Origin of the sequence: Kribbella sp. NPDC056951, from assembly GCF_042674205.1 — a bacterium.
Classification (GTDB): domain Bacteria; phylum Actinomycetota; class Actinomycetes; order Propionibacteriales; family Kribbellaceae; genus Kribbella; species Kribbella yunnanensis.
On sequence record NZ_JBHUQZ010000001.1, the window covers coordinates 1,397,926 to 1,452,735 of the forward strand.

57 protein-coding genes (2 of these 57 cut by a window edge) are annotated in these 54,810 nt (G+C 66.4%); 33 read left to right on the plus strand and 24 right to left on the minus strand.

The genetic code is table 11. The features are described 5' to 3' along the window. Positions 1 to 676, minus strand: partial view of a helix-turn-helix domain-containing protein gene (locus ACFTSF_RS06530; protein ID WP_380152822.1) — the 5' portion only. Its footprint begins 623 nt before the window's first position; 676 of the gene's 1,299 nt are visible here — the first part of the coding sequence; it begins with the start codon at positions 674 to 676; the stop codon falls past the left edge of the window. 799 nt (positions 677 to 1,475) lie between these two features. Here ACFTSF_RS06530 and ACFTSF_RS06535 point away from each other — a divergent pair. Genes ACFTSF_RS06535 through ACFTSF_RS06550 form a run of 4 tightly spaced genes read left to right on the plus strand, consistent with a single transcriptional unit; the run spans position 1,476 to position 2,948 of the window. Continuing rightward, entirely contained in the window at positions 1,476 to 1,736 is a 261-nt protein-coding gene (locus ACFTSF_RS06535; RefSeq protein ID WP_380152823.1) for a hypothetical protein, read from the plus strand. Positions 1,737 to 1,753: 17 nt separating this feature from the next. Further along, the gene (locus ACFTSF_RS06540; protein ID WP_380152824.1) at positions 1,754 to 2,356 is read left to right on the plus strand and encodes a DddA-like double-stranded DNA deaminase toxin; all 603 of its coding nucleotides are present in this window, start codon (positions 1,754 to 1,756) and stop codon (positions 2,354 to 2,356) included. Then, entirely contained in the window at positions 2,347 to 2,508 is a 162-nt protein-coding gene (locus tag ACFTSF_RS06545) for a DddA-like double-stranded DNA deaminase toxin (protein ID WP_380152825.1), read from the plus strand. Before ACFTSF_RS06540 ends, ACFTSF_RS06545 begins: the two co-directional genes overlap by 10 nt. Then, the gene (locus tag ACFTSF_RS06550) at positions 2,505 to 2,948 is read left to right on the plus strand and encodes an Imm1 family immunity protein (RefSeq protein ID WP_380152826.1); all 444 of its coding nucleotides are present in this window, start codon (positions 2,505 to 2,507) and stop codon (positions 2,946 to 2,948) included. The genes ACFTSF_RS06545 and ACFTSF_RS06550 overlap by 4 nt, the downstream gene beginning before the upstream one ends. 152 nt (positions 2,949 to 3,100) lie before the next feature. Here the strand turns inward: ACFTSF_RS06550 and ACFTSF_RS06555 are convergent, their stop codons facing one another. Then, positions 3,101 to 4,186, minus strand: a complete 1,086-nt coding sequence (locus tag ACFTSF_RS06555) for an NAD-dependent epimerase/dehydratase family protein (RefSeq protein ID WP_380152827.1) — start codon at positions 4,184 to 4,186, stop codon at positions 3,101 to 3,103. A gap of 62 nt (positions 4,187 to 4,248) precedes the next feature. Between ACFTSF_RS06555 and fxlM the strand changes: the two genes are divergently transcribed. The 3 genes from fxlM (at position 4,249) to ACFTSF_RS06570 (ending at position 6,640) form a co-directional block, all read left to right on the plus strand. Then, positions 4,249 to 5,652 carry a methyltransferase, FxLD system gene (gene fxlM, locus ACFTSF_RS06560; protein WP_380152828.1) on the plus strand — a complete coding sequence of 468 codons (1,404 nt, stop codon included), beginning with the start codon at positions 4,249 to 4,251 and terminating at the stop codon, positions 5,650 to 5,652. A 185-nt stretch (positions 5,653 to 5,837) separates the two neighbouring features. Next, positions 5,838 to 6,380 (plus strand): hypothetical protein, encoded by a 543-nt coding sequence (locus ACFTSF_RS06565; RefSeq protein WP_380152829.1) that lies wholly within the window; start codon positions 5,838 to 5,840, stop codon positions 6,378 to 6,380. Further along, positions 6,377 to 6,640 carry a helix-turn-helix domain-containing protein gene (locus ACFTSF_RS06570; RefSeq protein WP_380152830.1) on the plus strand — a complete coding sequence of 88 codons (264 nt, stop codon included), beginning with the start codon at positions 6,377 to 6,379 and terminating at the stop codon, positions 6,638 to 6,640. Before ACFTSF_RS06565 ends, ACFTSF_RS06570 begins: the two co-directional genes overlap by 4 nt. Before the next feature lie 186 nt (positions 6,641 to 6,826). Here the strand turns inward: ACFTSF_RS06570 and ACFTSF_RS06575 are convergent, their stop codons facing one another. After that, a complete protein-coding gene (locus tag ACFTSF_RS06575; RefSeq protein WP_380152831.1) occupies positions 6,827 to 7,804 on the minus strand; it encodes a GlxA family transcriptional regulator in 978 nt (325 codons plus the stop codon). A 52-nt stretch (positions 7,805 to 7,856) separates the two neighbouring features. On the opposite strand from ACFTSF_RS06575, the gene ACFTSF_RS06580 reads away from it, so the two are divergent. From ACFTSF_RS06580 to ACFTSF_RS06595, 4 genes are read left to right on the plus strand one after another with little or no spacing between them, the layout of a single operon-like run. Further along, positions 7,857 to 8,252 carry a cupin domain-containing protein gene (locus ACFTSF_RS06580; protein ID WP_380152832.1) on the plus strand — a complete coding sequence of 132 codons (396 nt, stop codon included), beginning with the start codon at positions 7,857 to 7,859 and terminating at the stop codon, positions 8,250 to 8,252. Between the two features lie 42 nt (positions 8,253 to 8,294). Further along, complete coding sequence (locus ACFTSF_RS06585) at positions 8,295 to 9,692, plus strand: purine-cytosine permease family protein (protein WP_380152833.1); 1,398 nt, start codon at positions 8,295 to 8,297, stop codon at positions 9,690 to 9,692. Beyond that, positions 9,689 to 10,135: a nucleoside deaminase gene (locus tag ACFTSF_RS06590; RefSeq protein WP_344156116.1), complete on the plus strand. Its 447-nt coding sequence runs from the start codon at positions 9,689 to 9,691 to the stop codon at positions 10,133 to 10,135. The genes ACFTSF_RS06585 and ACFTSF_RS06590 overlap by 4 nt, the downstream gene beginning before the upstream one ends. Further along, positions 10,132 to 11,091 (plus strand): isopenicillin N synthase family dioxygenase, encoded by a 960-nt coding sequence (locus ACFTSF_RS06595; RefSeq protein WP_380152834.1) that lies wholly within the window; start codon positions 10,132 to 10,134, stop codon positions 11,089 to 11,091. Before ACFTSF_RS06590 ends, ACFTSF_RS06595 begins: the two co-directional genes overlap by 4 nt. Here the strand turns inward: ACFTSF_RS06595 and ACFTSF_RS06600 are convergent. The 4 genes from ACFTSF_RS06600 to ACFTSF_RS06615 form a co-directional block, all read right to left on the minus strand. Then, a complete protein-coding gene (locus ACFTSF_RS06600; RefSeq protein WP_380152835.1) occupies positions 11,088 to 11,498 on the minus strand; it encodes an ester cyclase in 411 nt (136 codons plus the stop codon). The genes ACFTSF_RS06595 and ACFTSF_RS06600 overlap by 4 nt on opposite strands. 17 nt (positions 11,499 to 11,515) lie before the next feature. Further along, entirely contained in the window at positions 11,516 to 11,893 is a 378-nt protein-coding gene (locus tag ACFTSF_RS06605; protein ID WP_380152836.1) for a nuclear transport factor 2 family protein, read from the minus strand. A gap of 201 nt (positions 11,894 to 12,094) precedes the next feature. Further along, positions 12,095 to 13,129 (minus strand): hypothetical protein, encoded by a 1,035-nt coding sequence (locus ACFTSF_RS06610; RefSeq protein ID WP_380152837.1) that lies wholly within the window; start codon positions 13,127 to 13,129, stop codon positions 12,095 to 12,097. A 90-nt stretch (positions 13,130 to 13,219) separates the two neighbouring features. Beyond that, positions 13,220 to 13,603 (minus strand): nuclear transport factor 2 family protein, encoded by a 384-nt coding sequence (locus ACFTSF_RS06615; protein ID WP_380152838.1) that lies wholly within the window; start codon positions 13,601 to 13,603, stop codon positions 13,220 to 13,222. Between the two features lie 208 nt (positions 13,604 to 13,811). On the opposite strand from ACFTSF_RS06615, the gene ACFTSF_RS06620 reads away from it, so the two are divergent. Genes ACFTSF_RS06620 through ACFTSF_RS06635 form a run of 4 tightly spaced genes read left to right on the plus strand, consistent with a single transcriptional unit; the run spans position 13,812 to position 19,014 of the window. Further along, the gene (locus ACFTSF_RS06620) at positions 13,812 to 15,710 is read left to right on the plus strand and encodes a pre-peptidase C-terminal domain-containing protein (protein ID WP_380152839.1); all 1,899 of its coding nucleotides are present in this window, start codon (positions 13,812 to 13,814) and stop codon (positions 15,708 to 15,710) included. 18 nt (positions 15,711 to 15,728) lie between these two features. Further along, the gene (locus tag ACFTSF_RS06625) at positions 15,729 to 16,946 is read left to right on the plus strand and encodes an MFS transporter (RefSeq protein WP_380152840.1); all 1,218 of its coding nucleotides are present in this window, start codon (positions 15,729 to 15,731) and stop codon (positions 16,944 to 16,946) included. Continuing rightward, positions 16,943 to 17,875: a TolB family protein gene (locus ACFTSF_RS06630; RefSeq protein WP_380152841.1), complete on the plus strand. Its 933-nt coding sequence runs from the start codon at positions 16,943 to 16,945 to the stop codon at positions 17,873 to 17,875. Before ACFTSF_RS06625 ends, ACFTSF_RS06630 begins: the two co-directional genes overlap by 4 nt. A 14-nt stretch (positions 17,876 to 17,889) precedes the next feature. Further along, positions 17,890 to 19,014, plus strand: coding sequence for a YibE/F family protein (locus ACFTSF_RS06635; RefSeq protein WP_380152842.1), 1,125 nt, complete (start codon positions 17,890 to 17,892; stop codon positions 19,012 to 19,014). Here ACFTSF_RS06635 and ACFTSF_RS06640 read toward each other — a convergent pair. Beyond that, positions 18,987 to 19,931, minus strand: a complete 945-nt coding sequence (locus tag ACFTSF_RS06640; RefSeq protein ID WP_380152843.1) for a hypothetical protein — start codon at positions 19,929 to 19,931, stop codon at positions 18,987 to 18,989. The genes ACFTSF_RS06635 and ACFTSF_RS06640 overlap by 28 nt on opposite strands. A gap of 116 nt (positions 19,932 to 20,047) precedes the next feature. Here ACFTSF_RS06640 and ACFTSF_RS06645 point away from each other — a divergent pair, with 116 nt between their 5' ends. The 3 genes from ACFTSF_RS06645 to ACFTSF_RS06655 all read left to right on the plus strand — a co-directional run bounded on the left by ACFTSF_RS06645 (position 20,048) and on the right by ACFTSF_RS06655 (position 22,323). Next, positions 20,048 to 20,755, plus strand: coding sequence for a GAF and ANTAR domain-containing protein (locus tag ACFTSF_RS06645; RefSeq protein WP_380152844.1), 708 nt, complete (start codon positions 20,048 to 20,050; stop codon positions 20,753 to 20,755). Between the two features lie 141 nt (positions 20,756 to 20,896). Further along, on the plus strand, positions 20,897 to 21,586 hold the full coding sequence (locus ACFTSF_RS06650) for an ANTAR domain-containing protein (protein ID WP_380152846.1): 690 nt from the start codon (positions 20,897 to 20,899) through the stop codon (positions 21,584 to 21,586). Further along, positions 21,583 to 22,323, plus strand: a complete 741-nt coding sequence (locus ACFTSF_RS06655) for an ANTAR domain-containing protein (RefSeq protein ID WP_380152847.1) — start codon at positions 21,583 to 21,585, stop codon at positions 22,321 to 22,323. The genes ACFTSF_RS06650 and ACFTSF_RS06655 overlap by 4 nt, the downstream gene beginning before the upstream one ends. 3 nt (positions 22,324 to 22,326) lie before the next feature. Here ACFTSF_RS06655 and ACFTSF_RS06660 read toward each other — a convergent pair whose 3' ends face one another. Continuing rightward, positions 22,327 to 23,019, minus strand: coding sequence for a GAF and ANTAR domain-containing protein (locus ACFTSF_RS06660; protein ID WP_380152848.1), 693 nt, complete (start codon positions 23,017 to 23,019; stop codon positions 22,327 to 22,329). Between the two features lie 60 nt (positions 23,020 to 23,079). Beyond that, positions 23,080 to 23,826, minus strand: a complete 747-nt coding sequence (locus ACFTSF_RS06665) for an SDR family oxidoreductase (RefSeq protein ID WP_380152849.1) — start codon at positions 23,824 to 23,826, stop codon at positions 23,080 to 23,082. Positions 23,827 to 23,955: 129 nt separating this feature from the next. On the opposite strand from ACFTSF_RS06665, the gene ACFTSF_RS06670 reads away from it, so the two are divergent. From ACFTSF_RS06670 to ACFTSF_RS06685, 4 genes are all read left to right on the plus strand, one after another. After that, on the plus strand, positions 23,956 to 26,727 hold the full coding sequence (locus tag ACFTSF_RS06670) for a BTAD domain-containing putative transcriptional regulator (RefSeq protein WP_380152850.1): 2,772 nt from the start codon (positions 23,956 to 23,958) through the stop codon (positions 26,725 to 26,727). A 72-nt stretch (positions 26,728 to 26,799) separates the two neighbouring features. After that, a complete protein-coding gene (locus ACFTSF_RS06675; protein ID WP_380152851.1) occupies positions 26,800 to 27,150 on the plus strand; it encodes a hypothetical protein in 351 nt (116 codons plus the stop codon). A 60-nt stretch (positions 27,151 to 27,210) separates the two neighbouring features. Further along, the gene (locus ACFTSF_RS06680; protein WP_380152852.1) at positions 27,211 to 29,913 is read left to right on the plus strand and encodes a BTAD domain-containing putative transcriptional regulator; all 2,703 of its coding nucleotides are present in this window, start codon (positions 27,211 to 27,213) and stop codon (positions 29,911 to 29,913) included. Between the two features lie 87 nt (positions 29,914 to 30,000). Beyond that, a complete protein-coding gene (locus ACFTSF_RS06685; protein WP_380152853.1) occupies positions 30,001 to 30,333 on the plus strand; it encodes a hypothetical protein in 333 nt (110 codons plus the stop codon). Between the two features lie 231 nt (positions 30,334 to 30,564). Here the strand turns inward: ACFTSF_RS06685 and ACFTSF_RS06690 are convergent, their stop codons facing one another. After that, the gene (locus tag ACFTSF_RS06690) at positions 30,565 to 32,544 is read right to left on the minus strand and encodes an amino acid transporter (protein ID WP_380152854.1); all 1,980 of its coding nucleotides are present in this window, start codon (positions 32,542 to 32,544) and stop codon (positions 30,565 to 30,567) included. 126 nt (positions 32,545 to 32,670) lie between these two features. On the opposite strand from ACFTSF_RS06690, the gene ACFTSF_RS06695 reads away from it, so the two are divergent. Next, positions 32,671 to 33,228, plus strand: a complete 558-nt coding sequence (locus ACFTSF_RS06695) for a hypothetical protein (protein ID WP_380152855.1) — start codon at positions 32,671 to 32,673, stop codon at positions 33,226 to 33,228. Here the strand turns inward: ACFTSF_RS06695 and ACFTSF_RS06700 are convergent. Next, positions 33,197 to 33,832 (minus strand): response regulator, encoded by a 636-nt coding sequence (locus tag ACFTSF_RS06700; RefSeq protein WP_380152856.1) that lies wholly within the window; start codon positions 33,830 to 33,832, stop codon positions 33,197 to 33,199. The two genes, ACFTSF_RS06695 and ACFTSF_RS06700, sit on opposite strands and share 32 nt — an antisense overlap. Continuing rightward, positions 33,829 to 34,917 (minus strand): sensor histidine kinase, encoded by a 1,089-nt coding sequence (locus ACFTSF_RS06705; RefSeq protein WP_380152857.1) that lies wholly within the window; start codon positions 34,915 to 34,917, stop codon positions 33,829 to 33,831. The genes ACFTSF_RS06700 and ACFTSF_RS06705 overlap by 4 nt, the downstream gene beginning before the upstream one ends. A gap of 110 nt (positions 34,918 to 35,027) precedes the next feature. On the opposite strand from ACFTSF_RS06705, the gene ACFTSF_RS06710 reads away from it, so the two are divergent. From ACFTSF_RS06710 to ACFTSF_RS06725, 4 genes are all read left to right on the plus strand, one after another. Next, entirely contained in the window at positions 35,028 to 36,017 is a 990-nt protein-coding gene (locus tag ACFTSF_RS06710; RefSeq protein WP_380152858.1) for a DUF418 domain-containing protein, read from the plus strand. Beyond that, a complete protein-coding gene (locus ACFTSF_RS06715; protein ID WP_380152859.1) occupies positions 35,993 to 37,120 on the plus strand; it encodes an FAD-dependent monooxygenase in 1,128 nt (375 codons plus the stop codon). Before ACFTSF_RS06710 ends, ACFTSF_RS06715 begins: the two co-directional genes overlap by 25 nt. 178 nt (positions 37,121 to 37,298) lie before the next feature. Continuing rightward, positions 37,299 to 38,150 carry a DMT family transporter gene (locus ACFTSF_RS06720; protein ID WP_380152860.1) on the plus strand — a complete coding sequence of 284 codons (852 nt, stop codon included), beginning with the start codon at positions 37,299 to 37,301 and terminating at the stop codon, positions 38,148 to 38,150. 85 nt (positions 38,151 to 38,235) lie between these two features. Next, positions 38,236 to 39,141, plus strand: a complete 906-nt coding sequence (locus tag ACFTSF_RS06725) for a hypothetical protein (RefSeq protein WP_380152861.1) — start codon at positions 38,236 to 38,238, stop codon at positions 39,139 to 39,141. Here ACFTSF_RS06725 and ACFTSF_RS06730 read toward each other — a convergent pair. Next, entirely contained in the window at positions 39,107 to 39,550 is a 444-nt protein-coding gene (locus tag ACFTSF_RS06730; protein WP_380152862.1) for a hypothetical protein, read from the minus strand. The two genes, ACFTSF_RS06725 and ACFTSF_RS06730, sit on opposite strands and share 35 nt — an antisense overlap. Before the next feature lie 73 nt (positions 39,551 to 39,623). Then, complete coding sequence (locus ACFTSF_RS06735) at positions 39,624 to 39,998, minus strand: VOC family protein (protein ID WP_380152863.1); 375 nt, start codon at positions 39,996 to 39,998, stop codon at positions 39,624 to 39,626. A 54-nt stretch (positions 39,999 to 40,052) separates the two neighbouring features. Between ACFTSF_RS06735 and ACFTSF_RS06740 the strand changes: the two genes are divergently transcribed. Further along, complete coding sequence (locus ACFTSF_RS06740; RefSeq protein WP_380152864.1) at positions 40,053 to 40,988, plus strand: helix-turn-helix transcriptional regulator; 936 nt, start codon at positions 40,053 to 40,055, stop codon at positions 40,986 to 40,988. Here ACFTSF_RS06740 and ACFTSF_RS06745 read toward each other — a convergent pair. Together ACFTSF_RS06745 and ACFTSF_RS06750 are read right to left on the minus strand one after the other, a co-directional pair. Continuing rightward, entirely contained in the window at positions 40,982 to 42,271 is a 1,290-nt protein-coding gene (locus tag ACFTSF_RS06745; protein WP_380152865.1) for a family 43 glycosylhydrolase, read from the minus strand. The genes ACFTSF_RS06740 and ACFTSF_RS06745 overlap by 7 nt on opposite strands. Positions 42,272 to 42,343: 72 nt before the next feature. Next, positions 42,344 to 43,720, minus strand: coding sequence for a condensation domain-containing protein (locus tag ACFTSF_RS06750; protein WP_380152866.1), 1,377 nt, complete (start codon positions 43,718 to 43,720; stop codon positions 42,344 to 42,346). A 612-nt stretch (positions 43,721 to 44,332) separates the two neighbouring features. On the opposite strand from ACFTSF_RS06750, the gene ACFTSF_RS06755 reads away from it, so the two are divergent. Together ACFTSF_RS06755 and ACFTSF_RS06760 are read left to right on the plus strand one after the other, a co-directional pair. Beyond that, positions 44,333 to 47,161 (plus strand): BTAD domain-containing putative transcriptional regulator, encoded by a 2,829-nt coding sequence (locus ACFTSF_RS06755; protein WP_380152867.1) that lies wholly within the window; start codon positions 44,333 to 44,335, stop codon positions 47,159 to 47,161. Between the two features lie 19 nt (positions 47,162 to 47,180). After that, positions 47,181 to 47,582, plus strand: a complete 402-nt coding sequence (locus ACFTSF_RS06760) for a hypothetical protein (protein ID WP_380152868.1) — start codon at positions 47,181 to 47,183, stop codon at positions 47,580 to 47,582. A gap of 64 nt (positions 47,583 to 47,646) precedes the next feature. Here the strand turns inward: ACFTSF_RS06760 and ACFTSF_RS06765 are convergent, their stop codons facing one another. From ACFTSF_RS06765 to ACFTSF_RS06790, 6 genes are all read right to left on the minus strand, one after another. Continuing rightward, a complete protein-coding gene (locus tag ACFTSF_RS06765; protein WP_380152869.1) occupies positions 47,647 to 47,877 on the minus strand; it encodes a hypothetical protein in 231 nt (76 codons plus the stop codon). 294 nt (positions 47,878 to 48,171) lie between these two features. After that, complete coding sequence (locus ACFTSF_RS06770) at positions 48,172 to 49,089, minus strand: hypothetical protein (protein WP_380152870.1); 918 nt, start codon at positions 49,087 to 49,089, stop codon at positions 48,172 to 48,174. Between the two features lie 159 nt (positions 49,090 to 49,248). After that, positions 49,249 to 49,665, minus strand: coding sequence for a hypothetical protein (locus ACFTSF_RS06775; RefSeq protein WP_380152872.1), 417 nt, complete (start codon positions 49,663 to 49,665; stop codon positions 49,249 to 49,251). Positions 49,666 to 49,708: 43 nt separating this feature from the next. Continuing rightward, positions 49,709 to 50,644 carry an SDR family oxidoreductase gene (locus tag ACFTSF_RS06780; protein ID WP_380152873.1) on the minus strand — a complete coding sequence of 312 codons (936 nt, stop codon included), beginning with the start codon at positions 50,642 to 50,644 and terminating at the stop codon, positions 49,709 to 49,711. 27 nt (positions 50,645 to 50,671) lie between these two features. After that, entirely contained in the window at positions 50,672 to 51,295 is a 624-nt protein-coding gene (locus ACFTSF_RS06785; RefSeq protein ID WP_380152874.1) for an NADPH-dependent F420 reductase, read from the minus strand. A gap of 17 nt (positions 51,296 to 51,312) precedes the next feature. Further along, positions 51,313 to 52,047 carry an SDR family NAD(P)-dependent oxidoreductase gene (locus ACFTSF_RS06790; RefSeq protein WP_380152875.1) on the minus strand — a complete coding sequence of 245 codons (735 nt, stop codon included), beginning with the start codon at positions 52,045 to 52,047 and terminating at the stop codon, positions 51,313 to 51,315. A gap of 131 nt (positions 52,048 to 52,178) precedes the next feature. Here ACFTSF_RS06790 and ACFTSF_RS06795 point away from each other — a divergent pair, with 131 nt between their 5' ends. Beyond that, entirely contained in the window at positions 52,179 to 53,063 is an 885-nt protein-coding gene (locus ACFTSF_RS06795) for a LysR family transcriptional regulator (protein ID WP_380152876.1), read from the plus strand. A gap of 43 nt (positions 53,064 to 53,106) precedes the next feature. Here ACFTSF_RS06795 and ACFTSF_RS06800 read toward each other — a convergent pair whose 3' ends face one another. Beyond that, positions 53,107 to 53,598 carry a DoxX family protein gene (locus tag ACFTSF_RS06800; protein ID WP_380152877.1) on the minus strand — a complete coding sequence of 164 codons (492 nt, stop codon included), beginning with the start codon at positions 53,596 to 53,598 and terminating at the stop codon, positions 53,107 to 53,109. Positions 53,599 to 53,815: 217 nt separating this feature from the next. Between ACFTSF_RS06800 and ACFTSF_RS06805 the strand changes: the two genes are divergently transcribed. Continuing rightward, positions 53,816 to 54,478: a hypothetical protein gene (locus tag ACFTSF_RS06805; protein ID WP_380152878.1), complete on the plus strand. Its 663-nt coding sequence runs from the start codon at positions 53,816 to 53,818 to the stop codon at positions 54,476 to 54,478. After that, on the plus strand, positions 54,475 to 54,810 hold the 5' end (the start) of the coding sequence (locus ACFTSF_RS06810; RefSeq protein ID WP_380152879.1) for a hypothetical protein. Its footprint extends 483 nt past the window's final position; 336 of the gene's 819 nt are visible here — the first part of the coding sequence; it begins with the start codon at positions 54,475 to 54,477; its stop codon lies beyond the right edge, outside the window. Before ACFTSF_RS06805 ends, ACFTSF_RS06810 begins: the two co-directional genes overlap by 4 nt.

Below are 54,810 nucleotides of genomic sequence, written 5' to 3' on the forward strand. Positions count from 1 at the left end.
GGTCGTTTGCCAGTTGCGCCTGGTAGTGGGCGTGCTGCCAGTGAAGGCGAGCCGCACCCTGATCCCCGCCATCGAGGTGGAGCCATCCGGCCATCATCGAGAATTGCGCGGCTAGCGACTGGGCTCGCTGGGTGATCTCGTACGACGCGAGTTGCGACTGCACGAGATGATCGGCTCGTCCTGCCAGTCTGGCGGCTAGGTGACGGAGGGCGTCGGTACCGCCGTACTGATCGCTCAACTGTTGGAGGCGTGGCACCGACTCTCGAAGCGCCTCGAGTTCTCGTTCGGCATCCGCTGGTCGCGGTCTGTCTGGCTGGTTGCCGAGTACGCCCCAAACACTGGCCGCAGCGGAGGCGCCGAAGCCGCCGAGAAACTGCCGTCTATCCGTGGCGTCCTCCTTGCCCATTGCCCGCGCCGGAGAAGGTTTGGCTGCTAGGCCGGCTAGATCACGGGGGATACCCAGACCATCGCAGAGCGATCGGATGGTCTGGATGGTCGGTGTTGGGATCTTGCCGTTCATCAAACGGGAGATCGTCGATTGAGTCAGACCGGTGGCCGTACTCATCTTCATTTGAGTGACGCCTGTAGCGGCGCTGATCGCCCGTAGGGCGGTAGACCAGTCCCAATCGTTCAAGGCCGCTACCACGTCTTCGCGAACCAGCACATCGGCCGGCACTTTGAATCCGGCACTCGCTGGAAGCGTGCGCCGTGCGACATCACATGCGCCGCAGACTGAGCCGGGGTTATGCCGGCTCAGTGGCGCCTCGCAGCGTTCGCATCGTCGCACGAAAGACATTCTCCCCGGCTCCATCCGCTCACGCTATGCAAGCGTGCATAACGCGATCCACATGCTCATGCATGCACGCATCGTCACCAAAGCGATCATTCATGCACTCTCTGTAGCGTGATCGATTCTTCCAGGCAATTCCTTGCCCCCCAGCAGTCAGGAGGCCGAGGACGTGAATGCGCCCATGTGGATGCTGGCAGTCGCCGCCGTTGCGCTGGCTATCGGAATGCTGTGCGATCTCTGGTACGACCTCGGCAAGGGGCGCCAGTGACGGCGGCGGTGGACCGGTGATCCGCAGATTCGAGCTGGTCTGCAAGCGCGACCCATCTGGTGGCGTCGGAACCGGGGTCGTTGCCTTAGGCGTTGAGTTCCCGTTCGATCATCGTGGCTGCGCTTGGGTCGCTCTCAAATGGCTCGGCGAGTACTCCGGTCTGTCGCTGTGGCCGAGCGTCGATGACCTTCTGGAAGTACACGGCCATCTCGATGCGGCTGACGTTCTCTGGTTGGACCCGGAGCCGTCCGATGTGTTTGCCCAGTCGAGCTTCCGGCACCCTGCGATCGATGAGGCCGGTAGTCGACACCCCTGATCGGGTACGGCCGGCGTGCTGGAGATCCCTGAGCCCGCGCCGGTCGTGCCTCACCACTTGTTGCCATTCGCACATGACAGCCGAGAGCAAGTGAGGCAGATATGTCCCAGATCGAGCAGTTGAAGCTTCAGCTCCATGGCCTGGCTGACCAGGCCCGTCAGGGGACCAGCAGCCTGGCAGGGTTCAAGCAGCGATTCGAACAAGCAAGCCAACAGGTTCAGACCCTGATAGCCGGCTCGGCTACGGGCGCCGACCGCGACATCTCGACGGTGTTGGAAGCGGCGGGGAAGTCCGTAGAGCAGGCTGTTCAGGCGCTCCACATTGCTGAGGCTGGTTGTCGCAGCTACGCCGACCAGATCTAAGACATCGCGATACGCCTATGGCCTCCGAGCTGCAACGGGTTGCCCAGTCGTTGCTGGCCGCCCTCGACGAAATCCCTCGAAACGTGCCGTACCTGCAGGACCAAGCGAGAAGGTACCGAGAAGCAGCCGGCTGGGTTGCCGCGCTCGGTAGCAATCTGCTGGCTCAAGCTGCGGCTGTTCAGCTCGACGGGGCGGCCAATCGGTGTGAGGAGGCGGCGCACTTCCTTGCTTTGGCACCGCCGAAGTCCCGCGCATGGGTCGAGCAGATGGTCGCTGGTGAGCGGAGGATCGGACCGACGGGCGACGAGGTCAGCCCTGTGACGGTCTCACCTGACCAGTCAGGAGATCGTGCGTCGCATCGTCCCACCGCGGACGACGTACAGGAGATCCTTCGGCGTCTTCCGGTGCGAGACGAGAGCAAGTCGACGCCGGATAAGACACGAGGTCGGTGGATCGGCGCTGCCGGGGACGAGGAGGAACTTGTCAGCGGGTATGACCGATACTCGGCGGTTGCTGATGAATATATCGCCAGAGAGAAGGTTGGACCTCCGCCGCATAGCCTTCGTATCGCTGCCCACGTTGAGGTCAAGTTCGCGATGATGATGCGTGAGTGGGGCTGACCGACGAGACGATCGTGATCAACAATGTGCCGTGCCGGCGGCCGTGGGGCTGCAACATCCTGCTGCCGTATCTCCTCCCCAAGGGGGCGAGCCTGACGGTGTACGACCAGGATGGGTTCGGCAAGACATACCGCGGAAGAGGGAAGGCATGAGCTACAGCGCAGAGGCGTACTTCCAGAACGAGGAACCCACGATCGTCACGTCCGCGGACGGTGTCGACGAACTGATCGATGCTCTTCTCGACGCCGGCCCGCAGCGCTCGGTTGCCGTCCTCGCGGTTCGAGGACGGCCGACATCAGAGCTTGGTCTGCCTGACCACGAGTTCGAAATCGCCGTTGACTCTAGGCGGCAAGTGGGCGGCTTGCGCTATGCAGGTAGCCACTCTGATGAGTCTGGCGTCTGGTACGCGGTAGGCGCCCAAAGTGGCCCAGATCGTTTGATCTATGCACACGTAGGCGATGAAAGCCCTTTCCCAGCCGACTCGGAGCTACCGATCGACGTAGTACGAGCCGCGGTCAAGGAGTTTCTGAGTGGCGGGGGCGAGCGTCCATCGTCGGTTGACTGGCAGCAGTGGCCGAGTGATCTTCGCTAGGCGAGATCAGCGTAACGCTGATATGAAGCCGAGCTCCTTGATCCACTTGGTTCCACGTAGCGACGACCACCCTGATGTCCAACGTCAGTCCGGGACCTGTACGCCGAACAGTTGGGAACCTACGGTCCGCGGGAGTTCGACTCCTCGCCTGATTACCGAGTGCTCGACTGAGCGGCTTCCCAAGTTTCTAAGAGCTCGGCTTCGTGGTCGGGTGACATGCCGTGGTCGGCTTGGCGGGGGTGGTCGATGAGGCCATCGCGGTCGAGGGCGGACTTGAAGTCGCGCAGTGTTTCTTGGAGCGGCCGGCATCTAAGGCCGGCCTCCTCTGCGCGGCAGCCGTCTACGTGCCAGGTACCGGCCGGAGTTCGCCAGAGCGGCATCTCCGTCCACTGATTAACGCGCCGCTCGCCAAGCCACTGGGGGTCGGCCCATACCGGTTGGGTACGGCGCCCGGTCAACTCCAAGCAGATGTCGATGAGGTCGCCGTAAGTGGCGTGACCGATGGGAGCAACCAAGTTGAAGACACCGTCCCGCCTTGCCTCGATCGAGTCCAGGAGGAACGCCGAGACGTCGCGGACGTCGATTGGTTGGATGGGCTGTTCCGGCGGGGCGGGGAGCAGCCAGCGTCCGCCGCGGGCCGCCCGCTCCAGCAATTTGAGTCCGCGGCCGACGTACTCGCCAGGTCCTAGGATGACGCCGGGTCGCACGATGAGGCAGTGCCTCGAACCTTCCGTCGCGGCGGCCTCGCAGCCTGCCTTCAGGGTGCCGTATTGACCGCCGACGGTTAGGTGCCCGAGTTCGGGAGAGTGGTCGGTGTAGGTGGGAGAGGACGGCCAGAGCGGTGAGGACTCATCGACTGGGCTGGTTGGCCAATCTGAGTATGCGCTGACAGTTGAGACCAGCACGTACTGCTCGACTCGATCAGCCAGTGCATGTGTTACTTGGGCGACGTCGACGGGTTCGTAGGCGCTGGTGTCGATCAGGGCGTCCCACGTGCCGAGCTCGGCCAAGCGGTGGAGGTCCGCGTCGTTTCGGCGGTCACCGATGACGTGAGTGGATCCGGCCGGCGGTTGACCGCTCTTGCCTCGGGAGAAGGCGGTCACTTCCCATCCGCGGGCTAGTGCGTCGGAGACGAGCGTTCGGCCGAGGAACCAACTGCCACCGAGGACGAGGAGTCGCATGGTGATGATCTTGCCGGGTTGGGCCGCGTCCTCGCGACTCCACTCGCCGGGTGCCATGCCTGGCCGCGTTCCGCCACGCCGGACAGCGCCTGGGTGAGCTGACCCGCAATGGACTACTCATGAGCGACCTCGGCCCGCCATCGGCCATCGCCAACCGCGCGAGGCTGTCATTCGAAGACCACAGCACCATGTCAGCACTAGGGAGCACAGTTATGGGAGCAAACGACCGCGTTGTGTCGTTGCCCGGAGCCAAGACCGGGATTACCAGCCTCGATCAGGTGAGCAGCGACCCGGCCGGACAGATCTTCACCGCTGACCGTCTGCGCCATGCACTTGTCGAGGAAGTGGTGAACGAGGGTCGCGTACGCACGCCTTCCATCAAAGAAGCGATGGAGACCGTGCCTCGCCATCTGTTCGTGCCCGGCGCTTCGCTCGAACAGGCCTACGCCAACTCGACGGTCGATATCAAGCGCGCTGAGGACGGAACGTCTATCAGCTGCGCGTCGCAGCCGGGGGTCGTCGGGCTGATGCTCGAGCAGCTCAAGGTGGAGCCCGGTCACAACGTTCTTGAGGTGGGCGCGGGCACTGGCTATAACGCCGGACTTCTGGGCCACCTGGTCGGAATCTCAGGGTGCGTCACCACGATCGACGTCGACGACGACCTCGTCATCAATGCGCGATCTCACCTGACTTCAGCCGGGATCGGTAACGTCACCGTCGTACATGGCGACGGTGCGCTCGGGTATCCCGACGCCGCCCCCTACGATCGAATCATCGCGACAGTCGGAGCCCACGGCGTACCGCATGCTTGGCTCGATCAGCTCGCGCCTGATGGCCGGCTGCTGGTGCCGCAGAGGCTCCGCGGCAGCGTGTCCCGCTCTATAAGCTACGAGCACCACGACGGCCGCTGGGTCTCAGTCAGCAGCGAAATGAACACCTTCATGCCATTGCGCAAAGGCATCGCCGACGACAACCGCCGCATCATCCCGCTCACGGCCAACGGCGCCGTGCGCCTGCAGACCTACAGCGAACAGGCCATCGACACAGCTTCCCTGGCTGATGTCGTCGATCAGCCCCGCATTGTGCTCTGGACCGACGTTTGCTTCCAGTCCATGGAGTCGCCGGATTGGATGGAGCTATGGCTGACATGCACAATGCCAGGCGGCCTCAGCCGAATGCCTTTCAGTGCTGACGCCGTCAGCACGCTTCTCTTGGACGACCCTTACCCCAGTTCCAGCGCAGTGGTCGACAAGAATGCTCTCACCTACCTGGCCCGGCGGCTGTCGGACCGGCGTACTCCTGAAGGCTCGAAGCTGTGGGAGTTCGGAGTCGTCGGGCATGGCCTCGGCAGTGATGACTTGGCCGAGCGCGTGAGGGAATCGATGCAGACTTGGGACCGCGAGTACCGCGGACGTGAGGCCCGTTTCGAACTCAAGGCGCTCGATGCGGCGCCACCCGAGCCAGCCCCCGGCCGCTTCTCATTCGTTACGCCGTTGAACCAACTGATCATCGACTGGCAGTAGAGCTCCGCCCAGTCGTGACCGCACCGCCGGTTTCCGCAGTGCCGCCCACGCACGGTAACGGGAACCGGCGATGCCAGGTGCCCGCGCGGCCCGCATCGTTCCAGTGCGAGGAGATACAGATGGACCCCTCAGCCCGACAGCCCAGCGCTTAGAGCCTGGCGAAGTAGTGCGCGAAGGAGATGATGATGATGTCCTACGGATCGTGGTGGCCACGACCCAAGCCGGACGACGATCGCCAAGTCTGGGATCTTGTTCCCTTGCTGCGGGTTGGGCCTCTGCTCCTGGGCGGAGGGATGGATCAGGGCGACGTCGAGAAGGCTCTCGACGAGCAGCCGAGTAGCTACGGGCAATACAACAGCTACGTGAAAAACGCGCGGTTCTCGAGGATCGGTGTGAAGACGCTTTACGATGCCGAGACTGGGCGGCTCAAAGCCGTTGCGGTTGATGCTCTGATTGGTCCTCGCGTCAGGTTTCTCGACGAGGTCGAGTTGATCGGTCGTCCCCCATCCGAGGTGGCCGGTTGGTTTCTCGACAACCACGAAGGCCTCGGCGTGGAGTTCCGGATCAATCAATGTGGGGACCCGGCTTTCGATGAGCTGGGTCTGGTCCTCTCGACTCAGCGTGCTGGCGATCACCTGTTGAGCCGCGCGATCTTCGTCGCCAGGGACTGGGCTGAGAGCTGCGGTGACACCTCAGAGGGCCCACTGGCCGGTCTCAACATTCTGTGAATGGTCCAAGTGGGCTCACGCCGAACGAGGCGGCTGAGAAGCTCGGTCTGAGTCGTATCCACCTGCACAAGCTGCTCGACGCCGGCGAGATCGCATCGCATCGTGTCGGTCGCGATCGACGTATCCGCATGCGCGACCTTGCTGCCTTCGAGTTGCAGCGTGACGGTGGTCGCCGCGAACTTGCCGAGCGGTTCGCGCACCAACGCGAGACGACCGCTGGTGCGATCGACGAGGTCGTCGACCCCGCTGCCTGTACCTGACACGGGTTGGAGGACATGGGGCGGCGGCGGGTACCTTGCGAATGGACGCCGACCCCGGTGGTTGGTCGCGGGCGGTAGCCCGCAGGGCCCGGGCGGTAGCCCGGAGGAGAACTAAGGGTGGGTGGGTGCGCGCGTAGCGGGCGCGACGAAGGAGTGACTGCGTAGCACGCGGGGGAAGGTCTCTTCTTACTTCATCCCGTGGGCGGCGAGGCTGAAGCGGCGGCGGTAGGTGGTGGGGGTTAAGCCGGTGGCGCGTTTTAGTTGGAGGCGCAGGTTGGTGGCTGTGCCTAGGCCGGATTGGCGGGCTATGCGGTCGAGGCCGGGGGTGCCGCGTTCTAGGAGGCGGCAGGCTAGGGCTACTCGTTCGGTGGTTAGCCAGGCTAGTGGGGTGGTGCCTAGTTCGGACTGGAAGCGGCGGTGGAGGGTGGCTGGGCTTACGGCTGCTCGGTCGGCTAGGTCGGTGACGGTTAGTGGGTGGGCTAGTTGGGAGCGGGCCCAGGCGAGTAGGGGTGCGAGTGAGGTGTCGGGGATGGTGGGGACGGGCTGGTCGATGAATTGGCGTTGGCCGCCGTCTCGGTGGGCGGTGAAGACTAGGCGGCGGCTTACTGCGTTGGCGATTTCGGCGCCGTGGTCGGTGCGGATGAGGTGGAGGCCTAGGTCTAGGGCGGCGGCGCTGCCGGCTGCGGTGTAGATGTTGTCGTCGGCAACGAAAAGGACGTCGGGTTGGAGATCGACGGACGGGAACATCTGCTCGAACAACTGAGCCCAGCGCCAGTGGGTGGTGGCTTGGCGGCCGTCTAGTACGCCGGCTGCGGCGAGGGTGAAGGCGCCGGTGCAGAAGCTGACCAGGCGCGCCCCGCGCGCGGCAGCCCGCCGTACGGCGTCTAGTACGGCGGGATCGACCGGTGCCTCGGGGTCCGGGCGGTTCGGGACGATGACGGTGTCGGCGGTGTCGGCCTCTGACAGGTCGCCTACGCCGCTCAGGGTGAAGAAGCCGAGGTGCATTTCCACCGAAGGGGTCGGCGTGCAGAGGGCGAGGTCGTACCAGGGGATGTTGAGTTCGGGGCGGCGTAGGCCGAAGAGTTCGGTGGCTACGCCTAGCTCGAAGGGGTTGGAGCCTTCGTCGACGATCACCACGACTCGGTGCGAGGATTCTTTCGGCATGTGCCATTTCTAGCACTCACGACGCGATCGGCGTACCGGTCAGGCTGGAATCATGAACCAGCCAGTGGACCTGCACGCCGTACTGAAGACCTTCGATGATCTGTGGAGCCCGCGGATCGCGGCTCGGATCAACGACTACGACGTGCGGGTGACGAAGGTGGCCGGGTCCTATGTCTGGCACCTGCACGAGACGACTGACGAGTTCTTCCTGGTTCTCGAAGGCGAACTCGGCATCGGGCTACGTGATCCCGAGGAGCGGACGGTCATTCTGCCCGCGGGTTCGGTGTTCGTCGTTCCGAAGGGGGTCGAGCATCGGCCGTTCTCCGAGGATGGTGCCTCGATTGTGGTGATCGAGCCTGCTGGGATTCCGACCACCGGGGATCGGCATGAGGCGATCCCGGATCACATCAAGACCCACACGGGTTTGCCCCTAGGGGAGATGTCTTAGGAATCCGTTGCGGGCGCGATCGGAGCGGGCCACAATCCTTGAATGACTGGGGCTGAGCCGACGACGGATGGCACGTACCGGGATCGCACGTTCGCCGTCGAGCCCGGCGGGAACGAGGTCATCGCCGATGAGGACCGGCACGGCAGGCCCAGCCAGTTGTTCTGGACCTGGACGTCGCCGAACCTCGAGTTCGCGACGATCTTTGTCGGCGTACTGTCCGTAGCCGTTTACGGGATGAGCTTCTGGCAAGCGCTCGGTGGCGTCGTGCTCGGTACGGGCTTGGGCGCGGTCGCCCATTACTTCCTGTCAGCGCGTGGCCCGCGGCACGGGGTTCCGCAGATGGTGTCGGGGCGGCTGGCTTTCGGTTTCAAGGGGAACGCGCTGCCCGCCGTACTGATGTCGATCACGGCCGGCGTGGGCTGGTTCGCGACGAACAGCGTCAGTGGCGCGTATGCGCTGGCCGCGTTGTTCGGCATCGGTCCATTGCTGGGGCTGGTCATTATCGTGCTAACCCAGACGGCGCTCGCGTTCGCCGGCCACAACCTGGTGCAGGCGTTCGAGAGGTACGCGTTTCCGGTGCTGGCGGTGATTTTCGCCGTCGCCTCGATCGCCATCCTGACGAAGTCGCACCTCGGTGCGCCCGCGCTGGAACCCCTTGTGGGTAACGGTTCTCTCGGCGGATTCTTACTGACAGTCGGTACGGCGTTCGGGTACGCCGCGGGTTGGACACCGTACGCCGCCGACTACACCCGCTATTTGCCATCCACGGTGTCGGGTCGCCGTACCGGATTGTTCGCAGCGGCGGGCCTGTTCCTGTCGTGCGTGGTGCTGGAGATGGTCGGCGCCGCGTCGGTCACCATCGGACCGGCCCTGTCGGAGAACCCCACCGAAGCATTCACCGGCGAATTGTCCTCGCCGATTGCCAAGGCCACACTGCTGGCCATCGCGATCGGGGCGATCGCCGCCAACTCGATCAACATCTACTCCGGCGCGATGGCCTTCGTGACGATCGGGGTGAAGCTGCCGGGGCACATCGCCCGCGCGCTGGTCACGGTGTTCTTCGGGATTGCCGGCTTCCTCGTCGCGTGGTGGGCGTTGCCCGACGCGGCCGCTAGCTACGAGACATTTCTGTTGATCATCGCCTACTGGGTCGGGCCCTGGCTCGGCGTGGTGCTTGCCGATCAATACCTCAGAAGGGAACAGGCGATCGCCGGACTCCTGTACGACCGGTCGTACGCGAACTGGGGTGGTCTGGTCTCGTTCCTCGTCGGCCTGGCCGGATCGGTGCTGCTGTTCTCCAACCAGGAGAGGTTCACCGGTCTTGTCTCGAAGGCGATTCCCGGGATCGGGGACATCACCTTCTTCGTCGGATTCCTGCTCGCGGGTGGCGGCTATCTGCTGCTGTGCCGCGCGAGGATCAACCGGGAGGTGCTGGTATGACTCCCGAGGAGATGCTCGACGTCGCCATCGCGGAGGCCCAGAAGGGCTTGGCCGAGGGCGGGATTCCGATCGGTGCGGCGCTGTTCACCTCGGACGGCGTGCTGCTGGGCAGCGGTCACAACCGTCGTGTGCAGAACGACGACCCGTCGGTGCACGGTGAGACGGACGCCTTCCGCAACGCAGGCCGTCAGCGTGACTACCGGTCGACGGTGATGGTGACGACGCTGTCGCCGTGTTGGTACTGCAGCGGTCTGATCCGCCAGTTCGGTATCGGTGCCGTGGTCATCGGTGAGAACCGGACGTTCGACGGCGGTCAGGACTGGCTGGCCGAGTACGGCGTCACGGTGACACTGCTCGACGATCCGCGGTGTGTGACGATGATGACCGAGTTCATTGCCGCGAATCCGGCACTGTGGAACGAAGATATCGGGGTTTCCGAATGAGCGCGATTGCCACCATTGACATCTCCCGCTGGTACGCCGGTGGTGCCGAAGCCGACGCGGTTGCGGCGGAAGTCGACGCGGGTCTGCAACGAGCCGGGTTCATCCTCGTGACCGGGCATGGCGTCGATACCGACCTGGCTGCGCGGGTCCGGGCCGCCAGTCGCGAGTTCTTCGCGCTGCCAGACGACGTCAAGGCGCGGTACGAAGTGCCGGTCGGCGGACACGGCTGGCTCGGCCCCGGTGCGGAAGCCAACGCCCTGGTCGAAGGCACCGAGAGCCCGCCGGATCTCAAGGAGAGCTACAGCCTGGGCGCGGAGACCACGACCGGCGACCCGGAGGTCGACCGCGTCTGGTTCGCACCTAACGTCTGGCCGGCTGAGGTTCCTGCTCTGCAGACGCTGGTCAACGAGTACACCGCTGCGATGCGCGAGCTGTCCGATGATCTGCTGGCGCTGTTCGCGCACGCACTCGGTCTGCCGAACAACCCGTTCGTCACGTTGGCCGATCACCCCACCTGGACGATGAACATCAACCACTACCCACCGGTGAGCGTGGTGGGGGAGCCCGAGCCAGGACAGTTCCGCATCGGCGCGCACACCGACTTCGGCACCGTCACCGTCCTGGACCGAGAGCCCGGTGCCGGTGGCCTACAGGTCTATTCAGAAGAAGGCGGCTGGGCCGACGCGCCGTGGGAGCCAGGTGCGCTGACAGTCAACATCGGCGACCTCCTGGAGCACTGGACCGGCCACCGCTGGCCCTCGGGCCGTCACCGCGTCCTACCCCCGCAACCACACGCCCCCGAAGAAGACCTGGTCTCCCTGATCTACTTCTACGAGGCCAATCACGACGCGGTCGTCACCCCGCTGGAACCTCCGATCGGTAAGGCAACCGACCTGAACCCGGTCACCACAGCCGCCTTCATCAAGGAACGCCTCGACGCGATCACCGTGGGCTAGCTCGGCGGCGGCATGTGGCCGAGCTGGACCATCATCGTGGTGGTGTCGTAGTAGATCGCGCCTTCGACGCACTTGCCGTCGCTCCACCGCAGCAGCTCGCAGAACGGTGTGGCGAGTTCCTTGCCAGTGGGCGGCAGTTCGCCCAGCGGGCCGTCGTTCGTACCACGCGCCGTGAAGCGCGCGATGGTCCAGTCGCCGGCCTCCAGATACGTCGCGTCCGCCACGCGGGCGTCGGAGAATGCGGTCTTCCATTCGGTCAGCCAGCCGGTGGTCTCCGCCTTGTCCTTCATCGTGAGGCCGCGCGCCTCGTCGGTGTAGACGATGTCCGGCGCGAAGTACGCCGACGCCTGCTCCGCACCCTCGTTGCTCATTGCCTCGTGTGCTGCCCGGTGAAGCTCGATCGACATGATGTTCCCCCTGCTCTTCAGTTCTCCGGCAGCGGGACGCTGTGGATCAGCGCCGCCCGCCACTCGCCGTCGACGCGCCGCAGCACGACCGAGGTCGGTGCTGAGACCTTCTGCGGCTCACCATCGAGCGTGTAGGACTGGTCCAGCCAGCAGGTCACCAGGCCGACCTCGCCCCACGTTCGCTCCTCGAGGTCCGACACCGTCGTACTGACGTCGTCGACCGAGCCCGCAAGCTGGTCGAAGTACGCGCCGATCTCGTCGGCGTCGCGCAGCCACCGCCGCGTGATCTCGTCGACCCCTTGTCCGTCCGGCGCCAGCATCGTCCGCAGCGCCGCGAAATCCTGACGGTCGAACGCCGTCATGATCTCCTTGAAAGCCGTCGCCAATTCCCCCATCGCACTACCCCCTCAGGTCTGCGATAGCAGTCCCGGTCATACCGTCGACCGGGTTGATCGGGGCAGGAACCCGCACGGCGATCACCCGGTCACGTCCAGGCGCGCAAGCAGGCGCCGTGACCCCACGATGCCGCGCCCTCGGCGAGCATCTCCACGTCCAACGCTCGCCCCAGCATCCGCCTCAGTCAAGCCCCAACGGCGTCAGGTACCGCGGATGGTGAAGGTGTTGCTCGGGCCGGGAACCTTCTCCGGGCGGCAGAAGGGAGATGCGGGGAGGTAGGCGCGGTAGTAGATGACGCCCTTGTACGACGGCTGTGCGTTCAGCGTGAATCGCTCGCTGTCACGGACCTTCCCGGAGCCGACCACTCGCCACGCCGTGGCGCCGTACAGGCGTTGCAGCTGAACCTGGCAGCCGGCGCCGTCGAAGACGGTCCCGTTCACCGGGACGATGCTGCCGACCGGGGCGCTGGTCTTCGACGGGGCGGCGGAGATGGCGGCGGGGCGTCTGACGAGGGTCTCGAGGTAGGCGATCTTGGTCGGCTTGCCAGGGATCTCCAGGCAGCTGGTCCAGTCGCCGTACTTGTCCGGCGGGAAAGCCCGGACGTAGTTGCCGTTCGTGTCACTCAGGACGGATTCGCTGGGGCTGTTCTCGAGACACCGTTCCTCGTACCCGAACAACAGTTTGAGCCGGGTGCCGTACGGCTTGCCGGTTTGCGAGTCGAGGACGGTGTAGCGCACCGACCAGGGTTTGCCGTACGGGACCACCTTCGGCGTCAGCAGCGACACGACCTTCGGGACGTGTACGCCGTTCACCGTCAGCCGCGGCGGATCCGCAACAGGCGCCGGGCTGCTGGCCGGTTCGCCCTCGACGAACTCGTACCCATCCACTGTGGTCGCCTCAACGGCCCCATTCGCCGTGGACGGCACGTTCACCGTGCCCTTCCACACGCCAGGCGTTCCGTCACCATCGACCAACGCCAGCGGCATCGACGAGAACTCCTTGAGCGGACCGGTCCCGGCGATCCGCTTGAACTGGACGTAGACGTTCTTGTGGTACGGAAGGTCCGCATAGGACCCCTCGACCGTGACGGTGACCGGCACGGTGTTGAGCGACGAGACCGCGACATCGGCCCGGCTCAACTTCACTGTCATCGCCGGCGCCTCAGCAGCCTGCGCGACGCTCACCGGCACACCTAGGGCCGACACGACAAGAAGGGCCGCGAGAGTTCTATGCATACAACCGAGAATGCCGCCCAGCCACCCTGCGGCGCCAACGCCATGCCGCAAGGTTGCACGATCAGGCGCTCCGAGTAGACCAGTACCCGGTCAGCCGGCGACCGTCATCCGAGGACCGGCGTGACCGGCCAGGCAGCGCCACTCGTCCCCGTCCCGAATCCAGGTCTGCGTCATCGGCATCCGGAACTCCTCGGGCCCCTGCCCGGCGTCCACCCGGTCGCTCACGACACAGCGCAGTACGGCGGCATCACCCACGACCGTCACCTCGATGTCGGCCAACGTCTGCGCGGCCCATTTCAACGAACCGCCGGTGTTGCTCGCGAGGTAGCCGTCCCGATCGAAACTGTCGCCGACGTGCGAGGTCCACCTGAACTGCGGATGCAACCAGGCTTCCAGCGCCACCGCGTCCCCGGCCGCCAACGCCGCCGCTCGCGCCTCGGCCGCCGCGACCACCTGCGCTTCGCTCGTCTCCATCATCAAGTCCCCTCAATACACGGAACAATCCGTTTCGGCTGGGTGAATTCGCCGTACCCACCGCTCGATCAGGGTAGTCAGCGGGAGCGTTCATTCACTGAACATCTGATGGCCAACGACGTGGTCTTGATCCTGGTTGGCAGGCCGCTACCTTGCTGTTCCAGAGCGTTACTCCGCCCCCTCCTCCGCCCCGAGGTGTGTGACAACCATGGTTCGATTCCGTACGACGTACAGCCGCGCAACCCTGGCTGCCGTGACTGCAGGTGGTCTCTTGGTCGCTGCGGCGATCAGTACCGCGGTTGCGTCCGCAGCCGAAGGTGATGATCCGCCGGCCGCGGCCCCGCTCATCGGCGAAGCGAACGAGCGTCAGCAGGTCGCCGAGAAGGGTGCCAGCACCGGGAAGGCTCTCACGACCTCTGCTGGTCAGGTCTGTGCGCCAGCGGGCGCGAAGTGGTTGCGGGTCCGCGTCGCCAAGCTGGATCTTCGTGGTACCGACTCGCTCGTGGTGTCCGGCGCGACCGGCGATTCCACCAGGTTGACCGCGACCAACTGGCAGGGCAAAGCCTTTCACACCAAGGCGTTCTCCGGCAGTTGCGTGACGGTGACACCGAAGCTGAAAGACCCCGCCAGCAGCTACTCGATCGATGCGTACCAGTCCGGAACGCAACCGTTGTCCTTGGCAACAGTCACAGTGGCGGGTGCCGGTGACATCTGCGGTTCCGCGTGTAACCAGACTCGCGATCTGCTCGACAGCATCAACCCTGACGCCGTCTACACCGCGGGCGACAACGCCTACGAGAGCGGCACGCTGTCGGAGTACAACAACAACTACCACCCCGAGTGGGGTGCCTATAAGAGCATCACGCACCCGACGCCCGGCAACCACGAGTACGGGACCAGCGGCGCGTCCGGGTACTTCAGCTACTTCGGTTCCGCGGCCGGTCAGTCCGGCAAGGGTTACTACTCCTGGGACATCGGCGACTGGCACTTCGTCGCGCTGAACTCCAATATCTCCAAGTCGGCCGGCAGCGCGCAGGAGGTCTGGCTGCGCAACGACCTCGCCGCCAGCACCAAGCCCTGTACGGCGGCCTACTGGCACCACTCGCGTTTCGCCGCCGGGAACTACAGCGACGATTCGTCCCTGAAGCCGTTCTTCCAGGCGCTGTACGACTACCACGCGGACCTGGTGCTGAGTGGACACGACCACAACTACATCCGCTTCGCGCAGTCCAAACCGGACGGCACGAAGGACACCGCCAACGGCATCCGCCAGCTCCTCGTCGGCACCGGTGGACGGGCGCTCTACGGATCCGGCGGCAGTACCGCCGCGACCATTGAGAAGAGCAACTACAACACCTTCGGCGTCGCGAAGCTGACCCTGAACAGCACCGGCTACACCGCCGACTTCGTCCCGGTCGCGGGTCGGACCTTCACCGACACCGTAACCAGCAACTGCCACGCAAAGACCGGCAGCAGCACACCGTCGTACACGGTGAGCGCAAGCCCGTCCTCGGTCTCGGTCGCCCGCGGTGCGAGCCGCACCTCCACGGTCACGGTCGCCAGTTCCGGCGGGTTCAACGCGGCCACGAACCTCACGGTTTCGGGCCTGCCGGCGGGTGTGACGGGATCGTTCAACCCGTCGTCGGTGACCCCGCCCGCCAACGGCACAGCCACCTCCACGCTGACCCTTACGGCCTCGGCTACCGCCACCACCGGCGCGACCACGGTCACGGTGACGGGGACCTCCGGTACGGCGACCAAGACCGCGGCGATCGCACTCGACGTCACCAGCGGTGGCAACGTCCTCAGCAATGGTGTCCCAGTGACGGGCTTGTCCGGCGCGCAAGGTGCAGTGCTGAAATACACGCTCGCGGTACCGGCCGGCGCGACGAACCTGAAGTTCGTAACGGCGGGTGGATCGGGTGACGCGGACCTGTACGTGAAGTTCGGTTCGGAGCCGACCACGTCGAGCTACGACTGCCGACCGTACAAGGACGGGAACGACGAGACCTGCACGTTCTCGACCGCCCAGGCCGGCACGTACTACGTGATGATCCGCGGCTACGCCGCCTTCTCCGGTCTGAGTCTCACCGGCAGTCACTCGTAGCCGATGTACCTCTCTTCGATGCGAGCCGCGGACACGGCCCGCGCCGGAACCGTCGATGGCGGTCTCCGGCGCGGCCGGGTCCCGGTCACGGTCGTTGCCCTGGGCATCGTCAGCTTCGTGACCGACGCCTCTGCGGAGATGATCACCGCGGTGTTGCCGATGTACCTGATCTACGGGCTCGGCCTGGGCTACCTGCAACTGGGTGCGCTGGACAGTCTCTACACCGGCGCGACCGCGCTGTTGCGGCTCGCAGGCGGTTACGCCGCCGACCGGCTGAACCGGCCGAAGGCGGTCGCCATCGCCGGGTACGGCGTCTCTGCGCTGACCCGACTCGGGTTTCCGCTGGCCGGTGGATCGCTCGCCGGTATCAGCACCTGTGTGGCGATCGACCGGGCAGGCAAAGGCGTCCGAACTGCGCCCCGCGACGCGATGATCACCTTGGCCACGCCGACCGCCGACCTAGGTCGCGCCTTCGGTGTCCATCGTGCGCTCGACACCGCGGGTGCGCTGCTCGGTCCACTGCTCGCGTTCGGCCTGCTCGCGCTGCTGCCGGGCGGGTACGACTCGGTGTTCGCAGTGAGCTTCTGCCTCGGCGCGATCGGCGTACTGGTCCTGGTGTTCTTCGTCCGCCAACCTCGCCGAGCCGCCGCCCAGCGCGCGGCGACCAGCCTGCGCGCGGGCCTGCGGGTCGCGTTGCGGCCGGGTGTTCGCTCGCTGGTGCTCGCTGCGGCATTGCTCGGCCTGCTGACAGTCGGCGACATGTTCTTGTACGTCGCCCTGCAGCGCCAGGCGGGTTTGCCCAACGAGGTGTTGCCGCTGCTGCCACTCGGAACCGCCGGAACCTTCATGCTGGCGGCAATTCCGCTCGGCCGGTTCGCCGACCGGTTCGGTCGGTGGCGGATGTTCCTGGCCGCGCACGTCCTGCTGGCCGGCGCTTATGTGCTGGTCGCGGGCGGTATCGAGGGCTGGGTCGTCGCGGGCGGGGTACTCCTGCTGCACGGCTTGTTCTACGCCGCGAGTGACGGCGTGCTGATGGCCAGCGCGGGTCCGCTGATTCCGGCGGAACTGCGTGCCACCGGGCTGGCCGTCGTACAGACTGCGCAGGCTTTGGCGCGGGCGGTTGGGGCGCTGGCGTTCGGGATCGCGACGGCGGCGGCCGGTGCGCGGTCGGCCTTCGGTGTGTTCGCGGTGTTGTTGGTGGCCGGGGTTCTCTTGGCTAGGCGAGGACGCTCATGAGTCGAATCGTCACCGGCGTTGCGTTGATCGCGTTGTTCGTTGCTGCTGGCATCGGTTATGTGGGCTGGCGGGCGAGCGCGGCCGATGGGCCGACCGCGGCGCCGCTCGACCTTTCGCGCGCCGGCACCCTCCTGTACGTCGACCGAACCAGTACCGTCCGGCAGGTGGCTCGGGACCACCCGGACCAGGTGATCGGTTCGGGCGCGTCGTGCCACCGGGTCTACGCCGGCGCGGGAACGCTCGGTTGCTTGCGGACTACCGGCGTACCGATGTCGGCCGAGCTCGAGGTCTATCGCAACGGCGAGCTGGCCAAGAGTTTGCCGGTCTGGGGTGATCCGAGCCGGGTGCGCGTCTCGCGGGACGGTCTGTTGCTGGGATGGACGGTGTTCCGGGCGGGCGACAGTTACATGCGGCAGGGCGCGTTCTCGACCACGGCAGGGATCTTCGACCTGAGCAGCGGCACGCAGTACGGGTCGTTGGAGGACTTCACGACGTACGTTGACGGCAAGCGGTACAGCTCGCCGGACGTCAACTTCTGGGGCGTGACGTTCCTGAGGGACTCGACGTTCTACGCCACGATGGCGAGCAAGGGGCGGACCTGGTTGATGCGCGGCGACCTCTCCAGTCGGCGTCTGACGAGCGTTCGGGAGAACGTCGAGTGCCCGTCGGTATCGCCCGACCAGACTCGGATCGTCTACAAGTTCCGCACCGGCGACCAGTGGCGGTTGCATGTCCTCGACCTGGCCAGCGGCGCGGACCACCCGCTCGCCGAGACTGCGCACCTCGACGACCAGGCCGCCTGGTTGGACCACAAGACCATTGCCTATGGCAAGAATGACGGAGCGGGACCGGCCATCTTCACAGTGCCGGCCGATGGGACAGGTTCGCCGTACCGGCTGCTGTCCGGCTCATCGCCGGCGCCGCTGTGAGTCACGGTGCCGAGGTGGCTGTTGCGCGGCGGGTGCGGATCGTCCTCGGCGCGATCCTGGTGCCGTTGCTGGTCGCGGCCGGGGTCGGTGTCGCGATGCTCTGGCCGAGCCATGCGGTGCAGGTCGACGCGCTGCAGACCGCGAAAGCGCGCGGCGTCGTACTGTCTATTGCCCGTTGTGCGGAACGGCCCGATGAGTGCGACCGCGCCCTAGTCAAGGTGACCGCTGGCGAGGGCACGGGCACCGAGGTCGACGCGCGTGTGGTCAAGCACCCGCTGGTCCCGCGCGTCCAGCCCGGCAACCGGATCCTCATGCAGGTCAGTCCGGAGGCCGGTGCTGACGAGCGATACAAGTACGTCGACCAGGATCGCGGCCGCCCGTTGTTGCTGCTCGTCGGGATCTTCGCCGCCGCGGTGATCGCCTTGTCGCGCTGGCGTGGTCTGGCCGCGCTTGGCGCGCTGGCCGTCACTGCCGTGGTGCTGACCCAGTTCGTGATGCCGGCGATCCTGACTGGCGGTGATCCGTTGCTGGTCGCCGTCGTCGGATCGTTCGTGATCATGGGCGTCACGTTGCTGCTGACCCACGGTCCGAACGTGCAGACCGCGATCTCGATGGCCGGTACGGCGGGTGCTCTGGTGCTCACCGCCGGTCTCGGCGAACTGTTCGTGCGGGGTAGCCGGATCAGCGGATTGGACGGCAATGGCGCGTCCGAGGTGGCGTCGTACGTTCCCGGCGGGGTCAACCTGCAGTCGCTGGTCGTGGCGGGGCTGGTGATCGGGGCCCTCGGCGTACTGGACGATGTGACCGTTACTCAGACCGCGGCGGTATGGGAACTGTCAGCGGCAAACCCTTCTGCGAGGCGGCGCGAATTGTTCGCGGCCGGGCTGCGGATCGGCCGTTCGCACGTCGCATCCGTGGTCAACACGCTCGTGCTGGCCTATGCCGGTGCGGCCCTGCCGCTGCTGATGCTGTTCGCCATCACGGGCACCCCGGACGCGTACGTCGTGTCGCTGGAGACCGTCGCCACGCAGATCGTCAACGGGTTGGTCGGCAGCCTCGGCATCATCGCCGCCGTACCGTTGACCACTGCTCTTGCGGCCGCTGCGGTCGGTCAGTCCCAAGCCCACGCGACCCGGTAGATCCCAGGCGACGGGTTCACCTCGACCAGCTGAGCCGTGTGCGACGCACCGAGCCACAGCTCGGTCTCCTTCGGCTCGCTGTCCGCGATCGACAGCCGGTGCGTGCGATACACCCGCGCCGGAAGGCACGACGGATCGAAGCGCACCTGAATCGAGAAATCCAGCAGCCCGGGCGCGGCCCGATGCGACTGATACGCGTCGATCTCCGCCGTCACCGACCGCAGCGTGTACCGCAACACCGTCAGCTCGCCCGCCCGCAACGGCCGCTCCAGCAACAGCTCATACGTGCAGAACCCAGTGGCTTCGTCGTCACGCAGCCGACCGAGCCGGCAGCCGACAGTGTCCTCGATCCGCAGCGGCTCGACCATCCCGGCATCGGTCCGGAACGCACCGACGTACCGATCGACGTCTTGCGCCGCGCGAACCACGACCAGATAGCTGGACTCGAGCATTTTGTGGTTCGACCCAACGGTGCTGGTGATGTGCACGCCCACCTTGGTGAGCCGATGCAGCGCATCCAGACTCGTCCCCATCCGCTGCAGCGCCCGCGACAACCCATCAGGCCGAGCCCAGGCCTCATCCAGCCGCAAGGAATTCGGCTGCTGCGCCAACCACCGCCCCCGAGGCCGCGGTGGCCCCAACAACGACGACAACGCCTCCGCCTCAAGCCCCAACACCTGCTCAACAGCCGCCAAAGCCCGCAACGACTCCGGCCGCTCCGGCCGCGTCCGCCCATGCTGCCAATAACTCAACGCCGTCTTACTGACCCGAGTCCCACGCTCTTCCAACTTGTGCTGCAACCGGTCAAGACTCAGCCCACTACCCCGGATCGCCAACTTCAACGCAAGACTGAACGGACCGCTGGCAAGCACCTCATCCAACCGCACGCGGTCACCATCGCGCCCGTCGACCACCACGAGGCCACCGTAACGGATGCGGGCTGGCGCTGTGGGCTTTGTCGTGCAACGCTGTAGCGGAGCCGCTGTTAGGAATCCAGCAGAGGTAGTGGAGACACGTCCTTGCTGGAGTGCAGATGGCAATTGGTGACATCGATACGTCGTATCGAAAAGTGCAGGCGGACCACTTTGCGGCGCTTGCCTTGGAGCTGCACGAGACTCGGGGTTTGACCGAGACGGTGCAGGCGGTGGTTGAGTTCTCGTTGCAGGCGTTGACGTGCTCGCATGCTGGGGTCGCGTTGAGTGTGCGCGGTCGGCCTGAGGTGCCGGCGGTGACTGATCCGGTGGTTAGCCAGATCTACCAGTGGCAGATGGAACTGCGAGCTGGTCCGCTGATCGAGTCGATGCGTGAGCACCGGACGGTTCTCGTGCGCGACACTGCAGTGGATGAGCGCTGGCCCGACTGGTCGGCGAAGGTGCTGTCACTCGGGGTGCGCAGTGTGCTCGACGTACCGCTGACGACGGCGAGCGGGACGGTCGGCGTACTGGGGTTGTACAGCGTGGAGCCGGACGCCTTTGCTGCGGACGACCAGGCGATCGCGGCGATCCTGGCGCGGCACGCGTCGGTGGCTGTTGCGACTGCTCGCAAGGAGCAGGGCCTGAGTGTGGCGATCGATGCGCGCAAGCTGGTCGGGCAGGCGATGGGGATCCTGATGGAGCGGTACGACCTCGACGCCGACCGAGCCTTCGCGATCCTGAAACGCTACTCCCAGGACACGAACACCAAGCTGCGCGATGTCGCCGTACACCTCATCAAGACTCGCCAACTACCGGATTCGCGCTGACCGGGCCCTGTATCGCGGGCCAGGTAACTTTGAGTGCTCGGCTCCGGCGTGGTGGCGACTGGCATAGGGGTGGGCACAGGTAGAACAGAGGCTGTTCGGTGACCGCCCGACAGGTTCGGCCAAATCCTCGACCGTGCGGAGATGATGATGGTTGACCGGTCGGCAGTGCTGACCAGGTTGGCCCAACTCGCGGCAGCCGGCGATCCGCAGGAGCAGTGGGTGACTCGGCTGTGCGAGGCCAGCCGGCAGTTGGTGAGCGGCAGAGGTAGTTCGGTGAGTCTGTACAGCGACGAGAACACCCGACTGTTGCTGACGGCGACGGACGATATCGCCGCCCAGTTCGAGAACCTCCATGACATCCTGGCCGACGGACCAGGGCGCCAGGCGTACCGCGACAATGTGGCCTTCTCGGCCGATCTGCGGCCCGGCTCCGGCAGACGCTGGCCCGAGTTCATCCGGACTGCCCGGGAGACGGCCGACGACGTGACCCTGCATTGTTTCCCGATGCGCCCGATCAGTACGCCGATGGGGGTCTTCAGCGTTTACGCCCGGGCCGGCGAACTGACCGAGTCGCCCGCGGTGCTGCAATTCCTGGCGGATGCGATCGGTGCCGCCGTACTGAATGACTCCGACCTGCTCGACGCGGACGGCGCCTGGGCCGCTCGTGCGGTGGTTCACCAGGCGACCGGCATGTTGATCGCTCAACTGCGGGTCGGGCCTGAGGACGCGATGGCGATCCTGCGGGCCCACGCGTTCGCGGACAATGCGACAGTGGAAATGATCGCGGAACAGATCGTTCAGCGTCGCCTCGATCTTCGGGAGGACACATGACGCAGTACGAGGCGGACGGCGGCGCCGGTAACGTCCTTGACCGGACGTTGCGGGAGTTGGCCGAGGCGACGGCGGTACTGGTCGAGGAACACGACATCGTCGGGACGGTGACGCACCTGCTCGCCGGGGCAGCCCGAGCGGTCGGGGCGGACGCCGCCGGACTGCTGCTGCGCAACGACCGCAGTGGGCGACTGGAATTGCTCGCCTCCACGACCCATCGGGCCGCGGAGCTGGAGCTCTACCAGCTGCACGGCGATCTAGGACCGTGTATCGATGCCAGCCGGACCGGCCACTCGGTCTCGGTCTACGGGGCTGACGACATCGCCTCGGCCTGGCCGGACCTGGCCGACGTCTTCGCGCGGAACCGATTCTCCGGAGTGCACGCCACACCACTGCGCTGGCACGGCCGTGAGCTGGGAGCGGTCGGGCTTTTCTTCGTCACCGCACCGGCCGCCGCGCAGCAGCAGCCGGTCGACGACGCCGCGAGGGCGTTCGCCGCGATCGCCACCCTGGCTGTCCTCCACGCCGGCGACGTGTCCATGGATCGGCTGCTCGTGCAAACCCGGGCGGCCCTGGCGGAACGAACCATCATCGAACAGGCCAAGGGCGTGCTCGCCTACACCGACAACCTCGGTATGGACGCCGCCTTCGACCGGTTGGTCGCGCTGGCCGCTGCGCAGCGGCAACCCATCACCCGGATCGCCGCCCAGGTCGTGACCGCTGCCGCGACCAGGTAACGGTCAGCCGGGCTTCCGTAGTACTCGCGTGTCGATCAGTTCGCGGGCGACGTCGTGGAGTTTGCGGTTGTTGTCCTGGGAGTAGCGCTTGAGGACCGCGAACGCCTGCTCGTGGTCGAGGTCGTAGCGCTCCATGAGGATGCCCATGGCCTGGCCGACGAGGTTCCGCGCATCCGCGGCCAGGGACAGATCGACCTCACGACGAGCACCGGCGATCGCGACCGTCGCGTGGTCGGCCAGGATCTGGGCCACCGCCAGCTCATCGGCGCCGAACCCGTTCGGTACGTCGCTGTACAGGCTCATCACGGCCCGCGCCCGGCCACCGATCGGCAACGGCAGGTGGATTGCCGAATGGATGCCTTCGGCAATCAATGCGTCGGACCAGGCAGTCGACCACCGGCAGTCGGTCGCGATATCCGGGACGAGCACCGCGACGTTCTCCCGGATCACCGTCAGCAGCGGCCCGTCGTCGGCCTCGATCACCGCTTCGTCGAGTTTGGTCAGCCGAGGGTCCGTCATCGCCATCACCTGCGGCTTCCGGTTCGGACCGATCAGCACCACCGACGCGTACTTGCACCAGACTGCAGTCAGAGCGAACTGGACGATCCCGTCGATCGTCAACTCGAGGCCGTCAGCGGCCTGCAGCTCGGTAGCCAGTCTCCCGAACGCTTCCGCGGACGAGTTGTGTTGGGGCATGCCGTGCTCCCGTAACTCCGTTCTTCCGGCAACCCACTTTCTGGAGCGGCCTAGACCATCCTACGACTTCTCGGCGAGGTAGTCCGCCCAAGTACGTGTGCCGGTGGTGGCACCGACCAGGCTCAGATTCTCCGCCGCGCGATAGGCCCGACCCACCTTGCCCGGCATCCGAATCGGCAGGTGCAGCCGGCGCTTGCCATGGCTCTGCAGGTAGCCGTCAACCAGCTCACCCATGTCATAGACGGTCGGCCCCGCCAGATCCGGTACGGCGCCTGCCGGCTCACCCATCGCCAGTTCCGCGATCCGGTCAGCCACGTCCCGCTCATCAACCGGCTGAAACCGCAACCCACCCGGCACCGGCACCACCGGCAGCCCACCCATCTTCTGCGCAACCGCATAGGTCAGGCTGTTGAACTGAGCCGCCCGAAGAATCGTCCACGGCACCCCAGACGCCCGCACCGCCTGCTCAGCCCCCAGCTTCTCCCGGAAGTACCCAATCGGCATCGTGTCCGCCCCAATCACCGAGATATGCACCAGATGCCGAACCCCCGCCGCCGCAGCCGCCCGCGCCAGTTTCCCCGCCGCCAGCGCATCCCCCTTCGCACCACCAGCCAGGTGAACCACAGTGTCGATCCCCGTGAGATCCAGTCCGCCGTCCACCAGCAGATCGCCCCGCACGTGCTCGACCCCGTCCGCGTTCACGCCCCCACGCCGGCTCAGCACACGCACGTCGTACCCGGCCCCCGTCAACTGCGGAACCACCAACCTGCCGAGCGTCCCCGTCCCACCAGTCACCAGAATCGTCATCATCACTCCTCAGCGATCGTCTCTGATCTGCTGACGGATCCCCCACAGACTCTGTGACCAACTGTGTCCCAGCTCACCGGCCGCGGCCCCGGCACGCGGTAAATTGCAGACCCGGCGTTGGAGGCGTCATTGGAGATTCGGCTGCTCGGTCCGGTTGAGGTACAGGTCGGCGACGCGCGGCTGGAGATCGGCTCCGCCAAGCCCCGGCTGGTGCTTGCGGTGCTGGCCGCATCTCCCGGAACCCTGGTGCCGGTCGAGGTGCTGATGGATCGGGTCTGGGGGCAGGAGCTGCCCGGCCGTCCGGCCGCGACGCTGTATCCGTACCTGAGCAAGCTCCGCAAGGTGCTCGAGCCGGCCGGCATCGAGATCGTACGGCGATCTGGCGGCTACCTCTGCGATGTCGCGGCCGCCGACGTAGATGTGGCGAGGTTCCGCGATCGGGTGCGGGCCGCGAAGGAATCCGATCAGTCGGGCGCGATCGAATTGCTCGACGAAGCGCTCGCGTTGTGGCGAGGTCGGCCGCTGGCTGATCTGTCGGGGGACTGGGTGGACAGCTTTCGGGCAACGCTGAGCCAGGAACGACTCGCCGGCTGGCTAGGGCTCGCTCGACACCGGGAACAGGCGGGGAGCCTCGACCTGATCGCGGAGGAATTGCTCGCGCTGACCGAGGACTACCCGTTGTCCGAGCCGCTCGCCGGGTACGTGCTGAGTGCGCTGACGCTCGCCGGGCGACGGGCCGAGGCCCTCGACCACTACGCAGGACTGCGGGAGCGGCTGGCGGATGAGCTCGGTGTGGAGCCCGGCCACGAACTCAGCGAACTGCATACGAACTTGCTCCGCAGCCCACCGGCCCGGTTGGCGGAACCGCGCCGCGATACCACTGCCGCCGTACCGCGCCAACTGCCTGCGGTCGCGCGGCCCTTCGTCGGTCGGGTGGAGCACCTGAAGCGGCTCGACGAGCTGGCCGACACGGTGGGAGTCGGCGCCGAAGGCGCGGCCGTGGTTGCGGCGATCACCGGCCCCGGAGGTATCGGCAAGACGACGCTGGCAGTGCACTGGGCGCATCAGGTGGCCGGGCGTTTTCCCGATGGACAGCTCTACTTGAATCTCCGCGGCTTCGACCCTCTCGGTACGCCGATGCCGCCCAGCGAGGCCGTCCGTGGTGTGCTGGATGCACTCGGACAGCCGCCGCAGGACATTCCGCCCGGCTTGGAGGCGCGGGCCGCCTTGTTCCGCAGCCTGGTGGCCGGCCGGCGCGTGCTGGTGCTGTTGGACAACGCGCGCGATGCCGAGCAGGTCCGCCCGATGTTGCCGGGGGCCGGCGGCTGTCTGGTGCTGGTCACCAGCCGCAACGCGTTGACCGGTCTGGTCGCCGAGCGCGGCGCCGAGCCGATCTGCCTCGACCTGCTCGCTGCAGCCGACGCCCGGGCCCTACTGCAAGCCCGCCTGACCGAGGAACGACTCGCAGCCGAACCGACCGCAGTCGACAACCTCCTCCGCCCTTGTGGCGGCCTGCCACTGGCACTCGCCGTCGTCGCCGGACGCGCAGCCCGATACCCCACGCAACCACTGGCCGAGCTGGCAGATCAGCTGGCGACCATCCAGTGCCGACTGGATGCCTTGGACACCGACGATCCGAGGACGACGATCCGAGCCGTGTTCGATTCGTCGTACGACGCCCTCGAACCGGAAGACCAGCGGACCTTTCGGCTGCTCGGGCTGCATCCGGGCCCGGACATCTCCCTGACCGCGGCCGCAAGCCTCACCGGCAACACCGACGTACACATCGCCCTACGCCGGCTAGAGGCGGCTCATCTGGTGACCGCGCAGAACGGCCGCTACGGCATGCACGACCTCGTCCGCGTCTACGCCGCCGGCCTCGCGGAGTCCGACCCCGACCGCCCAGCCGCCGCCCGCCGCATGCTGGACCACTACCTGTGGGGCTCCTACACCAGCGAGCAGTCGTTGACCCCGCATCGCACTCCGCCGCCGCTGGTACCGCCGCCCGTTCAGCCTGGTGTGTGGCCCGATGAACCGGCCGACATCGAGGCGGCCGTGGCCTGGTTCGCCGCAGAACGCCCGATCCTGCTGAGGCTCGTCCAGTTCGCCGCGACGACGGGCCTCGACGCGGCTGTGGTCCAGCTCAGTGACACGTTCGGGACATCCCTGTGGCAGCGGAAGTTGTTCGACGACTGGATCACGGTCGAGGACCTCGCGCTGTCGGCTGCGGAGCGGCTCGGCGACCGGTCGGCGGCGAGCATGGCCCGTCAAGGGTTCGGCCGGGCTTGCATCGGCCTGGGCCGGTACGCGGAGGCGAGCTGTCATCTCGAAGCCTCCCTCGAGATCGCCCGTGACAGTGGTGATCCGGTCAGCGAGGCGCACTGCCACCAACTGATGGCCGCGCTCCATGAACACCAGCTCGACTACGCAGCGGCCAGGAGGCACGCCCAGGAGGCCTGCGAACTCCACACGCGTGTTGGCAACGCGGCCGGCCGCGGAGGTTCGCTGAACCAGGTTGGCTGGTTCAGCGCACTGCTCGGCGAGTACGACGAGGCCGTGTCCGCCTGTCAGGCGGCGATCGCGATCGCCACTGAGGTCGGCAGCCGCAGAGGCCAAGGGGCAGCCTGGGACAGCCTCGGCTACGCGTACCACCAGACGGGCGATCACCGCGATGCCGTCGACGCCTATCGGCATGCGGTTGCGGCCTGGAGAGAGGCCGGTGACCAGCACTTCGTGGCCGATACCCTCGCACACCTCGGCGACGCACTGGAGTCCGCCGGTGACCACGCCGCCGCTCGCCGTACCTGGCGACAGGCCCTCGACACACTCGCCGGCTTTGCCGGACCAGCCGCCGTACAGGCCCGTAGCGCTCTTGCCGAGCGGATGGGTGCCTCAAGGTAAGTCGAAGCTTTTCCCAAGCGCCTGCTGTTTGAGTCGTCGCACCGAAGCAACGGCACAGAACAGGAGAGCGACATGATCAAACTGGCATCGGCAGGCCGCGTACTCGCGGGGGCTGCTCTGGTGGGCTCGTCACTTGCGGTCGTCAACATGGGCGCGGCCCACGCCATCGACTGCACCCAGTCCCCCTCTGTCAGGGACTCGAACAGCACCCTGGTGACGCGCGGATCCGTGCCCTACCACACCGGACCGGCCGCTCAGTGTGCCTCCGTCAACAGGTCCGGCCACGCGAGCATCTACTGCCAGAAGCTCAACGAGTTCGGCAATCTCTGGTACTACGCGAAGGACACCTCGTCCGGCCACAAGGGCTGGGTGTGGGCCGGTAACGTCCAGAGCACCAGCGGCGGTCCGCACCTGCACTGCTGACTTCTGGCCTCTCCTCTGTCAGCATGTGCAGGCGGTTGTTGACGGGGGAGAGGTTTCGGGGTGGCAGAGATACGTCTGCTGGGGGCGGTCGAGGTGTGGGCCGATGGCGTGGAGCTCGACATCGGGTCTGCGAAGCCGCGGATGGTGCTTGCCGCTCTCGCGGTGGCGGCTGGAGACGTCGTACCGACTGCTGTGATCGCTGACCGGGTGTGGGGCGGGCGCCCACCCAAGCAACCGGCGGCGACGCTTTATCCGTATGTCAGTCTGCTCCGCAACGCGCTGCGTCCGGTTGGCATCGAGATCGTACGCCGCGGTGGTGGTTACGTTCTTGAGGCCGACGACGAGGTTGTCGACTCGGTGCGGTTGCTGCGGGTGCTGGCCGAGGCCAGGGCGGGGCGGGCGAGAATCGACGAGCTCGGCGAGGCACTTGCGTTGTGGCGGGGTGTTCCGCTCGCAGGGATGGACAGTTGCTGGAGTACGGCGTACAGGGCTGAGCTGTCGAGTGCGCGGCTGTCGGCGTGGCTGCTGCTTGCGGAGCAGGCGGACCATGCGGGGCAGCTCAGCGGATTGGCGGATGGACTCGCTGGGCTCGTGGGCGACTTTCCGTTGTCGGAGCCGCTGTCCGGCTACCTGATTCGGTCGTTGACACAAGCGGGGCGCCGCGCCGAGGCTTTGCAGCAGTACGTCGAGTTGCGCGAGCGGCTCGTCGCCGAACTCGGCGAAGAGCCGGGTGACGAATTGCAGGAACTCCACCTGTCCGTCCTCCGCCGCGATCCGATCGGTCGGGCTCAGGAGGTGCCGCGGCAACTGCCGTCGACCACCCGGCATTTCGTCGGCCGGGCTGTCCAGTTGGAGGCTCTTGACAGGTTGCTCGCCGGTGGCGACTGGGTTTGCGCCATCGCTGGCACTGCTGGGATTGGCAAGACCACACTCGCGCTGCACTGGGCTCATCGAGTCGTGGCTCGGTTTCCGGATGGCCAGTTGTTCGTTGACCTGCATGGCTTCGACCCCAGCTGCACACCGACGGATCCGGCCGATGCGGTGCGCGCCTGTCTCGATGCCCTCGGCATCCATCCGACACGGGTGCCCGAGGGGCTGGAGGCTCAGACCGCCTTGTTTCGCAGCATTGTTGCGGGTCGGCGGTTGCTGATCGTTCTCGACAACGCCCGGAACGTCGAACAGGTGCGGCCGCTGATCCCGGCAGCTCCGGGCTGCGTTGTCGTGGTCACCAGTCGCAACCTCCTGACCGGGCTGGTCGCTGAGTTGGGCGCCCACGCGATGACGTTGGACCTGCTCAGTCCTGCGGAGGCCAAAGCGCTGCTGTCAGATCGGATCGGCCTAGGTCGCGTCGACGCCGAGCCGGTCGCCGCGGCCACGCTCGCCGAGCGATGCCACTTTCTTCCACTGGCCTTGTCGGTGTGCGCGGCCGAAGCCGCGCATGCGCCTGACCGACCGTTGGCGAGCCTGGCCGACCATCTGACCGACGACAGCAACCGGCTCGATCGGCTCGACACCGCAGACCCGATGACCTCGGTGCGCACAGTTCTGTCGTGGTCGTACGCCGCACAGGATCCGGCCGAACGGCGTCTGTTTCGGTTGCTCGGCCTGCATCCCGGCCCGGAGATCTCCCTGGCAGCGGCAGTGAGTCTCGCTGGTGCGACTCCGACCGAGACGGCTCAGCAACTGCGTCGACTCTGCCAGGCAACACTGCTCAACAGCCCTGCCCACGACCGCTACGCGCACCACGACCTGCTTCGTGCATACGCGGCCGAGGTGGTCGTCGCCGGGGAATCCCACGCTGCCCGCCGGCGTCTCGTCGACCACTACCTCCACACGGCTTATCGAGCAGTTGGCCAGCTCAATCCAGGTCGGGACGAGTACACACTCGGCGCACCCGGCCCGGACGTGGAACTCGAAGACATCAAGGACGTCGAACAGGCACTCGCCTGGTTCGCCGCGGAACTCGCGGTCCTCGTCAGAGTGATCGACCTGGCGGCGAGCGCCGGTCTATGGGCCCGGTGCTGGCAGCTAGCTGATCTGACCGCCACATATCTCGGGCGCCAGGGCCGCTGGCGTGATGCGCTCGCCATCATTCGCGTCGGTCTGTCGTCGGCCCAGCTGCTCAACGACCCCACCGCGCTCGGGCTCGCTCACCGTGGTGTCGCCTACTGCTCAGCCCGGACGGGCGATTATGTCGAGGGTCGGCACCACCTCCGTCGTGCGCTCGAACAGACGCGAGCGACCGGTTGCCGCCTTCGCCTGGCGTACGTTCTGGGAATCGGGGGATTCGTCGCTGCCCGCGGCGACCGCTACGCGCTCGCGCTTGGCTACGCCGAGAACGCCCTTGCGCTGTTCGTGGCGCAGGGATCCCGGCGCGGTCAGCTCCGTACCCTCGAAACGATCAGCTGGTACCTGGCACGACTCGGCCGGCTGGACGACGCAACCACCTACGCCCGAGCGGCTCTGCGGTTCGCCGATGAACTCGGCGACGGCAAATCCGCGGCCGGCGTCCACGCCACCCTCGGCTATCTGAGTCAGCGAGACCGTCGCCACGACGAGGCGGCCCGCGCGTACCAGCACGCCGTACAGCTGTCTCGCCGTCACGGCGACAGGCCGTACCTCGCGAACGCCCTGCAGTCGCTGGGCGAGGTCCACGCCGACCTCGGCGCAGCCCGCGCCGCCAAGGCCGAAGCACTGCGCATCTTCGAGGAACTCGACCACCCCCAAGCGGAGTCCCTCCGCGCCGAACTCGACTCGTCCTGACCGGCTCAAGGAATTCCGAAGGTTCTCCGAAGGCCGACTCGTCAGGCTCTGTCTCGACGACAATCGTCCAACGGGAGGACCTTTCTGATGGCTCGAATCTCACGCCTGGCAGCAGTCGCTCTGATGACCGGTGCCGGCCTCACCGCCCTGGGTGCACAGCCTGCCTCAGCGTCAACCGCCGCCTGCTCGACCTGGCAGTACACCGTCGAATCTGGTGGCACCAACGTTTACGACAGCTACACCTACAGCAGCCCGATCGTCGGCGGCATGAGCGCCGGCGTCATCATCAATTCCAGGTCTGTCGGTCAAGCCTGGGTCAGGGTCGACAACTGGTACTTCACCCACGGCGGCACACCACACAACAACTTCGCCACCGACTACATCCCGAAGTCGAACCTGAACTATGTCGACTGCTGGTGAGATTTGAATCTGGACCTGCTTGAACTCGCGCACAAGGACGTTTGCGAGGGCGTCCTTGTGCGTTCGTGACCACGGGTTGGGACGGCGCTTTCTGGGGCTTTTCGCGCCTCCTCAAGGCACTGTGAGCGGACCGCCCCCACTCACTAACCTTCGTCGGCTGGGCGGGATCACGCTCAGAGGCTGGTTGCTGGCCGGGGTTTTGGGGACTTGGTGAGTGTTGGCGGTCCGGGCTCAGCCCACGTGGATGCCGGGTCGGCGGTTCGTGTCTGACTCGTGCTGGCGGATGATCTCGCGGACTACGGGGGCGGTGTCGCCGCGGCCGAGGATTAGGTAGCGGAGTAGGTGGCTGAGGGGGTTGCCTTCGGACCATTCGAAGTGGCAGTGCGGTAGTACGTCGGTGGTGTCGCGGAGGGCGAGCAGGATGGCGGCGATGGCGTTGGGGACGGCCGGGCTGTCGGCGCGGAGGATGCGGTGTCCGTCGATTTCCACGCCGGTGACGCGTAGGACGTCGCTGAAGGTGGAGGGGTCGACGACGTCGATCTCCAGGAACAACACGTCGGTACGGCGGGGGACGGGGTCGGCGTCGCGGACGTCGGCCTCCTTCGCGGCGTACTCGGCGGCGTCACCGGCCTGGCGCTGGTTGGCGATGATGTTGAGGATGCCGTCGTTGCGGATCGAGTCGGTGATGAAGGCGCGGGCCGCGTCGTCGAACTCGATCCGGTCGGCGCGGAGTTCGGTGGTGCGGGAGACTCGGGAGATCAGCGAGACGGTGATGATGCCGGCGATGAACAGGCCGGAGATGGCGATGCCGTCGGGCTTCTCGATGATGTTCTCGACCAGCGCGTAGAGCAGGACCAGGGTGAGCACGGTGAACGCGATGGACGCCTTGCGCTGACGACGCCGGACGGCGGAGATGGCCACGGCGACCGCGCCGGAGACCATCATGACCAGGATGCCGGTCGCGTAGGCCCCTGCCTGGGCGTCGACGTCGGCGCCGAAGGCGATGGTGATCGCGATGCTGATCGCGGTGTAGACGAGCACGACGGGTCGGACGGCGCGGCCCCACTCGGGTGCCATCCCGTACGACGGGAGGTAGCGCGGCACGATGTTGATCAGCCCGGCCATGGCCGAGGCACCCGCGAACCACAGGATCAGCACGCTGCTCAGGTCATACGCTGTACCGAAGGCTTCGCCGAGTTTCTCGTGCGCGAGGTAGGCCATCGCGCGACCGCTGGCTTCGCCGCCGGCCTCGAACTCCTTGGCGGGGATGAGCACGGTCGTGATGAAGCTGGTGGCGAGCAGGTAGACGCTCATGATCAGCGCGGCCGCGGTGAGCAGCTTCTTCGTGTTCCGGATCCGGTCGGCCAGCTTCTGCTCGGCGTCTTCGCCCTCGGCGGCGACCAGCGGCATCATGCTGACGCCGGTTTCGAACCCGGACATTCCCAGCACGAGCAGTGGGAAGGCGACGATGGCCGGTCCGACGACTCCACCGATGCCCTCCCGACCGGCGGTCAACGCATCGACCCAGGCGTCGAACGCGCCGGGAACCGTAGCGACGTCGTACAGGCCGACGACCACGATGACGGCGTTGAGGGCCAGGAAGACGCCGACCAGCGGGATCGCCACGCCTACCGCTTCGCTGAAGCCCAGCAGGAAGACGCCGCCGAGGATCAGCAGCAGTACGACGGTGACCGCGACCTCTTGGCCGTGGAGGAAGTCCGGGGTGTACGGGTTCTCGACGAGGTGCACGGTGGCGTCGGCCGACGAGAGAGTGATGGTGATGATCCACGACGTTGCGACGAAGCCGAGCAGTACCAGGACGAACAGCTTGCCGCGCCAGAACGGCAGCAGGTTCTCCAGCATCGCGATCGAGCCCTGCCCGTGCGGACTCTCCTTGGCCACCCGCCGGTACATCGGCAGCATCCCAAGCAGCGTCAAGGCAACGATCAGCAAGGTCGCCAGCGGCGAGAGCGCACCGGCGGCCAGGGCGGCGATTCCGGGCAGATAGGACAGCGTCGAGAAGTAATCGACGCCGGTCAGACACATGACCTTCCACCAGGCCTGCGGCGGCGCGTGGCCTTCGCTCGCTTCCGGCCCGACCGGCTGCACCCGGTGCTGCAGCAGCCAGCTCGTCAGCCCGCGCCCGGCGGCCGCCTGCTCATCCGGCCCCTTCACGACAGCAGGGACGACGTACTCGTCTGGAGTGGTCACGCGGGTCAGGATGCCCGATGCATGGGGCACGTCGAAATCGGTGTTAGAAACTTGTGAGAATCGCTGACAGTGGCTTGCCTCAACGGGCCGTGAGGTGGTTGCCGGGGAAGCTGACAGGATGTGCGCGTGACCAAGGACGAGGACCTCACGGTGGAACAGGCACGTCTCGCGGAGGCAGAAGCCGAGGCCGCGGCGGACGCCGAGGCGGAACGTATCCGTCAGCACATCGAGGATGCCACTGCCGATCCGGCGGTCCAGACCGAGTGGATCCGCCAGGCGAACCTCATGTACGGCGGCCTGGCCGCGGCCGGCCTGGTGATGGTCCAGCCGTTCCTGACCGAGACCTCACTCGACCTGTCGGCGCTGATCTGCGTCATCGCCTTCGCCGTCGCGACTCCGCTGCTGGCCGCCCTCCTGGTCCTGAACCGCCAGGAGGAGTTCCGGCGCCGGGCCACCGTGTCGCGACCGGTCGCGACAGCCAAGGCGATCGCTCAGGGCGCGGCGTTCGTCGGTCTCACGGCTGGTTTCTGGCACATGTCTCTCATTGCGGGGATCGTGTTCCTGGCCACGGCCGTCGTCGCGGTCGGGGTGCATTCCTCGGGATATGTGAATCTGGAATACGACTCGCGATTCCGCTCGAGGTTCCGCCGTTCTACATCAGACCGGACTGCCAAGCCCAAATAGCGACCTCGGTCCGATTGCGTACGCCGAGCTTGTTCTGAATACCGGCCACATGGCCTTTGACGGTGCTCAGCGAAATGAACAACTCGGCCGCGATCTCGTGATTGGTGCGCCCGCGCGCAATCGCCCGAATCACCTCGGCCTCACGATCGGACAACGGCTTCCTGGCTTGGCTTACCGGCGGCGTGAATTGCCGCAGCAGTCGCGCCGTGATCGAGGGCGACACGAGCGCATCCCCAGCATGTGCGGCCCGAACCGCCTCAGCCAGCAAGGCCGGTCCGGCATCCTTCAGGATGAACCCGGCCGCCCCACCGCGCAGCGCGCCGTACACGTATTCATCCAGATCGAAGGTGGTCACAACGACCACCTTCAACGGCTCCGGTACGTCGGGTCCGGCGAGCGCGCGAGTCACCGCGACCCCGTCGAGCCGTGGCATCCGGATGTCGACCAGGCACACGTCCGGTCGCAACTCCCTCGCCAGCGCGATCGCCTCGACGCCGTCCGCGGCTTCAGCGGTCACGTGGATATCGGGCTCGTTCTCCAGGATCAGCCTTAGGCCGTTGCGAACCATCGCCTGGTCGTCCGCCAGCAGCACGCTGATCGTCATCGGGCCGGTCCGAGTGGAAGTGACGCGGAGACGGCCCATCCCTTGGCGGCGCGCGGACCGACGGTCAGCGTGCCGCCGAGCGCCTCGACGCGCTCCCGGATCCCGACCAGTCCGAATCCGGCCCGCTTGTATCGCACGGAGCCGGGCTCGGCGTCATCCAGTACGTCGACGGTGACCGCACGCCCGGTCTGTCGCACGTTCACCGTGACGGCGTCGGCGTGGGGAGCGTGCCGGGCGACATTGGTGAGGGACTCCTGCACGATTCGACAGACGGTGGTCGTGACTTCCTGCGGCCAGTCGGGTTCGTTGTCGGGAAGGTGGAGTTGGGGCGTTGGCCCGTTGAAGCGATCGACCAGCTCTTTCAGTTGGTCCAAACCTGTCGGGCCGGACACCGCGTCGCCGTCTCGCAGCAGTCCGACGACTCGACGCATCGCCGTCAACGCCTCGGCGCCGGCGAACTCGATGCCCGCCAGCGATTCGTCGTACAGGTTTGGTTGCCGACGGCCCGCAATTCGCGCGCCTTGTGCTTGGAGGACGATGCCGGCGATGTGATGGGCGACGACATCGTGCAGTTCTCTGGCGAGGTCCACCCGCTCCTCCTGCCGGATCCGCGTGGCGATCGCACGTCGCCGTACGGCGCGCAGTCTTAGGCAGGTGCCGATGGATACCGCGCCGAGCCAACCGATGACATTCATCGTGGCGATGCCTGAGCCGTAGTTGAGCCCGAGACAGCCCGCCGCGACCAGCAATCCGCCGCCCGCGATCACGCCTGCTTGTATTGCTGACAGCCTCGCGACCGCTTCGCCGACCAGCACGGCCAGTGCCAGCGCCATCGCCGGCCCCGGTTCGGTCGGCAGATCCGCCAGCCACGCAACCCCCATGGTCACCGCCGCTGTGGTGAGCCCTGCGATCGCCGTACGCCATCGGTCGCGCCTGCGCAGCAAGGCGATCACGCTCGTCACCGCGCCCGCCGCCGTGTCGAGGATCCAGTACGTCGGCCCCCAGACGACCGCGAGCTGGTACGCCGTGAATCCGAGTAGTGCGGTGAGCAGGCCGCCCAGCGCGATGTCTCTCGCCCAACGCATCTGCCCAGCGTACTTTCGGGCGGTACCGGCGCAGAACCGGCCGAAAGTACCGTCCGGAACGTACTTCCGGCCGCTACCTCTCGCCGGACGGTCTCAGCAGGGTTGACCTCATGCCCACCTCATCAGGACAGCCGCGGATCCCGGAGCTCGACGTCATCCGCGGCTTCGCGCTGTGCGGGATCCTGCTCGCCAACGTCCAGCCGATCTCCGGCGGCCGCACGACGGCAGCCTCCACCGGCGTCGACGGCTCCACCTGGCTCGGTCTGCTTGTCGAGCAGCGGTTCATGCCGATCTTCGCGCTCCTGTTCGGCATCGGCTTCTCGCTCTTGCTCCGCTCCGCCTCGGCTCGTGTCGAGCGCCCGCGTGTCCTGCTCCTGCGCCGCCTGCTCTGCTTACTGGCGATCGGCGCCGCCCACTTCCTGCTGCTGTGGTGGGGCGACATCCTCTCCACCTACGCCCTGGTCGGCCTGCTGATCCTGCTGCCGTCAACCTGGCTACCACGGTTCGCTGTCGCGACCTTGGGGCCGGTGTTCCTTCTGGTCGCGTTAGCCACTGGCGACGGCCGCTTCACCCTCACCGCCGGCCTGTTCCTCACCGGCTCGGCCTTGGTCCGCTACAACGTCATCGACCGCCTACCCAAGCCCGGCTGGATCACCACCCTCGGGCTCGCTGTGGTCGCCGTACCAGTCCTGCTGTGGCAGACGACCGTCCAGCCTGGGGATCGGGCTTTCGCGCTGGCGTTGGCCACCGGCGGTCTACTCGTCGCAGCCTTCTACATCTGCATTCTGCTCTTGCTCTTGAGGACTCGCCTCCGTGGTGTCTTGCAGACGATCTTCACCCCACTCGGCCGAATGGCCCTCACCAACTACATCTCGGCAACCGCCCTGGTCCGGGCGATCGTGGCGGTCTTCGAGCTTGACGCGATCACGACGACCGACGTCGTACTGATCGCCGCCGCAATCCTCACCACCCAATGCCTGCTCTCCACCCTCTGGCTCCGCCACTTCACCCAGGGCCCCCTCGAATGGCTCTGGCGCTGGGCAACCTGGACCCGCCGCCCGCCTACGATCAAGACTTGGCAGAACGAACTGCGGTCATAGTTGGCGCGGGCATCGGCGGCCTAGCCGCTGCGATCGCCCTACACCGACGCGGCTGGACCATCAAAGTCCTGGAACGCGCCCCAGCCCTCCGCGAGGTAGGCGCCGGCATCTCCCTCTGGCCCAACGCAACCCGAGCCCTAGACCTACTAGGCGTAGGCGATCAGGTCCGCGCCTTCAGCGCCGTAGAAGGCCCAGGCGGCTTCCGCGACCACCAAGGCCGCTGGCTCTTCCGCTCAAACCTCCAAACCCCCTACGGCAACACCCTCATGCTCCGCCGCCCCCACCTCCTGGACATCCTCCGCAAAGCCGTCCCCACCGAAGCAATCGCCCTGAACACCACAGTCACCGCAGTCGAGTCCGTCGGCAACCAGGTGCTCGTCACCCACAACGGCGTACAAACCTCAGCCGATCTCTTAATAGGCGCTGACGGCCTCCACAGCACAGTCCGCGCTTTCCTCTGGCCAAACGCCAAACCACCCGTGTACGCCGGCTACAGCACCTGGCGCCTCATCGCCCCACCCCTGGACCTCGACTCCGACGTCACCGAATCCTGGGGCCGAGGCGAACGAGTAGGCCTCTTCCGCCTAGCCGACGAGTCCATCTACGCCTACCTAACAGCCAAAACCCCACCAGGCGTGGAATACCCCGACAACCAAGCCGAACTCCACCGCCGCTTCGCCCACTGGCACACCCCCATCCCCACCATCCTCAACTCCGTCGAGAACCCCGAAATCCTCCACCACGACATCTACCGCCTCCCCGCCCTACGCACCTACGTCAACGGCCGCGCAGCCCTACTAGGAGACGCCGCCCACGCCATGACCCCCGACCTAGGCCAAGGTGCCGCCACCGCCCTGGAAGACGCAGTAGACCTAGCCGATGCCGTCGCCAACGACATCCCCCAAGGCCTCCACCGCTACAACCACTACCGACGCCCCCGAACCCAAGCCATAGCCCGCCGCGCGTCCACCTTCGCCACCTTCGCCCAAGCCTCCGGCCGCCTAACCGTCCCCCTCCGCAACACAGCCACCCGCCTCCTCCCCGAACGCCTCTTCCAACGCGCCAACCAACCCCTCCTCACCTGGCGCTCGCGCGAGCCCTGAAAACGGTTCGGCAGTCGGGTCGGGCGATTGCTAAGGTCGCCGACATGCATCGCATCATCACTCCGCCCGCCGCCGCTTAGCGGACGGCGTTCCTGAGCGCGCCCGGGTGATGACCCGGGCTTCTTTGGGCTGTTCGCAGACGCCCCAATCTCTTCGTGCGAACACCCTGGAGTGTCTGATGCACCACCGTCTCGCGCCGTCCTCGGCGCGCGGTCTCCTGTACGTCGCTGTGGCCGGAATCGCCTGGGGTACCGGCGGCCCCACCGGCGCCCTGCTCTTCCAGCACAGTGGCCTGAACTCGACAGCAATCTCTTTCTGGCGCCTACTCGGCGGCGCCGTCTGGCTGGCCGCAGCCTGCCGCCTACTCGGGCGCAACCGAATAGGCCACCACTTCACGGCCGCCCCGCTGCGTTACCTCCTCAGCGGCGTCGGCCTCGCCGTTTGCCAACTCGGCTACTTCGCCGCCATCCCACGCGTAGGCATCGCCGTCGCTACCGTCGTCTCGCTCGGCGTAGGCCCACTCTTCATCGCCTTGGGCGCTCGCGAGCGCATCACCGGCGCCTTACTACTCGCAGTACTCGGCCTCGCCCTTCTCGTCTGGGGGAATGGAGGATCCGGCAGCGCGTCGATCCCGGGCATCGCCTTCTCGCTCGTGTCAGGAGCCGGTTACGCGCTCAGCACCCTGCTCAACCGCAACCAGCAAGACCCAGTCACCAGCGCCATGCTCGGTTTCACCGCCGGCGCCCTCATCCTGTTGCCCTTGGCAATAACAGCAGGAATCACTCCGTCATCGTCCAGTTGGCCGTTGATCGCCTATTTCGGCCTCGTCCCAACCGCGCTCGCCTACACGACGTTCTATCTAGGTCTCAAGGCGATCCGTGCGTCGACCGCGGCCGTCGTCGCGCTCGTCGAACCCCTCCTGGCCGCACTGATCGGCGTACTGGCGTTCAACGAGCACCTGACGCCCCTCAGCCTCGTCGGCGCAGCCGTACTCCTCATCGCGGTCGTCCTCCAGGCTCGCCGCGAGTAGGTACGGGCGCGGTACGGGCAGCGGGACGGTGGGGGTGCTTTCTAGGGTCGGCGGTCAAGCTGATTACTAGAGAAGGACTTGTGTCTTGCGTAAAACCATCTTGTCTGTCGCGGTGGCGTTCGTCGTCGCCGCGACTGGGCTTGTTGTTCTGAGTTCGTCGTCTGGGGCCGCTGTGGGTGACGTGCCCGATGACTGTGCGGTTGCTACGGCGGCTTATCGGTCTGATGGGCAGCGGCTTGGGTATCGGTATGAGCGGAACCATGACTCGCCGGCTCAGGTGTTGGCGATCGAGGGGGACAGGTTGCCTTGGGTGCCGACGTCGGTCACGCTGGGGAACCGGTGGGGTGGGGGCGGCGACAGCTTCAATCGGCTGGAGTTTGCCGTACATCCGACTGACGGCTATGTGTATGAGTTGGATCGCGCAGCCGAGCGGGGTGACGACCATGTGTGGCGGATGACCAAGAACACGGCCAAGCGGCTGACTGGTGGGTTCGCCGGCACGCGGATCATCGCCTATGCGTATCCCTACCTCTATCAGGTGAAAGGCACCGCGCTCTATCGGTACACGTTGACCTCGGAGGGGCTGACTAGTCGGGTGAAGGTGCCCGGTACGGCGTGGGACACGGTCAAGACGCTGGTTTACGAGCGCACGGGCGGAACCGACGCCGTACCGGTGCATGTGTTGATCGGCACCAAGACCAACGGGGAACTGAAGGAGTGGCGGATCAAGGCGACTATCGCCCCGCCCACGAGCATCCCCTCGTCGGTATTGCGGTCGACCGGTTGGGGCTCGTTCACCAGCCTCTCCACCGGCGTCTGCGAGACCCACCTCAGCGGGCGGGCGCTGCTCGGGATCACGCAGACCGGGGAGGTCTCCGTGTACTTCGATGCCAGCGCCAAGGACTGGGATGGCAGCGACATCAAGGGCGGCTCCCTCGGGGACCTCAACTGGACTGCTAAGGCGTACGGTCAGACGGGCGCCGGGATGTGACAGACGGTTTCCAGGCCAGGGCCAGCACGGCGAGCGGCCAGATGACGCTCACGTAGGAGTAGCCCTCCAGGACCCTCGACCAGGTGACCGAGTCGCCGTGCAGGTGTTCCAGGTGGAAGAGACTGTGCGGTACGGCGAAGGCCAGGTAGGCGACCAGTGCGACGAGGACCAGCCTGCGCTCCATCCAGATGGTCGCGGCCGCGAGCATGACGCCGAGCCCGAGGGTGGCGCCGCCGAAGTCGCGGAAGAGATGCTCGCTGTACGGCGGCGTCCAGTCGACCGTTGGAACTTCGTTGTAGAAGTTCTCGGGGAAGAAGGTCGTCCACACCCCGAGGGTGAGTTCGAACGCCGCCAGCACGAGCAGGCTCAATCGGACGAGCACCCAGCGCGCGGCAGGAATTGTCGACATGTTGTTCTCCTTTGAGGTCACCAAATCCAGACACCCCGCCCCCGCCGACCTGTGACATCGCCCGCATCCTGACTCAGTTGGCGGGTGGTGTGAACAGGTTGACCAGGTTGCCATCCGGGTCGCGAAGTAGCACCGACCGATTGCCCCACGGCATCGTGGTCGGCGGCTGGACGAACTCCAGGTCGTGCAGCCGGGCGAACTCGGCGTCGACGTCCGGCACCTGGAACTCCAGGAACGCCGAGTGGTTGGCAGCCGGGCGAACGACGTCCGCGCCGTACAGCTGATCTGTCAGTTGGCTGCTCGAGATCGCGAGGGTGCCCGCGGTCGTCCGGAACTCCGCGAACACCGGGGCCGGTCGGCTCGCGGTCAGCCCGGTGACCTGTTCGTAGAAGGCGGTCAGCCGGTCGACGTCCTGCGTGACGATGCGGACCGAAGCAAAAGTTGTCATGCTTGCGACGGTAGCTCGAATACCGGACAGCATCCGCCCGGTATTCTGAAAATCATGACGAGGCCGACATCTCGCGTGCTTGCGCTGCTGGAACTCCTGCAGGGCGGTGGCACCCGTCGCGTCGCGGACCTGGCCGACCGACTGGGCGTCGACGAGCGCACGGTACGGCGGTATGCCGAGCACCTGGCCGACCTGGACATCCCGGTCCGCTCGGTCCGAGGCCGGTACGGCGGCTATCGGCTCGAACCGGGGTTCCGGATGCCGCCGCTGATGCTGACCGACGATGAAGCGGTCGCCGTCGCGATCGGCCTCGTGGTCGGCGGCCGGGCCGGACTGGTACCGGAGTCCACCGCATCGGACAGCGCGCTGTCCAAACTCCGCCGAGTGCTCCCGGTACGCATCGCGGACCGCCTCGGCGCGCTGCTCACCACCGCGTCCTTCACCGCTCCCCAGCGATCAGCCGAGCCCACCGACACCGGTGTGCTGCTCACGATCGCCGAGGCGGCACGGGATCAACGGGCGCTCGAGATCACTTACACCGATCGCCGCGGACAACTCACCAGACGGACCATCGCGCCGTACGGCGTTGTCGGTCACGCCGGCCGCTGGTACGTCGCCACCCCCGACCGCACCTTCCGCCTGGACCGGATCGCCGAGGCATCGTTGCTGGCAGCAACCACTGAGCAGGTTCCGGGCGATCCGGCCCGCGCGGTCCTGGAGTCCTTGGCGAAGACCCCATGGACCTACGCCGTCTCGGTCCGAGTGCAGGGCACCGAGGACCAGGTACGGCGGCGGATCCCGCTCGGCCTGGCCGTCGTGACCCCGCTGGACGCAGACGAGGTGCGAGTCGAGCTCCGGGCAGAACGGCTCGACTGGGTACCCGCACTACTTGCCGGTCTGGACCGGCCGTTCGTGATCGAGCAGCCCGCTGAGCTGCTCGATCACGTGGCTGAGTTGGCGAATCGGTTGACCACCTGGGCTTCTCACTGAACTTCGAGGTAGTCGACTTCGGTGAAGGCGGTGCCTTTGGTCAGACGGATGGTGTTCCAGCCGGCTTTTAGGGTTACGGGTGCTGAGGACTGTTTCCAGTTGTCCCAGCCGGTGACCGGGTAGCTGACTTGGCCCTGGTTGGTGCCGTTGACAACTAGTCCGTGAGTGGCGGTCGTCGCCGAGCCGTTGGCGTAGGCGACGTGCACGGTGTAGCTGCCTGCCACGGGTGCGAAGACCGAGTTCTGTGTCCAGGAGTCGGCGAAGTCGATGTGGGCGACGACCTTGCCACCCGATGCGCCGGCGGCGTTCGACCGTACGTCGCAATGGTTGCGGGTACCGCTTTCCGCCTCGTACCGGACGCGGCTGCCGCGGACGACCGGATAGTCGTTCGCCCAGCCGAGGTCGGCGACGTACACCTGTCGAGCGCCATTTACCCAGCCGTGCAGGAACACCTTGTCCTGCACGAAGTCTGCGCCGCCGGGGCCGCAGACGTGGTCGTCGAACGTTGCCGTGGTCATCAGTGGTCGGGACGCCGTGGTCCACGGGCCAGTCAGACTGGTCGCGGTTGCGTACGACGTCAGGTAGTTGCAGCCCGTGTAGCTGCCGCCGGAGAAGAACAGCACGTACCGGCTACCGCGCTGAACCAGGTCGGGCGCCTCGATGATCCCGGTGGACGTCAGGAGCGCGGTGTTCCCGCCGGAGAGCTTCGTGCCGTTGTTCGTCGTACGGGTCAGCCAGAGTGTCGACGGCTTTGAGACGGCATTGCCGTCGTTCTTCCAGACCAGGTAGCGGGAACCGTTCGTGTCGACGAAGGTGTTCGCGTCGATCGCGCCGCCGAGGTCGAGCGGGCAGATCAGCGGCTGGTCGCCGACCGGCGTGAACGGGCCGAGCGGAGAGGACGCCGTCGCGGCACCGATGCATTCGCGACCGGATGCTTTGTGCCAGGCGGTGTAGGTGAGGGTGTAGCTGCCGTCCGGGTTCGGATGGACGTCCGGGGCCCAGGTCCGGCCCGGCTGGGCCCAGGCGCTGGACGGTCCGCCCGGCATCGCGTTGCCGCGAACGGTCCACGGACCTCGCGCACTCGGTGCCGTGGCCACTGGGACGTGGCCGCGACTGCCGTTCGTCGCGTACGCGTACCAAGTCCCGTTCTGCTGGAAGACGTCCGGATCCGGGAAGTTCTCCCCGATGATCACCGAAGGGAACACGGCAGCCGTTGTCGCGGCCTGCACCGGCAGTGGAAAGAAGACAGCCAAGCTGAGCACGACCGCAAGAACTCGTCGCATCGGGCACTCCTCAGGTTGGGGCGGGAACCTGCAGGAGCTACCTTTCCATCGATTCACCCAGAAGGCGAGAGCTCAGTTCCCTGCGGTGATCATCACGTCGCGGAGCCGTTCGACGTACAGGCGCATGCTCTTGTACGCCGCGTCCGTGTCGGGGTACCGGCAGGCGAACTGCAGGCCCTCGTGGACTCGGCTGATCCACACGCACACCTGATCGCCGTACGAGACCCGGATCAGGCCGTAGGCCTTCAGTTCCTGCCACCGCTCGGACCCCGCGACACCGCGGCCGTCGGCGAACGAGACGATCGAGTAGAGGTCGGGAGACGTGGGGCGGAAGTCGGTGCCGAGGAGCTGGAGGATGCGGGCGACAGGTACTCGCGACATCGGCCGGTTCTTGCGGAGTTCGGTGCGGACCGAGTCGAGCGCGGTGTCGAAATCCGTTGCCTCGGACACCGGAATCTCGAGCGGCGCACCACCGACGTACCAGCCGACCGATTCGGACAACTCCGACTTGACTCGCGTGTGGAACGGGGCGACGGTGCGATAGACCTCTTGGCCGGTCAGCTCGCGGACGATGAGGGCGGTGGCTGCGAGCACGCCGACCAGGCTCCCGCCGTACGGGCGGCAGTGTTTCTCGAATGCGGCCGCATCGGCGTCGTTCACCAGCATCTCGTGCAGGAACTTCTGGGTCGGCAGTGGGCCTTCGGGGTCCAGGCCGAGGTCGAGAGGGAAGTTCGGGAGTTTGCCGTCGCAGTTCGCGACGAACTCGCGCCAGCGATCGACGATCGGGTGGTTCGCGTCGATCTCATCAGCCTTCGTGCGTTCGGCGGCGCTGAAGTCGACGTAGCTGGCGACCGGTACGGCGTTCTCCGTTCGTCCTTCGAGGCCGGCTGCGTAGAGTTCGTGGATCTCGGTGGGGATGCGGTAGATCGAGTACGCGTCGACGTTGCTGTGATCGAAGGCGAGGTAGACGCTCGTGCTGTCGTCTCGGACGACCGCTGTGTAGATGAAGTTCGGCCAGCTCAGCGCGTCCGCCGCTACGTCGAACCTGTCTTGCAGGTACTGCGTCAGTACCTCGGCGTCGGGGAAGTTGCCGGCGTCTTCACGATGCAGTACCAGGGAGTCGGCCTCCAACGTGAACCGCTGCATCTGCCCGTCGACGGCGCGGAAGCCGCTGCGCATCGTCTCGTGCCGCAGCGTCCAAAGACGAAGAGCTTCTTCGAGTACGTCGAGGTTGATCGGGCCCGGGATATCGAAGGCCGTGCCCAGCCAGGTCGGTACGAACAGACCGCCGTCGCGCACCGACCGCGCGGTCTGCACGTGGGACTCCTGGACATAGCTCGGCGGACGCGAGTCCTCCGGCAGCGCCGCCGCGGCCTCGATGGCCATCGGGTGAACAGTCCACTCCACCAGGTGGCCGGGGAGAATCTCGCAACGCTGGATATCGGTCATGCGCATAGGTGTACTCCGGTTCGCAGGGGGCGTCGAAACATGAGTAGGGCAAGGGAAAGTGGCCGCGGACTGCCGGAAGTGCGGAAGCACGTCCCAGCCCGATCGGACGTCAACAACCCTTGGGGGAGACGCGGACGCAGGTCAAGTGAAACTGGAAAAACCTACGGTGATCTCACAAGCTGATTGCCCTGGGCCCCCATAACCGCTGGAGGATGAGGGCTGGGAAGATGGTGCTGACCGCGGTGGTGAGGGGTGTTCAGCTCGCGCGGACGCCGGCGTCGCGCGGCCCGCCGGCGCGGAAATGGTTGCGGTGGTTGTCAAGGCCTCTCACCCATGAGCCGGTACGACGTTGTGCACGGGTCAGCCATTTGCGCGATCGGAAGGTGGTTGAGGGGTGCTCAAGGTGCGCTGGCCGGGGCGACTTTGAGCACGGTTCAACCGCTTCGGTGGGGGTCGGATGGTCGGTGGGTGCTCAAGGTGATGGCAGGCTCGCGGTTGGGCGACGCGGTGGCTGGGGTGGATGGCGAGGCCGGTGACCGCGGCTCGGGCTAACCGGCCTGGAGGGCGTTGGTAGATTTGGGGGTGCGCATGGGGCTCTGGGGGAGGACGCGCATGGGGTCAGCTGTGGACGGCACGTTCGAGGTGCTCATCCTCGGCCCGACCCTGCTTCGCGTGCGCGGCACGCAGGTCCGCGTCGACCGGCCGTTGCAGCGAGCGCTGTTGGTGCGACTTGCGATGGCCCGCGGTCATGGGGTGCCGGATGAGGTACTGGCCGGGGCGGTGTGGGGCGAGGTCGAGAAGCCGCGGGAGCGACTGCGGGTCCTGGCGCATCGGCTGCGGCGCTCGCTCGGCGACTACGCGAGGCTCGTGCACCGCACCGAGAACGGCTACGCCCTCACCGGCAGCGGACCGGCTGATCTGATCAAGGTCGAGCAGTTGCTGCCTTCGGTGGAGGCTGCGCGTCGGGACCAGGATTACGGTGCGGTGAGTACCGCGGCGGCCGATGCGCTCGCGCTGTGGCGTGGTCCGGCTCTGGCCGATCTGCGCGACACGCCCTTCGGCGCCGTCGAGGCGGCGCGCCTGGACGACCTGTTCATCGATCTGCAGACGAACCGGCTCGAAGCCGAGCTGGCCCGTGGCGCCGTCGTGGTCACCGAGGCTGACCAGCTCGCACGGCAGAATCCGCTGAACGAACGCCTGGTCGGGTTGGCCGTGATCGCGCTGTACCGGGCTGGTCGGCAGGCCGAGGCGCTGACTCGGATCGCGACTCTGCGGACTGCTCTGGCCGACCAGCTCGGCATCGACCCGTCCCGCGAAACCATCGACCTCGAGCTGAAACTCCTGCGCCAGGATCCCTCGCTGTTACCACCTGTCCAGCCGCCAGCAGTCGCCGTACGGGCCGGTGCCCATCGCGCCGCAACACCGACGCCCGGGGCACCGACGCCCGCAACGCCGGCGGCCGCACCATTGATGGCTGGCGCTTCGCGGGCTGGTATGTCGATGGTTGGGCGGGACGGCGATCTCGCGGTCCTGCTGGATCGGCTGAGCGGACCTGTCGTGATCACGCTGACCGGTGGTCCCGGGGTGGGGAAGACGCGGCTGGCCAAGGAGGTTTCGGCGGCTGTCAGTGGGTCGGGCAGAGCGGCGTACTGGCTGGATCTCACCGCGATCACCACGCCAGACGCGATATTGCCCAGCCTCGCCTCACTGACAGGGGTCGACGCCGGCGCGGACGGGTTGTTGTCGCGTTGTATCGAGAAGCTCGCCGGCGGTCTGCTGGTCCTCGACAACGCCGAGCACCTGGTCGAGCCTGTCGGGACACTGCTGTCCGGGTTCGGCGATCAAGAGGTCTCGATCCTGGTGACGTCCCAGCAGCCGGTTCGGGTCGTCGGCGAGCAAGTGCACCCCATCGGACCCCTCGACCGCGAGGCCGCCGCTCGCCTGTTCCGGGAGCGCAGTCGGCTGCCACCCGACAGCCAGACACAGCTGATCGACGAGATCTGCACTGCCGTCGACCGGCTGCCGCTGGCTATCGAGCTCGCGGCCGGTCTGACGCGGACGATGACCGTCGAGCAGTTGGCGCTGCGGATCGAGGACCGGCTGCGGTTGCTTGTCGGCGGCATGCGCTCGGCCGGTCGACGCCATACCAGCCTGCGTCGGGCGATCGACTGGAGCAGCTCGCTCCTCGATCCGATCGGTCGCGAAGTCCTGTACCGCGTCGCCGTCTTCGTCGGCGGTTTCACCCTCGACGCCGCCGAACAGGTCGTGTACGGCGATCCGGATCCCGTGGACCTGAAGGCGATTCTGGCCGACCTCTGCGAGCGGAGCCTGGTCACGATCGAGTCCGGTGACCGCTTCGTTCTGTTGCAGAGCATCCGGGATTACGCCCTAGAGCAGTTGCATGCCACCGGCAACGAATCCGCGGTTCGCGGTCGACACGCGACCTGGTGCGCCGAGCTCGCCGCGCGGACCTTCCGCGACGGCGGCCCCGACCACGAGCTGGTGGTCGCCGAGCTGAACAGCGAAGCAGGCAACCTGCGATCGGCCATTGAATGGGCCTTGCGTACTCCGGGCGAGGCTGGTCGCGTCCTTGAGATCGCGGCGCCCACAGGTTGGTACTGGATGGGCCACGGCCTGATCGCCGAAAGCCGCGACTGGCTGCGCCGAGCCCTCGATGCCGAGGACGGGTCGCCGACCGAGACCCGAGCCGCTGCGCTCCGGGCCGCGGCCTCGCTCACCCGCAACAACGGAGACCCGGCCGGCGCCCGCCTGCTCGGCGACGAGGCACTCCGCATCTACCGACACCTCGACGACCTGCCCGGCATCATCTCCGCGCTGATCGGACTCTGCTTCACCAACCTGACCCTGGGCGACCTGGACATCGCAGCCCAGCAAGGGCAGGAGGCCATCACTCTCGCCGAGCCGACCGGAAACGCCAGGCTGCTCGGTACCGCGCTCAATGTCACGGGCGGAGTGCTCCACCGGCTCGGCCGGACCGCCGAGGCGGAGCAGGCATATATCGACGCCTGCGAGCTCTGGCGCAGCGCTGACGAACAGCGCGGCCTGGCCGGCACTCTCAGTAACCTGGGCCAGCTCTACCTGCAGATGGGAGACCTGGCCGCCTCGCGAGAGCGATCCCTGGAGGCCCTGCGGATCTACCGCGAGGTCGACCTGACCGACGTCATGTGGGACTGCTTCGATCACCTCGCCGCCTGCGAGCTTGCGCTGGGCAACCACCAGCAGGCCTTGCGATTGGTGACAGCGGCCGAGGCCCAACGGGTCAGGGCCGGCACTCCACTACTGATCTCCGACGAAATCGAATCCAGAGACGCCGTCGAACAGACCGCCCGTGCCGCACTAGGCCCCGCAGCCGAAGCAATAGCCGCCAAAGCCCACGACGAACCGATCACCGACCTGGTCGCCGAACTGCTCCGCGGGTGACGCTCTATCGTTGGGCGGCATGAGCTACCAGCAACAGCCGCCGCAGCCTCCGATGGGAATGCTGCACCTGACCATCCAGGGCAGCGTCATGACCAGCAGCATGATCCCGCCGACCGTCCACCTGAACGGCCACCCGGTGCGCGTGAAGTACGGCGAGAACGCCATCCCGGTCTTCGCCGGCCCACTGCACATCGACGTTCACTCCCAGTGGATGCGCCGCTTCGGTCAAGCCGCCCTCGACTGCACTGTGCAGCCGAACCAGGCGGTCCCGGTCTTCTACGCGTCGCCGTACCACCAGTTCACCACCGGAAGCATCGGCCACAGCAAGGTGAAGCGAAAAGGCCTCGGCTTCTTCGTAGGCCTGATGGCCGTAGTCCTCGTCGTAGCCGTACTGGTGGTCCTAGGCGCAGCCCTGGGCTAACCACCCACGAGAAAGCGTCGGTCCGGCGACCCCACGGACCGACGCCGTACGGCGGTGTTGCGAGTTATCCCTCGGCGTATTCCGACGCCATCACGTGCACCGAGCCGTCACCGAGACCGGCGATCGCCACGTCCCTTGCCGCGAGCGCCCCGGGCATGAGGGTGAATCCGGTTGCCGACCCATCGGCGTACCGGATCTCGTGGTGCAGCTGGTGACCGGTCCGCGCGGAGGCAACGATCTGAGTGCTTCGGTCCCACCCTTTGGTGATCGAGATTCGGTCGGCCTTGAAGTTCAAGGGCGTCCAGGGGGTCCAGGTTCCGTTGGGGTTCCGCTGACTGTGGTAGACCTCGCCCGAGTTCGGGTCGGTGGCGACGACCTGGGAGCTGCCGTCGGCCAGACCTGCGATCGAAATCTGGCCCGCGGCGAACCACGAGGCCCCGCCGTACCCAGGTAGTCGCGCCCAACCCGTCCATGAGCCGTTCGGGGCGCGGTTGTAGAGGAGGGTGGCCTGGTTCCAGCTGACGTCGCCGATCTTCCCCCACCCACTCCAGGTGCCGTCTCCGTACCGTGCCGAGTGGTAGATCCCGTTTCACCGGGCCGGCTCGGCCAGGATGTCGATCAGTTGCGCGAAGCTCGCATCACCCTCGAGCTTCATCCGCTGGATCAGCTGGGTGAGATTGGCGCGGACGCCCGGCGCGCTGAGGAGCGTCGCCACCTCTCGCAGCTTTCCTTGCTCGGTTCGCTGAAAGTCGTATCCGAAGCTGTTGAGTGTCGCCATCAGCACCAGGTGCGCACAGACCAGTCGCTGGTAGCGGAGGCGGCCATCCTTTGCCTGCATACCATCGAAGAACCGGAAGACATCGACGTACGGGTGCTCCTGGTGGTCGATCGCCGTCGTGAACTGCCGAAGGCTGAGCACCTTGCCGTCCTCGAAGAAGGAGTCGGCCATGGAGGCGAGTGAGTCCTTGAAGAAGTGATCCTTTGCTTCCTCGTTGTTGTAAGGCACCTGATCGAACAGCGAAGCCATTCGCCAGACCAGCGCATTGAGCTTGACGGCCTTCAGGAAGTTGAAGTCGTCGTCACTCGCAACACTCGCGTCGATGAAAAGCGCCTCCCGCTCCAGCACCCGCCCGGTCCCGAGCGCGAGGAGGAGACGATAGGCAAAGGTCTTCGGGTAGTACGCGAGCTCGCCGACGTACTTCCCTTTCATCTCGAGCCAACCCCGCTGCTCGTTGACATGGAAGTTCTGCATCCGCCCGCTCAAGGCCTCGGCCGACTCCAGGAACGCTCCCTTGTGCCGGCCGATGTGGTCCTTGAGGGCCTTTCGCTGCTCGAACCGGTACGCCAGATCCAGCTTCCGATTCTCCAATCGGCGATCGAACGCGTACTTGACCGACGGAGCGATCAGCACAGTCGCGATCGTGGTCACCAGCGCAACGACCAGTGAGACCAGTGCAGCAGCGACGGCGGGCTGCATTCCGTTGAACCAGCCGTAAACAGCACTCATCGCATCTCACTTCTTCCGCCGACCGACATAGCCGGAGAGTACTGAGAGCCATGTCCCGCCACCACGCCCAATCGGCGTGGCGAGAGGCTGCCATCCTCGAATTCAGCGCCGGGTGCTGCCGTCGAATCTGGCCACGCCACCCTGGCGCCCGACGGTAGTTCATGCCCCGATTCCGGTGGTGTGCCAGCTCACCTCCCACCGCTGACGGTCGGTCAGGATCGCGTAGTCCACCGCGGTGTCGCTTCGCGGTCCGGCTCGGACGATGTGCAGCGGTCGCCCGTCGGGCAGTAGGTCGTGGTACTCGGCTGGCTCGGGCGCGTGACCGCACAGGACCACCGAGGCGTTGGCCTTGGTGAGCATGCGGAGCGAGGCATCACGCTCGGCAGCAGTCAGATTGCCGTCGTACGTCGGGTGTGCGGGCCAGAAGGTGTTCCACGGATTGCCCGGCATGCCGTGGCACACGTACACGCCGTCGGTGAGCACGAACTCCTCGGGCAACGACCGCAGCCAGCCGAGTTCGTCCGCCGCCAGCGCCCGCGCGTTTCCTTCAGTGTCCGAGATGAGTCCGATCCTCATGCCCCGACAACGCCCGCCTGGTGCTCATCGTGCCCGCCGGCCGTCAGGGGCCGGGGAAGTAGTGACCGTTGTCCAGGTCGGCGAGCAGGGTGGGGTGAGCGGGTTGCCAGTTGAGGGTTTGGCGGGTGAGGTGGTTGGACGCGGGGTAGGTCTGCGTGACTATGTTCGCCAGGAATCCGAAGTAGCCCGGCAGCATCAGTTCGTCCAAGGGGATGCTCACGGTGGGGACGCCTAGGCGGTTGCCGATGGCCTTGGTGAGCTTGTGGAGGGGGATGCCCTCGTCGTTGACGGCGTGCCAGTAGGTGCCGGCTGGGCCCCTCTCTAGAGCCAGGCGGAACAGGGTTGCGACATCGCGGATGTGTACGGCGTTCCACAGGTTCTCGCCGTCTCCGGGGTAGCCGGCGAAGCCCTTCTGCTTGGCGAGTGCGATGAGCGTGGGGAGGAAGCCTGAGCGATCGGTGGTGCTGTGTGCGATGTTGGCGATCCGCACGACCGATGAGCGCACTCCTTGGTCGGCTAGGTCGATGACGGCGGTTTCGACGATGTTGCGGGCTCGGAGGGTGCCTTTGTGTTCATCGCCGACGGGGAGGGCCGGGTCCTGCTCGGTGGCCGGTCGGCCCAACTGGCCTGGTGAGCCGATACTGCCCGCCACGACCAGCGGCTTCCCGGTTCCGGCGAGAGCCTCGCCGTACGCGTGCATGATCGGGAGCTCCGCGCCGGCTACGGCGTCCATACCGCCGGACGGGAGCAGGTCTTGCCGGTGCGCGACGTGGATGACGCCGTCGGAGTCTGCGGCTGCCTCCTTGAGGCCGTCGAGATCCTCGAGGTCGCCGCGACGCACCTTTGCGCCGAGTGCGGACAGTGCTGCCGCAGCTGTGTCCGACCGGGCCAGGCCGGTGACCTCGTGGCCGGCGGCGACTAGCTCCGGGACGATGTACGAACCGGAATGGCCGGTCCCGCCGGTGACGAAAACGCGCATGCTACTTGCTCCTTTCGAGATCGGGGTTCAGCCGGTGAATTCGTTGACGCCGAGAGCGAAGTCCCAATGGCCGACTCCGTTGCCGGCGAGGCCCATGGTGATTAGGCCCATTCCTTCCAGCCAATGCGCCATTTTCAGGTCGCCGACGTCTAGCGGGCGCAGGCCGAGACTTTCGACGAATGCCGCTACGCGCGCCTTGGCCCGGGGATCGTCACCGGCGAGAAATACGTTGGGCCGGCCCTTCTCCAGGACATTTCGGAAGATGGTGTTGAAGGCTTTCACCACGCTGGCGTCGGCGGGGGCGACCTTGGCGGCTTCCTGCGCGATCGAGGTCTGCTCGCTGTGGGCCAATCCGTCGAAGGTGGCATTGAACGGGTTGCTGATATCGACGATGACCTTGCCCGCGAGGGCGTCTCCGTACTCGGCGACGACCGGCACGACACCGGCGTACAAGAGGGCTGTGATGACGATGTCCCCGGCCGGTACGGCGCCCCACTTGCCCGCCGTCGCGCCGTTGCCCAGAGCCCCGGCCAGGGCATCGGCCTTGGACTGATCGCGTCCCACGACCTCGACGGTGTTGCCGCCCGCGACCGCGAGTGTGCCGATGGCGCGGGCCATGTTCCCGGTGCCGATGAGGGTGATGCTGCTCATGAGGTGCTCTCTTCCAACTAGATGGCAGTGGTGCCGCCGTCGGCGACCAGTTCCAGGCCGTTGACGTAACTGGAGTCGTCGGACGCGAGGAACAGAGCCACGGTGGCGATCTCTTCAGGGCGGCCCATCGCTCCGCGCGGGATGAGGGACTCGAAGACGGCCTTGGTGGCCTCGTCGAACAGCTCTTCCTGTTTGGCGGTGGCGACCTGGCCAGGAGTCAGGACGTTGACCCGGATGTTGCGATCGCGCAGTTCGTTGAGCCAGACGCGGGCCCAGGCTTGCTGGACGGCCTTGCTTCCCGCATAGAGGCTCCAGCCGGGGAAGGCGCCGAGGGAGGCGTTCGATCCGGTCATCAGGATCGAGCCGTTGTCGTTGAGCAGCGGCAATGCCTTCTGCACGGTGAACAGGGTGCCGCGCGCGTTGAGCCAGAAGGCGCGGTGGAACTGCTCCTCGGTGATATCGCCGAGTACGGCGGGTTCGCCCATGCCGGCGCTGGCCCACAGCACGTCGATCGAACCCGCTTCCCGCCGGACGACGTCGTACAAACGGTCCAGGTCGTCGAGGTCGGCCGCATCACCCTGAACGGCGGTCACGTTGCGGCCGATCAGTTTGACGGCGTCGTCCAGTGCCTCTTGTCGCCGAGCCTGGATAAACACGTGCGCGCCTTCTTCGACAAACAGTTTGGCGCCGGCCAGCGCCATACCGGTCGATCCGCCGGTGATCACCGCGATTTTTCCGTCGAGCTTTCCCACGATCACTCCGTTGCATTGACAAGGCAGAATTCACTCTGCTCAATAAACGATGCCATCGGCGTGAAGTTGATGTCCAAGACCCTTTTCAGCCGTGGTGATACCTTGGAGGCATCGCCGGACGGGGAGGCTTCATGGATCTCGACCTGCGCAAGGTGCGCTACTTCGTCACTGTCGCCAATCGGCTGCACTTCGGCCGCGCCGCCGACGAGCTGCACATCGCGCAGCCGGCGCTCAGCCGGCAGATCCGCGCATTGGAGAAGGATCTCGGCGCCACGCTCTTCACCAGAGACAGCCATGGCGTAGCCCTGACCGACGCAGGCCGGCAACTGCTGGACGACGCCGGCCCACTGCTCGCCTCCGCGCACGCAGTACGGCGTCGCCTGTCCGTGGCCGCTCGCGGCAGCCAGCGTTTGGTGGTCGGCTTCCGGGCCGGCATCCCGGTCATCCCGGCGATGCGGGAGTTCGAGGCCCAGCACCCGGACGTGGTTGTCGACGTACAGCGAATGGAGTGGGACGACCAGGCACTGATGCTGCTCGACGGCCGCGTCGACGTCGGCTATGTGCGGCTGCCCATCGACGAGACCGGCCTGCGCCTGAGCCCGCTGTACACCGAGCCGCTTCTGGTCGCGTTGCCCGTCGGCCACCGATTGGCAGGCAAGGAGGAGGTGACCCAGGCCGACCTGGCCGGTGAACCGCTGGTCTGGCATGCCGACGCGAGCACCCAGCCCACCAGGCGCCCGCATCCCGACTCCGGGCTCCGGGTGCGCGGGGTGGACGAGAAGCTCGAGCACGTCGCGGCCGGCCGTGGCATCTCATTCGTGGGGCGCTCGGAGACCTTGTTCTATTCACGTCCGGACATCAGCTACGTGCCCGTCCCCGATCTGGCGCCCGGCCAGGTGCTCGTGGCGATGGCGGCGTCGCGGACTTCGCCGTTGGCCGACGACTTCTTCGCCGCCGTACAAGCGACAGCCGAGCTCACCGCAGAATGCGGGAACTACGAGGCTTTCCGAGACTAAAGCTTGCGACCCACGACTGCGTGGGTCGCAAGCCCTCCTACGGTCACGCAGCTTTGATCAGATCGGATCGGGTCGGCTGCCCGTCGTACTGGGATCGGTTGAAGGCGCTGCAGGCGATCACCAGGGCGGCGGCTGCGAGCACGATGTCCTTCAGGACGTACTGCCCCTCGATCGTCGGAGTCCCGCCGGGGAACAGGTCGCTGAAGAACAACACCAGCGGCGCCATGATTCCGCCGAGCGACACCGCGAGCACGAGCAGCCCGGTCCGGAGCAGCCGGCCCGTGATCAGGGTGAGCCCGATGAAGCACTCCAACGCGGCCGTCATCAGTACGGCGTTGCGCCCTTCGACGACGCCGAAGGTGAGCGCGTCGACGGTCCGTGCCACCAGCGCCTCCGCCGGGCTCGCCCCGGGAAAGAACTTGAGGACGCCGAAGCCGAAGAAGATCAGCCCGAGGCTGACCCGCAGGATGTCGACGTTGTGCCGGCTCAGCCAGCCGAGGGTCTTGGTCAGTCGGGTGTCGAGCGAGGTGCTCATGGTGGGTTCTCCTGTCGCTGTGGTGTGGCACCAGCCTCCCCGCGACCACCCGCCCACCGCGTCGCCTCGGCGGCTGCACCCGCCGTACCGCTTCTGCAGTACCGATCAGGGTCATCACCTAGTCGCTGCGGGGTACACGATGACAAATCGGTGACTACGCAAGGTTCAAATGATCGATCCATAGACTCACGCACAGTAGCTGCGTAGCATCGCGCAGATGTGGGGAACCAGGGGTGGGAACCGAACATTCGGGGTGGGTCTGTTGGCCGGAGCGCTGCTGCTGGCCGCCGGATGCGGGGGAGCAGCTGAAGGCAGTGGTCAACCAACGGCCACCGTCACCGTGACGACAACGGTCGAGGCGCCGTCGCCGTCGTCGCCGCCGACCGAGGCACCGTCGACGCCGGTGGTGAGCGACGACTCGAGCGAACCGACCGACTCGGCGACGCCGGTCGCGCTGGCCGCGGATGTCGCCGGGCGACCGTTGGTGCTGAGCAATATCTTCAAGTATCCCGACGGCTGGAAGGACGGCCGGTACGACGTTGCCGACCGCAAACAGGCGACCGGTATCGGCGGCACCCTGTCCGCTTGCGGGTACGACGAGACGCTGGAACTGCGATTGGCGAACAACTTCGGCCGGTTGAAGCTGGAGTTCGGCCAGAGCAATTCGTCGGAGAGCTCCGACCTTGAGTTGGTGGTCCGGATCGACACCAACGGCCAGTACCGGGATCAGAAGAGTGTGAAGCTCAACCAGATCGCCGCCATCGACCTGCCGGTACCGAAGGTCAACGCGCTGAAGATCATCGTTTCGCTGAAGAACACTGCGGCGTGCGGATCCAGCGGCGCCGTCGAGGCGGTGCTGATGAACATGGTCCTGTCTTGACCGACCCGGACGGCCCGGAGGTGCAGCCACCTCCGGGCAACCGGTCCGCCACGCTGTTCCGGCATCTTCATCGCTTCAAGGACCACCCGGTCATCACGACGCTGGTGGTGATCGGTGAGATCGCGGGACTGGTCGCGCTGGTCGTCGGCCTGATCAAGTGGGTGCTCCCCAATGATCCGGCCACGGCCGAGCTCCCTACCGTGACCGTCAGTACGTCGAGCACCCCGCCGCCGACCTCTTCGAGTACGCCGGTGTCCTCGCCTGCTGCAGAGCCGGGCTGTTGGACCTCACGTCGTACGGCGATCGACTGCCGCGAGCCGCACCGATACGAA

Excerpts from the sequence above, each read along its gene's own strand:
- ACFTSF_RS06775 (WP_380152872.1), bottom strand. The coding sequence starts at position 49,665 with ATGAGGATCGGACTCATCTCGGACACTGAAGGAAACGCGCGGGCGCTG.
- ACFTSF_RS06785 (WP_380152874.1), bottom strand. The coding sequence starts at position 51,295 with ATGAGCAGCATCACCCTCATCGGCACCGGGAACATGGCCCGCGCCATC.
- ACFTSF_RS06645 (WP_380152844.1), top strand. The coding sequence starts at position 20,048 with ATGGCAATTGGTGACATCGATACGTCGTATCGAAAAGTGCAGGCGGAC.
- ACFTSF_RS06745 (WP_380152865.1), bottom strand. The coding sequence starts at position 42,271 with ATGCGACGAGTTCTTGCGGTCGTGCTCAGCTTGGCTGTCTTCTTTCCA.
- ACFTSF_RS06595 (WP_380152834.1), top strand. The coding sequence starts at position 10,132 with ATGAGCGCGATTGCCACCATTGACATCTCCCGCTGGTACGCCGGTGGT.
- ACFTSF_RS06630 (WP_380152841.1), top strand. The coding sequence starts at position 16,943 with ATGAGTCGAATCGTCACCGGCGTTGCGTTGATCGCGTTGTTCGTTGCT.
- ACFTSF_RS06650 (WP_380152846.1), top strand. The coding sequence starts at position 20,897 with ATGATGATGGTTGACCGGTCGGCAGTGCTGACCAGGTTGGCCCAACTC.
- ACFTSF_RS06730 (WP_380152862.1), bottom strand. The coding sequence starts at position 39,550 with ATGTCGACAATTCCTGCCGCGCGCTGGGTGCTCGTCCGATTGAGCCTG.
- ACFTSF_RS06700 (WP_380152856.1), bottom strand. The coding sequence starts at position 33,832 with ATGACGATCAGCGTGCTGCTGGCGGACGACCAGGCGATGGTTCGCAAC.
- ACFTSF_RS06580 (WP_380152832.1), top strand. The coding sequence starts at position 7,857 with ATGAACCAGCCAGTGGACCTGCACGCCGTACTGAAGACCTTCGATGAT.
- ACFTSF_RS06770 (WP_380152870.1), bottom strand. The coding sequence starts at position 49,089 with ATGAGTGCTGTTTACGGCTGGTTCAACGGAATGCAGCCCGCCGTCGCT.
- ACFTSF_RS06805 (WP_380152878.1), top strand. The coding sequence starts at position 53,816 with ATGTGGGGAACCAGGGGTGGGAACCGAACATTCGGGGTGGGTCTGTTG.
- ACFTSF_RS06740 (WP_380152864.1), top strand. The coding sequence starts at position 40,053 with ATGACGAGGCCGACATCTCGCGTGCTTGCGCTGCTGGAACTCCTGCAG.
- ACFTSF_RS06610 (WP_380152837.1), bottom strand. The coding sequence starts at position 13,129 with ATGCATAGAACTCTCGCGGCCCTTCTTGTCGTGTCGGCCCTAGGTGTG.
- fxlM (WP_380152828.1), top strand. The coding sequence starts at position 4,249 with ATGAGCGACCTCGGCCCGCCATCGGCCATCGCCAACCGCGCGAGGCTG.
- ACFTSF_RS06720 (WP_380152860.1), top strand. The coding sequence starts at position 37,299 with ATGCACCACCGTCTCGCGCCGTCCTCGGCGCGCGGTCTCCTGTACGTC.
- ACFTSF_RS06705 (WP_380152857.1), bottom strand. The coding sequence starts at position 34,917 with ATGCGTTGGGCGAGAGACATCGCGCTGGGCGGCCTGCTCACCGCACTA.
- ACFTSF_RS06590 (WP_344156116.1), top strand. The coding sequence starts at position 9,689 with ATGACTCCCGAGGAGATGCTCGACGTCGCCATCGCGGAGGCCCAGAAG.
- ACFTSF_RS06800 (WP_380152877.1), bottom strand. The coding sequence starts at position 53,598 with ATGAGCACCTCGCTCGACACCCGACTGACCAAGACCCTCGGCTGGCTG.
- ACFTSF_RS06660 (WP_380152848.1), bottom strand. The coding sequence starts at position 23,019 with ATGCCCCAACACAACTCGTCCGCGGAAGCGTTCGGGAGACTGGCTACC.
- ACFTSF_RS06760 (WP_380152868.1), top strand. The coding sequence starts at position 47,181 with ATGAGCTACCAGCAACAGCCGCCGCAGCCTCCGATGGGAATGCTGCAC.
- ACFTSF_RS06615 (WP_380152838.1), bottom strand. The coding sequence starts at position 13,603 with ATGGAGACGAGCGAAGCGCAGGTGGTCGCGGCGGCCGAGGCGCGAGCG.
- ACFTSF_RS06675 (WP_380152851.1), top strand. The coding sequence starts at position 26,800 with ATGATCAAACTGGCATCGGCAGGCCGCGTACTCGCGGGGGCTGCTCTG.
- ACFTSF_RS06735 (WP_380152863.1), bottom strand. The coding sequence starts at position 39,998 with ATGACAACTTTTGCTTCGGTCCGCATCGTCACGCAGGACGTCGACCGG.
- ACFTSF_RS06620 (WP_380152839.1), top strand. The coding sequence starts at position 13,812 with ATGGTTCGATTCCGTACGACGTACAGCCGCGCAACCCTGGCTGCCGTG.
- ACFTSF_RS06710 (WP_380152858.1), top strand. The coding sequence starts at position 35,028 with ATGCCCACCTCATCAGGACAGCCGCGGATCCCGGAGCTCGACGTCATC.
- ACFTSF_RS06600 (WP_380152835.1), bottom strand. The coding sequence starts at position 11,498 with ATGTCGATCGAGCTTCACCGGGCAGCACACGAGGCAATGAGCAACGAG.
- ACFTSF_RS06555 (WP_380152827.1), bottom strand. The coding sequence starts at position 4,186 with ATGGCACCCGGCGAGTGGAGTCGCGAGGACGCGGCCCAACCCGGCAAG.
- ACFTSF_RS06535 (WP_380152823.1), top strand. The coding sequence starts at position 1,476 with ATGTCCCAGATCGAGCAGTTGAAGCTTCAGCTCCATGGCCTGGCTGAC.
- ACFTSF_RS06795 (WP_380152876.1), top strand. The coding sequence starts at position 52,179 with ATGGATCTCGACCTGCGCAAGGTGCGCTACTTCGTCACTGTCGCCAAT.
- ACFTSF_RS06655 (WP_380152847.1), top strand. The coding sequence starts at position 21,583 with ATGACGCAGTACGAGGCGGACGGCGGCGCCGGTAACGTCCTTGACCGG.
- ACFTSF_RS06755 (WP_380152867.1), top strand. The coding sequence starts at position 44,333 with ATGGGGTCAGCTGTGGACGGCACGTTCGAGGTGCTCATCCTCGGCCCG.
- ACFTSF_RS06540 (WP_380152824.1), top strand. The coding sequence starts at position 1,754 with ATGGCCTCCGAGCTGCAACGGGTTGCCCAGTCGTTGCTGGCCGCCCTC.
- ACFTSF_RS06565 (WP_380152829.1), top strand. The coding sequence starts at position 5,838 with ATGATGTCCTACGGATCGTGGTGGCCACGACCCAAGCCGGACGACGAT.
- ACFTSF_RS06685 (WP_380152853.1), top strand. The coding sequence starts at position 30,001 with ATGGCTCGAATCTCACGCCTGGCAGCAGTCGCTCTGATGACCGGTGCC.
- ACFTSF_RS06550 (WP_380152826.1), top strand. The coding sequence starts at position 2,505 with ATGAGCTACAGCGCAGAGGCGTACTTCCAGAACGAGGAACCCACGATC.
- ACFTSF_RS06575 (WP_380152831.1), bottom strand. The coding sequence starts at position 7,804 with ATGCCGAAAGAATCCTCGCACCGAGTCGTGGTGATCGTCGACGAAGGC.
- ACFTSF_RS06625 (WP_380152840.1), top strand. The coding sequence starts at position 15,729 with ATGCGAGCCGCGGACACGGCCCGCGCCGGAACCGTCGATGGCGGTCTC.
- ACFTSF_RS06605 (WP_380152836.1), bottom strand. The coding sequence starts at position 11,893 with ATGGGGGAATTGGCGACGGCTTTCAAGGAGATCATGACGGCGTTCGAC.
- ACFTSF_RS06585 (WP_380152833.1), top strand. The coding sequence starts at position 8,295 with ATGACTGGGGCTGAGCCGACGACGGATGGCACGTACCGGGATCGCACG.
- ACFTSF_RS06750 (WP_380152866.1), bottom strand. The coding sequence starts at position 43,720 with ATGACCGATATCCAGCGTTGCGAGATTCTCCCCGGCCACCTGGTGGAG.
- ACFTSF_RS06665 (WP_380152849.1), bottom strand. The coding sequence starts at position 23,826 with ATGACGATTCTGGTGACTGGTGGGACGGGGACGCTCGGCAGGTTGGTG.
- ACFTSF_RS06780 (WP_380152873.1), bottom strand. The coding sequence starts at position 50,644 with ATGCGCGTTTTCGTCACCGGCGGGACCGGCCATTCCGGTTCGTACATC.